General features: G+C 70.5%; 46 protein-coding genes (2 of these 46 running past the window's edge). 12 read left to right on the plus strand and 34 right to left on the minus strand.

What is annotated here, in order from left to right; all coding sequences use genetic code 11:
- Nucleotides 1–2,098, minus strand: the 5' portion of a protein-coding gene (gene dnaE, locus OG858_RS11995) for a DNA polymerase III subunit alpha (RefSeq protein ID WP_086748921.1). Its footprint begins 1,442 nt before the window's first position; 2,098 of the gene's 3,540 nt are visible here — the first part of the coding sequence; its start codon is at nucleotides 2,096–2,098; its stop codon lies off the left edge, out of view.
- Between the two features lie 213 nt (nucleotides 2,099–2,311).
- Here dnaE and OG858_RS12000 point away from each other — a divergent pair, with 213 nt between their 5' ends.
- From OG858_RS12000 to OG858_RS12010, 3 genes are all read left to right on the plus strand, one after another.
- Nucleotides 2,312–3,646 (plus strand): DUF2252 domain-containing protein, encoded by a 1,335-nt coding sequence (locus OG858_RS12000; protein WP_086748922.1) that lies wholly within the window; start codon nucleotides 2,312–2,314, stop codon nucleotides 3,644–3,646.
- 118 nt (nucleotides 3,647–3,764) lie between these two features.
- On the plus strand, nucleotides 3,765–4,451 hold the full coding sequence (locus OG858_RS12005) for a hypothetical protein (RefSeq protein WP_086748923.1): 687 nt from the start codon (nucleotides 3,765–3,767) through the stop codon (nucleotides 4,449–4,451).
- An 80-nt stretch (nucleotides 4,452–4,531) separates the two neighbouring features.
- Nucleotides 4,532–5,332, plus strand: a complete 801-nt coding sequence (locus OG858_RS12010; RefSeq protein WP_086748924.1) for a DsbA family protein — start codon at nucleotides 4,532–4,534, stop codon at nucleotides 5,330–5,332.
- 105 nt (nucleotides 5,333–5,437) lie between these two features.
- On the opposite strand, the gene OG858_RS12015 is transcribed toward OG858_RS12010, so the two are convergent.
- Nucleotides 5,438–6,070 carry a hypothetical protein gene (locus tag OG858_RS12015; protein WP_086748925.1) on the minus strand — a complete coding sequence of 211 codons (633 nt, stop codon included), beginning with the start codon at nucleotides 6,068–6,070 and terminating at the stop codon, nucleotides 5,438–5,440.
- Nucleotides 6,071–6,360: 290 nt separating this feature from the next.
- Here OG858_RS12015 and OG858_RS12020 point away from each other — a divergent pair, with 290 nt between their 5' ends.
- On the plus strand, nucleotides 6,361–9,687 hold the full coding sequence (locus tag OG858_RS12020) for an AAA family ATPase (RefSeq protein ID WP_328544926.1): 3,327 nt from the start codon (nucleotides 6,361–6,363) through the stop codon (nucleotides 9,685–9,687).
- Nucleotides 9,688–9,933: 246 nt separating this feature from the next.
- Nucleotides 9,934–11,610, plus strand: a complete 1,677-nt coding sequence (locus OG858_RS12025; RefSeq protein WP_319066069.1) for an alkaline phosphatase D family protein — start codon at nucleotides 9,934–9,936, stop codon at nucleotides 11,608–11,610.
- A gap of 34 nt (nucleotides 11,611–11,644) precedes the next feature.
- Here OG858_RS12025 and OG858_RS12030 read toward each other — a convergent pair whose 3' ends face one another.
- On the minus strand, nucleotides 11,645–12,214 hold the full coding sequence (locus OG858_RS12030; RefSeq protein WP_086748536.1) for a dienelactone hydrolase family protein: 570 nt from the start codon (nucleotides 12,212–12,214) through the stop codon (nucleotides 11,645–11,647).
- Nucleotides 12,215–12,321: 107 nt separating this feature from the next.
- Here OG858_RS12030 and OG858_RS12035 point away from each other — a divergent pair, with 107 nt between their 5' ends.
- Nucleotides 12,322–13,446, plus strand: coding sequence for a mechanosensitive ion channel family protein (locus OG858_RS12035; protein ID WP_086748535.1), 1,125 nt, complete (start codon nucleotides 12,322–12,324; stop codon nucleotides 13,444–13,446).
- 330 nt (nucleotides 13,447–13,776) lie between these two features.
- On the opposite strand, the gene OG858_RS12040 is transcribed toward OG858_RS12035, so the two are convergent.
- The 5 genes from OG858_RS12040 to OG858_RS12060 form a co-directional block, all read right to left on the minus strand.
- On the minus strand, nucleotides 13,777–15,363 hold the full coding sequence (locus OG858_RS12040; RefSeq protein WP_319320300.1) for a Na+/H+ antiporter: 1,587 nt from the start codon (nucleotides 15,361–15,363) through the stop codon (nucleotides 13,777–13,779).
- Between the two features lie 73 nt (nucleotides 15,364–15,436).
- Nucleotides 15,437–15,913 (minus strand): GNAT family N-acetyltransferase, encoded by a 477-nt coding sequence (locus OG858_RS12045; protein ID WP_086753953.1) that lies wholly within the window; start codon nucleotides 15,911–15,913, stop codon nucleotides 15,437–15,439.
- The gene (locus OG858_RS12050) at nucleotides 15,910–16,854 is read right to left on the minus strand and encodes an RluA family pseudouridine synthase (protein ID WP_086753955.1); all 945 of its coding nucleotides are present in this window, start codon (nucleotides 16,852–16,854) and stop codon (nucleotides 15,910–15,912) included. The genes OG858_RS12045 and OG858_RS12050 overlap by 4 nt, the downstream gene beginning before the upstream one ends.
- Before the next feature lie 76 nt (nucleotides 16,855–16,930).
- Nucleotides 16,931–17,542, minus strand: a complete 612-nt coding sequence (gene lspA, locus OG858_RS12055; RefSeq protein WP_086753957.1) for a signal peptidase II — start codon at nucleotides 17,540–17,542, stop codon at nucleotides 16,931–16,933.
- Between the two features lie 81 nt (nucleotides 17,543–17,623).
- Nucleotides 17,624–18,487, minus strand: coding sequence for a TraR/DksA family transcriptional regulator (locus tag OG858_RS12060; RefSeq protein ID WP_319066074.1), 864 nt, complete (start codon nucleotides 18,485–18,487; stop codon nucleotides 17,624–17,626).
- Between the two features lie 638 nt (nucleotides 18,488–19,125).
- Here OG858_RS12060 and ileS point away from each other — a divergent pair.
- On the plus strand, nucleotides 19,126–22,269 hold the full coding sequence (ileS, locus tag OG858_RS12065; protein ID WP_086750058.1) for an isoleucine--tRNA ligase: 3,144 nt from the start codon (nucleotides 19,126–19,128) through the stop codon (nucleotides 22,267–22,269).
- A gap of 411 nt (nucleotides 22,270–22,680) precedes the next feature.
- Here ileS and OG858_RS12070 read toward each other — a convergent pair whose 3' ends face one another.
- The 16 genes from OG858_RS12070 to rsmH form a co-directional block, all read right to left on the minus strand.
- Nucleotides 22,681–23,991 carry a DivIVA domain-containing protein gene (locus OG858_RS12070; RefSeq protein ID WP_086750057.1) on the minus strand — a complete coding sequence of 437 codons (1,311 nt, stop codon included), beginning with the start codon at nucleotides 23,989–23,991 and terminating at the stop codon, nucleotides 22,681–22,683.
- Nucleotides 23,992–24,043: 52 nt separating this feature from the next.
- Nucleotides 24,044–24,334 carry a YggT family protein gene (locus tag OG858_RS12075; RefSeq protein ID WP_086750056.1) on the minus strand — a complete coding sequence of 97 codons (291 nt, stop codon included), beginning with the start codon at nucleotides 24,332–24,334 and terminating at the stop codon, nucleotides 24,044–24,046.
- Between the two features lie 50 nt (nucleotides 24,335–24,384).
- Nucleotides 24,385–25,026 (minus strand): cell division protein SepF, encoded by a 642-nt coding sequence (locus OG858_RS12080; RefSeq protein ID WP_086750055.1) that lies wholly within the window; start codon nucleotides 25,024–25,026, stop codon nucleotides 24,385–24,387.
- Nucleotides 25,027–25,155: 129 nt separating this feature from the next.
- Nucleotides 25,156–25,875: a YggS family pyridoxal phosphate-dependent enzyme gene (locus OG858_RS12085; protein WP_086750061.1), complete on the minus strand. Its 720-nt coding sequence runs from the start codon at nucleotides 25,873–25,875 to the stop codon at nucleotides 25,156–25,158.
- Between the two features lie 5 nt (nucleotides 25,876–25,880).
- Nucleotides 25,881–26,609: a peptidoglycan editing factor PgeF gene (gene pgeF / locus OG858_RS12090; RefSeq protein WP_086750054.1), complete on the minus strand. Its 729-nt coding sequence runs from the start codon at nucleotides 26,607–26,609 to the stop codon at nucleotides 25,881–25,883.
- Complete coding sequence (ftsZ, locus tag OG858_RS12095) at nucleotides 26,606–27,796, minus strand: cell division protein FtsZ (RefSeq protein ID WP_086750053.1); 1,191 nt, start codon at nucleotides 27,794–27,796, stop codon at nucleotides 26,606–26,608. Before ftsZ ends, pgeF begins: the two co-directional genes overlap by 4 nt.
- 279 nt (nucleotides 27,797–28,075) lie before the next feature.
- On the minus strand, nucleotides 28,076–28,873 hold the full coding sequence (locus OG858_RS12100; protein WP_327723876.1) for a cell division protein FtsQ/DivIB: 798 nt from the start codon (nucleotides 28,871–28,873) through the stop codon (nucleotides 28,076–28,078).
- A 59-nt stretch (nucleotides 28,874–28,932) separates the two neighbouring features.
- Nucleotides 28,933–30,030 (minus strand): undecaprenyldiphospho-muramoylpentapeptide beta-N-acetylglucosaminyltransferase, encoded by a 1,098-nt coding sequence (gene murG / locus OG858_RS12105; RefSeq protein WP_037693373.1) that lies wholly within the window; start codon nucleotides 30,028–30,030, stop codon nucleotides 28,933–28,935.
- Between the two features lie 6 nt (nucleotides 30,031–30,036).
- On the minus strand, nucleotides 30,037–31,386 hold the full coding sequence (gene ftsW / locus OG858_RS12110) for a putative lipid II flippase FtsW (RefSeq protein WP_086750052.1): 1,350 nt from the start codon (nucleotides 31,384–31,386) through the stop codon (nucleotides 30,037–30,039).
- An 88-nt stretch (nucleotides 31,387–31,474) separates the two neighbouring features.
- A complete protein-coding gene (gene murD, locus OG858_RS12115) occupies nucleotides 31,475–32,911 on the minus strand; it encodes a UDP-N-acetylmuramoyl-L-alanine--D-glutamate ligase (protein ID WP_327723877.1) in 1,437 nt (478 codons plus the stop codon).
- Nucleotides 32,893–33,966, minus strand: a complete 1,074-nt coding sequence (gene mraY / locus OG858_RS12120) for a phospho-N-acetylmuramoyl-pentapeptide-transferase (protein ID WP_086750050.1) — start codon at nucleotides 33,964–33,966, stop codon at nucleotides 32,893–32,895. The genes murD and mraY overlap by 19 nt, the downstream gene beginning before the upstream one ends.
- A complete protein-coding gene (locus OG858_RS12125) occupies nucleotides 33,963–35,393 on the minus strand; it encodes a UDP-N-acetylmuramoyl-tripeptide--D-alanyl-D-alanine ligase (protein WP_319066083.1) in 1,431 nt (476 codons plus the stop codon). The genes mraY and OG858_RS12125 overlap by 4 nt, the downstream gene beginning before the upstream one ends.
- Before the next feature lie 4 nt (nucleotides 35,394–35,397).
- Nucleotides 35,398–36,918 (minus strand): UDP-N-acetylmuramoyl-L-alanyl-D-glutamate--2,6-diaminopimelate ligase, encoded by a 1,521-nt coding sequence (locus OG858_RS12130; protein WP_086750048.1) that lies wholly within the window; start codon nucleotides 36,916–36,918, stop codon nucleotides 35,398–35,400.
- A gap of 273 nt (nucleotides 36,919–37,191) precedes the next feature.
- Nucleotides 37,192–38,973, minus strand: a complete 1,782-nt coding sequence (locus tag OG858_RS12135) for a peptidoglycan D,D-transpeptidase FtsI family protein (protein WP_107482386.1) — start codon at nucleotides 38,971–38,973, stop codon at nucleotides 37,192–37,194.
- A 188-nt stretch (nucleotides 38,974–39,161) separates the two neighbouring features.
- Entirely contained in the window at nucleotides 39,162–39,791 is a 630-nt protein-coding gene (locus tag OG858_RS12140) for a hypothetical protein (protein WP_328544925.1), read from the minus strand.
- A 121-nt stretch (nucleotides 39,792–39,912) separates the two neighbouring features.
- Nucleotides 39,913–40,869 (minus strand): 16S rRNA (cytosine(1402)-N(4))-methyltransferase RsmH, encoded by a 957-nt coding sequence (rsmH, locus tag OG858_RS12145; protein WP_086750069.1) that lies wholly within the window; start codon nucleotides 40,867–40,869, stop codon nucleotides 39,913–39,915.
- 327 nt (nucleotides 40,870–41,196) lie between these two features.
- On the opposite strand from rsmH, the gene OG858_RS12150 reads away from it, so the two are divergent.
- The 4 genes from OG858_RS12150 to OG858_RS12165 all read left to right on the plus strand — a co-directional run bounded on the left by OG858_RS12150 (nucleotide 41,197) and on the right by OG858_RS12165 (nucleotide 46,951).
- On the plus strand, nucleotides 41,197–41,742 hold the full coding sequence (locus OG858_RS12150; protein WP_086750070.1) for a beta-class carbonic anhydrase: 546 nt from the start codon (nucleotides 41,197–41,199) through the stop codon (nucleotides 41,740–41,742).
- 285 nt (nucleotides 41,743–42,027) lie between these two features.
- Nucleotides 42,028–43,068, plus strand: coding sequence for an AAA family ATPase (locus OG858_RS12155; RefSeq protein WP_086750072.1), 1,041 nt, complete (start codon nucleotides 42,028–42,030; stop codon nucleotides 43,066–43,068).
- Nucleotides 43,065–44,423 (plus strand): DUF58 domain-containing protein, encoded by a 1,359-nt coding sequence (locus tag OG858_RS12160; protein WP_086750071.1) that lies wholly within the window; start codon nucleotides 43,065–43,067, stop codon nucleotides 44,421–44,423. The genes OG858_RS12155 and OG858_RS12160 overlap by 4 nt, the downstream gene beginning before the upstream one ends.
- Entirely contained in the window at nucleotides 44,420–46,951 is a 2,532-nt protein-coding gene (locus OG858_RS12165) for a transglutaminase TgpA family protein (protein WP_328544924.1), read from the plus strand. The genes OG858_RS12160 and OG858_RS12165 overlap by 4 nt, the downstream gene beginning before the upstream one ends.
- 159 nt (nucleotides 46,952–47,110) lie before the next feature.
- Here the strand turns inward: OG858_RS12165 and OG858_RS12170 are convergent, their stop codons facing one another.
- The 10 genes from OG858_RS12170 to OG858_RS12215 form a co-directional block, all read right to left on the minus strand.
- Entirely contained in the window at nucleotides 47,111–47,287 is a 177-nt protein-coding gene (locus OG858_RS12170) for a hypothetical protein (protein WP_328544923.1), read from the minus strand.
- A gap of 48 nt (nucleotides 47,288–47,335) precedes the next feature.
- Nucleotides 47,336–47,734 carry a DUF3040 domain-containing protein gene (locus OG858_RS12175; RefSeq protein ID WP_328544922.1) on the minus strand — a complete coding sequence of 133 codons (399 nt, stop codon included), beginning with the start codon at nucleotides 47,732–47,734 and terminating at the stop codon, nucleotides 47,336–47,338.
- Between the two features lie 287 nt (nucleotides 47,735–48,021).
- Complete coding sequence (locus OG858_RS12180; RefSeq protein WP_319066141.1) at nucleotides 48,022–48,831, minus strand: methyltransferase; 810 nt, start codon at nucleotides 48,829–48,831, stop codon at nucleotides 48,022–48,024.
- A gap of 143 nt (nucleotides 48,832–48,974) precedes the next feature.
- Nucleotides 48,975–49,514 carry an SAV_6107 family HEPN domain-containing protein gene (locus OG858_RS12185; RefSeq protein ID WP_319066089.1) on the minus strand — a complete coding sequence of 180 codons (540 nt, stop codon included), beginning with the start codon at nucleotides 49,512–49,514 and terminating at the stop codon, nucleotides 48,975–48,977.
- Between the two features lie 154 nt (nucleotides 49,515–49,668).
- Nucleotides 49,669–50,646 carry a TniQ family protein gene (locus OG858_RS12190; RefSeq protein ID WP_328544921.1) on the minus strand — a complete coding sequence of 326 codons (978 nt, stop codon included), beginning with the start codon at nucleotides 50,644–50,646 and terminating at the stop codon, nucleotides 49,669–49,671.
- Nucleotides 50,643–51,701 carry an ATP-binding protein gene (locus OG858_RS12195; protein WP_328544920.1) on the minus strand — a complete coding sequence of 353 codons (1,059 nt, stop codon included), beginning with the start codon at nucleotides 51,699–51,701 and terminating at the stop codon, nucleotides 50,643–50,645. Before OG858_RS12195 ends, OG858_RS12190 begins: the two co-directional genes overlap by 4 nt.
- Nucleotides 51,698–53,731 carry a Mu transposase C-terminal domain-containing protein gene (locus tag OG858_RS12200; RefSeq protein ID WP_328544919.1) on the minus strand — a complete coding sequence of 678 codons (2,034 nt, stop codon included), beginning with the start codon at nucleotides 53,729–53,731 and terminating at the stop codon, nucleotides 51,698–51,700. The genes OG858_RS12195 and OG858_RS12200 overlap by 4 nt, the downstream gene beginning before the upstream one ends.
- 11 nt (nucleotides 53,732–53,742) lie before the next feature.
- Entirely contained in the window at nucleotides 53,743–54,498 is a 756-nt protein-coding gene (locus OG858_RS12205) for a TnsA-like heteromeric transposase endonuclease subunit (protein ID WP_328544918.1), read from the minus strand.
- 163 nt (nucleotides 54,499–54,661) lie between these two features.
- On the minus strand, nucleotides 54,662–55,999 hold the full coding sequence (locus tag OG858_RS12210; protein WP_328544917.1) for an MFS transporter: 1,338 nt from the start codon (nucleotides 55,997–55,999) through the stop codon (nucleotides 54,662–54,664).
- Nucleotides 55,996–56,661, minus strand: coding sequence for an ArsR/SmtB family transcription factor (locus tag OG858_RS12215; protein ID WP_328544916.1), 666 nt, complete (start codon nucleotides 56,659–56,661; stop codon nucleotides 55,996–55,998). The genes OG858_RS12210 and OG858_RS12215 overlap by 4 nt, the downstream gene beginning before the upstream one ends.
- Before the next feature lie 317 nt (nucleotides 56,662–56,978).
- Between OG858_RS12215 and OG858_RS12220 the strand changes: the two genes are divergently transcribed.
- Nucleotides 56,979–57,671, plus strand: the 5' portion of a protein-coding gene (locus OG858_RS12220) for an ATP-binding cassette domain-containing protein (RefSeq protein ID WP_327749012.1). It continues 219 nt past the right edge of the window; 693 of the gene's 912 nt are visible here — the first part of the coding sequence; its start codon is at nucleotides 56,979–56,981; its stop codon lies beyond the right edge, outside the window.

Here is a 57,671-nt window from a genome sequence, read left to right on the forward strand (position 1 = left end):
CCGCGAGGACCTCTTCGAGCGGCTCCTCCAGCTCCTTGTGGATCGGCGTGATCTCCTGGCGCTTGTTCTTGCGCTCCGCGTAGTTGATGTGCGAGTTCATGCCCATCGGGCCCGGCCGGTAGAGGGCCGAGACGGCGGAGATGTCCTCGAAGTTGTCGGGCTGCATCTGGCGGAGCAGCGAGCGCATGGGGCCGCCGTCGAACTGGAAGACGCCGAGGGTGTCACCGCGGCAGAGCAGTTCGAAGGTCTTGGGGTCGTCCAGCGGGAGGGCGAGCATCTCCAGGTCGATGCCCTTGTTGGCCTTCACCATCTTGATGGCGTCGTCCATGATCGTGAGGTTGCGCAGGCCCAGGAAGTCCATCTTCAGCAGGCCGAGCGACTCGCACTGCGGGTAGTCCCACTGGGTGATGGTCACGCCGTCGGTGTGCCGCACCCAGATCGGGGCGTGGTCGACGATGGGCTCGCTGGACATGATCACGCCGGCCGCGTGCACACCCATCTGCCGGACCAGGCCCTCGACACCCTTGGCGGTGTCGATGACCTTCTTGACGTCCGGTTCGTTCTCGTACATTCCCCGGATCTCGCCCGCCTCGCTGTAGCGCGGGTGGGAGGGGTCGGTGATGCCGTTGAGGTCGATGCCCTTGCCGAGGACGTCGGCGGGCATCGCCTTGGTGAGCCGGTCGCCCATCGCGTACGGGTAGCCCAGCACGCGCGCGGAGTCCTTGATGGCGTTCTTCGCCTTGATCTTGCCGTACGTGCCGATCATGGCGACCTTGTCGGCGCCGTACTTCTCGGTGACGTACCTGATCACCTCGACGCGCCTGCGCTCGTCGAAGTCGATGTCGACATCGGGCATGGAGACACGCTCGGGGTTGAGGAACCGCTCGAAGATCAGACCGTGCGGGATCGGGTCGAGGTCGGTGATGCCCATGGCGTACGCGACGATCGACCCGGCGGCGGAACCACGGCCGGGGCCGACCGCGATGCCCTGCTTCTTGGCCCACATGATGAAGTCGGCGACGACGAGGAAGTACCCCGGGAACCCCATCTGGATGATGACGTCCATCTCGTACTCGGCCTGCTTCTGGCGGTCGTCGGGGACGTCGCCGTTGAAGCGGCGGGCCATGCCACGGCGGACCTCCTCCTGGAACCAGGTGACCTCGGTGAAGCCGTCGGGGATGTCGAACTTCGGCATGAGGTTCTTGGCCTCGAACATGCCGGAGGTGTCGATCTGTTCGGCGACCAGCAGGGTGTTGGCGCAGCCCTCCTGCCAGGCGTCCGAGGAGTCCACGGCGTACATCTCGTCCGTGGACTTCAGGTAGTAGCCGGTGCCGTCGAACTTGAAGCGGTCCGGGTCGGAGAGGTTCTTGCCGGTCTGGATGCACAGCAGCGCGTCGTGCGCGGTCGCCTCGTGCGCGTACGTGTAGTGCGAGTCGTTCGTGACGAGAGGCGGGATGCCGAGCTTCTTGCCGACCCTGAGCAGGTCCTCGCGGACCCGGTGCTCGATGTCGATGCCGTGGTCCATCAGCTCCAGGAAGTAGCGGTCCTTGCCGAAGATGTCCTGGTACTCGGAGGCCGCCTTCACCGCCTCGTCGAACTGGCCGAGGCGCAGCCGGGTCTGGAGCTCGCCGGAGGGGCATCCGGTGGAGGCGATGAGCCCCTCGGACCACTGGGAGATGGTCTCCTTGTCCATTCGGGGCCACTTCTGCAGCCAGCCCTCGGCGTACGCGTCCGAGGAGAGCTTGAAGAGGTTGTGCAGGCCCGTCCTGTTCGCCGCCCAGATCGTCTTGTGCGTGTAACCACCCGAACCGGACACGTCGTCGCGCTTCTGGTGCGGCTGGCCCCACTGGATCTTGCGCTTGTTGCGCCGGGACTCGGGGGCGACGTACGCCTCGATGCCGATGATCGGGGTGACGCCGGCCTTCTTCGCGGTGTGGAAGAAGTCGTAGGCCCCGTGGAGGTTGCCGTGGTCGGACATGGCGATGTGGGTCATGCCCATCTCGTTGCACGCGTTGAACATGTCCTTGAGCCGCGCGGCACCGTCCAGCAGCGAGTACTGGGTGTGGACGTGCAGGTGCGTGAACGGCGGCTTTGACACGGCTTCGGCCTCCAGGGGACACAGGGGAAACAAGCGTGAACGACTTCCCCACGGGCTGCGGACAGTCTGGGGGACAGCGTCGAAGTCTATGCCTCGGCACTGACACCGCGAGGGAGTCCCCCGTACCTTTCGGGGAGGAGTCGCGGGCACTCGCGCGCGCCTTCGCACGTTGTGAAGTCGACCCACCCGTGATCCACCAGGAGGCACCCAGCGATGTCGGTTCCGCAGCTCAACGACGAGCGACGCGGCGAGGAGATCCTCGCCGTCTTCGACACCGCCTTCGGCCAGCTCCTGGCCGCCGACCCGGCCGCGTTCCGCGTGAAGTTCCGGAAGATGGCGGCCTCGGCCTTCGCGTTCTACCGGGGTACGGCGTGCCTGTTCTACAAGGATCTGGACGACGAGAAGGCGTCCGGTCCGTTCCTGGACGAGCGCACCTCGCGCGTGTGGATCCACGGCGACCTGCACGCGGAGAACTTCGGCACGTACATGGACTCCACGGGCCGCCTGATCTTCAACGTGAACGACTTCGACGAGGCGTACGTCGCCCCCTTCACCTGGGACCTGAAGCGCTTCGCCGCCTCCGTGGCGCTCATCGGGTACGCGAAGGCGCTCGGCGACGAGCAGATCACCGAGCTGGTTCAGACCTACGCGGCCGCCTACCGCGAGCGGATCCACGCCATCGCGACCGGCGCCAAGCGGGACGAGGTGCCTCCGTTCACGCTGGACACCGCCCAGGGCCCGCTGCTTGACGCGCTGCGCGACGCTCGCTCGCTGACCCGCTTCGGTCTCCTCGACTCGATGACGGAGATCCGCGACTTCGAGCGCCGCTTCGCGCCGGGGGGCGGCTCCATCGAGCTGGACGCGGCGACGCGCTACAAGGTGCTGGCCGCCTTCGACGGCTATCTGGAGACGCTCCCCGAGTCCTCGCTGACCCGCCCGGACTCGTACCGGGTGAAGGACGTCGTCGGCCGCCGGGGCATCGGGATCGGCTCGGCGGGCCTGCCGTCGTACAACATCCTGCTGGAGGGGCAGAGCGACGCGCTGGAGAACGACGTCGTGATCTACATCAAGCAGGCCCAGACCCCGGCCGTCTCCCGCCATGTCACCGACCAGCGGATCCGTGACTACTTCCAGCACGAGGGCCACCGCACGGTGATCTCCCAGCGGGCTCTGCAGGCCCACGCCGACCCGTGGCTGGGCTGGACCGAGCTGGACGGCGCCGGGCAGCTGGTCGCCGAGGTGTCGCCGTACGCGGTGGACCTGGACTGGAGCGACATCGACGACCTGGAGGAGATCGCGGCGGTCGTCGCCGACCTCGGCCGGGCCACGGCCACGATGCACGCGGCGGCGGACGACCTGACCGGGCAGTCCCTGGTGCCGTTCTCCACGGAACGGGCCATCGACGCGGCGATCGCGGCCGACGAGGAGGGCTTCGCGCCCCTCCTGGTGGACTTCGCGCACGCGTACGGCGCACGCGCGCGTGCGGACCACCAGATCTTCGTCGACCTCTTCCGCAACGGCCGGATCCCCGGCCTGCGAAACCACTGAACCACTGAACAGCCCCGCGAAACCCCGGCCCGCGGGCCATCACCGAGAAATGAGATCGCGCACTCACAGGGACCTTTAGCGGTCCCTTACGGGTGTACGTGGGACACTCTCCAACGCCATGGACATATCCGGGACCCCCTTCAGAGCCGCACGCGCGGCGCTGTTCGCAGCGGTCGTCGTGACGCTCAGCACCGCGTCGCACGTGCTGCTGTCCGGGGTCCCGCTCCCGCTCACCACCGTCGCCGCGATCACCGCCGCCGTCTTCCTCGTGGCCTACGCGCTGGCCGGCCGCGAGCGCGGCTTCGGGCGGATCGCCGGTGTGCTGATCCCACTGGAGCTGACCGCCGACACGGTGTTCACCACGGGTCAGCACGCCTGCTACGGCGAGGCGGGCGGACCCGTCACCGGTCCGCTGCGCCAGGTCGGTCTCGACATGCTGTGCGGCGGCGGCAGCGTCGGCGCGCCGCTGGCGCGGGTCACCGGCGGCTCCGAGCGGGCGGCGGCACTGCTGGCGGGCGCCGGTCCGGGCGCCGCCTGGCTGCTGCTCGCCGCGCACATCGGCGTCGGTCTCCTGGCCGCCGCCTGGCTGCGGCGCGGCGAGCGGGCGCTGGCCCAGCTGTTGGACGCCGCGGTCGCCGCCGGCTTCCGGCCGCTGCTGATCGCGGTCGCCGCGGTCATGGTGCGGCCCCTGAGGGCACAGCACCGGCCGACGCGCACCGCGCACCGTACGGCCAGTGCCCGCACCCTTGTCCACACGCACTCCCTGGGACGGCGTGGACCGCCGTGCTCGGTCACCTTCGCGTGACCACCTCCTGAGCACGAGCAGATCCCCCACCACCCGTACCCGCGCACCATGTGTGCGCGTCCCACAGGGAGTTCACCCACATGAGCAAGCGGAACAGCAGCGCGGCGAAGTCGGCGGCCCGTGAGCGGCTGCGCCTGGAGCGCGAGCGTCAGGCCAAGCGCGCGAAGGTCAGGCGGCAGGCGATCGTGGCGGGCTCGATCGTCGCGGTCCTCGCGATAGCCGGCGGCATCGGCTACGCCGTCGTCCAGAACAACAAGCCCACCAAGTGGGAGGCGGCCGCCGAGGCCACGGTGGTCGCCCCGGCCAATACCTCGGGCAAGAACGGCACCACCGTGCTGATCGGCGACTCCAAGTCCGACAACGTGGTCCACCTGTACGAGGACCCGCGCTGCCCGGCCTGCGCCAGCTTCGAGCAGACCGTCGGCGAGACCGTCAACAAGGGCATGGACGACGGCGACTACAAGCTCTCCTTCACGATCGGCACCTTCCTCGACGGCAACCTCACCGGCGAGGGCTCGAAGAACGCGCTGAGCGCGCTCGGGGCCGCGCTGAACGTCGGCCCCGAGGCCTTCCTCGACTACAAGGCCGCGCTGTACTCGACGAAGTACCACCCGGAGGAGTCGACCGACGAGTTCGCCAAGGACAGCTATCTGATCAAGGTGGCGAACACGGTCGACGCGCTGAAGAACAACAAGAAGTTCCAGGACGCCGTCGAGAAGGGCACCTACGACGCCTGGGCGATGAGGATGAGCAAGTCCTTCACCGACGCCGACGGTGTCAAGTCGACCCCGACCATCAAGATCAACGACAAGAAGATCGCCAACCCGTCCACGGTCGAGGACTGGGAGAAGTCGCTCAAGGACGCGGGCGTCACCAAGTAGCCGGCGCACGCCGCGCCGGCGGGTCCGCGCGAACGGGTCCGCGCAAGCGGGCGGGTGCCCCGGGACGTTCTCCCGGGGCACCCGCCCGAACGATGACAGCGGAGACTACGGCGCGATGTACGGCTTGACGCGCTTGCGGTAGTCCTCGGGCCGGACCTCGTTGTAGTACTTGTCGGCGTCCTCGTCGTCCGAGGTGAAGATGTAGACCGGGCACTCGTCGGACTCGGCCTTGCCCGTGTGCTCGTACTGCTCCTTGCCGGTGCGCGCGTCGAGGACCCGCAGCCGGTACGAGGTGTTGTACGTCCGGATCTTCAGCGGCTTGCCGTCGGCCTCCATGTCGCAGACCTTGCCGGTCGCGGTGGCCTTGGTGCGCTCCAGGCAGACGACCAGTTCCGCCTGCTCCGGCTTGTCCTCGTAATCGAGGAACCAGCCCTTGGGGAAGTCGCCGTCGACGGGCACACTGCTCGTCCAGCCGTCGCCGGTGCTGTTCATGAGCTGCGCCGGGTGCACGGTCTTCTTCGTACGGTCGTAGGCCGGCAGCCCCTCGAAGCCGAGCCCGTCCGTGCAGACCCGCTCCAGGTCCTGGGTGGTCAGCGGCACCTCCGGTTCGTCGGCGGCGGCACCGGCCGACGACGACCCGCCGCCGCTCCCGCCCCCGGTGGTTCCGGCGGGTGACGAACACCCGCACAGGACCACGCCCAGCACTCCGGCGGCGACCCATATCCGGGCACGCTGCATTGACGACCTCCCTGCCGAAAGAAAAAGAAGCAGGCAGGGCATGTTCCCCCGGGCCATGCCCTGTCCCCCCTGCCCTGCCGAAACAGAAGCGTGCCGGACGCCGGGCCCCCGGGTATCGGGGAAGATCCCCCATGTAGTTGTGCGACCCCTGTGGAACGGGGGCTACCCTGTACGCGCCTCGAAGGTGCATTCGAGGGGTGCCCGGCGGGGGTGTCGTACGGGGCGTACGGGGGTTGCCACGACCATCCCGACAGGGCGCAGGGGGCCTGGAGTTGTCGTCGTTCTCTTTGATGCCGTCTTCCTCGACGTTCTCATCGTCACCAACGTTCTCTTCGTTCTCGTCGCTGTCGTCGCCCGCTCTGATCGGCAGAGAGGCGGAGCGGGACCTGCTGGCCACCGCCGTCCGGGCGGCCCGGGACGGGCGGGGCTCGTCGGTGTTCGTGCTGGGCGAACCCGGTATCGGCAAGTCCCGGCTCGTCGAGGAAACCGCGTCCGCCGCCGTCGGCGCCGGGTCACGGGTACTGCGCGGCCGGGCCGCGGCCGCCGGGCGCGCGGTGCCGTTGCGTCCGCTGGCGGAGGCGGTGTTCTCGGGGTTACGGGGCGACGGGCCGCCCTCGGACGGAGACCTGGGCCTCTACGAGCCGCTGCTGTCCCGGCTGTGCGGTCTGGCACCGCAGGACGGCGCACCGCTCGTCGGGTACGCCGAGGCGGTGCTGCGGCTCCTGCACGTCCTCGGCCGGGACGGGGGGTGCGTCCTGGTGCTGGAGGACCTGCACGACGCGGACGCCGACACGCTCGCCATCGTCGACTACCTGACGGACAACCTCTCCGGTCAGCGGACCGTCCTGCTGGCCACCCTGCGCGGTGAAGCCGGCCCGGCGCTCGACCTCGCCGAGGCCGCCACCTCCCGTCGTACGGCCCGTACGGTCCGCCTCGCACGCCTCGGAGCGGCCGGCACCGCCGAGCTGGCCGCCCGGTGTCTGGGCCACGACACCGCCGAGGACGTCCCGGCGGCGGTGCTGGACCGGCTGCACACCGTCTCCGAGGGCGTTCCCTTCGTGGTGGAGGAGCTGCTGCGTGCCATGGTCGACGGCGGCGGTCTCGTCAGGGACGGGGACTGTCGCTGGACGGTGGCCGGTTCGCTCGACCCCGGTGTCCCCGACACCGTCGCCGCCGCCGTCCTCCAGCGCGTGGACCAGCTGCCGCCGCCCGGCATCGCCCTCCTGGAGGCGGCGGCGGTCCTCGGCAGACGCTTCCCCGTGGACATCGCCGCCCGCGCCGCGGGCCTGGACCACGCCACCGCCCTCATCCAGCTCCGCCACGCGGCCCACGCCCACCTCGTCTCCGGCGCCACCACCCCGTCGGACCCCGGCTGGCACACCTTCCGCCACGCCCTGACCGCCGACGCCATCACCCGACGGCTGCTCCCGCCCGAACGCGCAGCCCTCTGCCTGGCCGCGGCGGACGCGATCGAGGCGGCGAGAGGGGTGAGCCCTGCGGGGACGAGTCATGAGGAGGCGAGCCGTGAGGCGAGCCGTGAGGCGAGCCGTGAGGCGAGCCGTGAGGCGAGCCGTGAGGCGAGCCGTGAAAGGGGGAACATCGGCGGGGACAGCCCGACACGCCCGGGTGCGCCAAGCGCGGCGGGCCTCGACACGCCGACCGTCCGGAACGCCCGTGGCGCCGAGCCCGCCGACCTTCCCGTGCCCCCGTACACGGAGCCCAACGCCTCCCTCGCGATCGCCGCGCCCGCCGAAACCGGCACCTCCCGCCCCCTCACCCCACCCGCCGTGCCACGCGACCCCCACCAGCCGCTCGGCGGAAACGCCGGCGACGACCTGTACCGCCTCGCCGCGGAGCTGTGCGTGACCGGCGGCAGGCCGGCGCGGGCGGCCGTGCTGCTCACGCGGGCCGGCAAACAGGCGGTCGCGCGGGGCGCGTTGCTGACCGCCGTGGAACTCCTGGACCGCGGACTGGAGTTGATTGGCGACACGCCGGACGCGCCGCCCGAGGCCGTGGCCGGGCTGCTGGAGGAACTGCTCAACACGCTGGTCCTCACCGGTGACGTACGGCGCGTCCCCGAACTCGGGGATCGGCTGGACCGTGTCCTGACGGTGTGGGGCGCGCCGTCCACCCGGCGGGCAGCGGGCTTTCTGACACGCGCGCGGGCCGCGGCGACCGCCCAGCAGTGGGAGGCGGGCCTGACCGCCGTACGGCAGGCGAGGGACCTGCTCGGCGACACTCCCGACCCTGCGTCCCGCGCCGCCCTGGACGCGGTCGCCGCTCACCTGGTGCTCAACTCGCAGCGCCCGGACCGGCTGGAGAGCGCACGGGTGCTCGCCGAGGGCGCCGTCGCGACCGCCGAGGAGGTGGGGCTGCCGGAGGTGGCGTGCAAGGCGCTGAACATGCTCGGCTACTGCCTGCGGCCCCGGGACCTGGGCGAGGCGGAGGACGCGTTCGCACGGCTGGTCGCCACCGCCGAGGCCCACGCTCTGCCGGTGTGGCGGATCCGCGGCATGCTGGAACTGGGTGTGCTCGACCGTGTCCGGTTCACCGGCACCGACCGGCTGCTCGCCGCACGCGGGGCCGCCGAGGAGACCGGCGCGGTGCTCATGACGGCCTGGGCCGACATGCATCTGACCCTGGCGCACATCCTGCGCGACGAACAGGACCGGGCGACGCGGTCCGCGCGTCGGCTCCAGGCGACGGCCCGCAGACTGCGGCTGCGCGAGGTGGAGCTGATCGGCGCCGGCGTGGACGGCATCATCGCCGCCTCGCTCGGGGAGCGCGAGAAGCTGGACGCCACCCTGCGCACCCTGGAGCGCGCGCTCGCGGGCCGGAGCGCCGGGGCGCTCTGGGGCTACGCCGACACCTCCGTGTGGGGCTGGGCCCAGGGCATCTGCTCCCTGCTGCGGGAGGAAACCGACCGCGCGCTGGCCGAGTTCACCGAGGCGGACGGCGTCATGCGGGCACTGCCCAGCACCGGCGGTGTCACCGGTTTCCTCGGCCCGTACCTCCTGCTGCGCACCCTGCGCGGCGCGACCGACTGGGCCGAACTGGACGGCCCGGGCACCGAACGGCTTTCCCAGGTCCACTGGGACCGTCCCTTCGCCGGCTGGTCCCGGGCCGTGCTGCTGGGCCGCGAGGGCCGGGCGGCCGAGGCCACCAAGGCGGCGGAGGAAGCCCTGGCCGGCACCGACGGCATCCCCTTGGCCGCCCATCTCTGTCTGCGCCTGGGTGCCCAGGCCGCACTCGCCGACGGCTGGGGCCGGCCCGTCGAATGGCTGCGCGCCGCCGAGCAGTTCTTCCACGACCGGGGCACGACCCGCGTGTCGGCCGCGTGCCGGGCCCTGCTGCGCGACGCCGGCTCCCCCGTGCCGCGGCGTCGCCAGGGCCACGACGCCATCCCGCAGGAACTGCGGCGCGCGGGGGTGACCGCCCGGGAGTACGAGGTCCTGCGCCTGCTCGGCGCCCGACTCGGCAACCAGGAGATCGCCGAGCACCTCTTCCTGTCCCCCCGCACCGTCGAGAAGCACCTCGCCAGCCTCCGCGACCGCACCGGCCGCGCCGACCGCGCCGCCCTGATCGCCCTGGCCAAGCGGTACGCCGACGAACAGTGAGCGACGGGCCGCCGCGAGAAGACCGACGGCACATCAGCCCGCGTCGCGGCCTCCGCCGAACGTCGCAGAGACAGAAACAGGAACAGAGACAGGGGCAGGGGCAAGGGCAAGGGCAAGGGCAAGGGTGACGGAGGCCGGCCGCCACAGCTCCGCGGACCGACGAACACCCCACAGCCGCCTGAACATTGAGCGGATTGCGGGCTGCCGCCTTACCTCCGACCCTACCGATCAGTAATCTCATCGGCCGTGACCAGTCGCAGATCTCACCCCAGCCCCGACTCCCCCATCCAGCCCGCGGGTTCGTCCGCCCCGAGCCGCCGTACGGTCGTCAAGGTGGCCACGGTCGGGGCCGTTCTCGCGGCGCCGCTGGCCGCCGTGATCCCTGCGCACGCGGCCGAGGCCCCCGCCTTCCTGCACGGCGTCGCCTCCGGCGACCCGCTGCCCGACGGAGTCCTGCTGTGGACCCGGGTGACACCCACCGCCGCCGCGATACCCGGCTCCGGACTCGGTCCCGACGTCGAGGTCGGCTGGACCGTCGCCCTGGACAAGGCCTTCACCAACATCGTCGCCAAGGGCTCCACGACCGCGACCGCCGCCTCCGACCACACCGTCAAGGCGGACGTGCGCGGCCTCGCGCCCGCCACGAACTACTGGTTCCGCTTCTCGGCCGGCGGCACCGACTCACCCGCCGCCCGCACCCGCACCGCCCCGGCCGCCGACGCCGCCACCACCGGCCTGCGCTTCGGCGTGGTCTCCTGCGCCAACTGGGAGGGCGGCCACTTCTCCGCCTACCGCCATCTGGCCGCGCGCGGCGACCTGGACGCCTGGCTGCACCTCGGCGACTACATCTACGAGTACGGTACCGGCGAGTACGGCACCCGCGACAAGGTCGTACGGCCGCACACACCGACCCACGAGATCGTCTCCCTCGCCGACTACCGCGCCCGGCACGCCCGTTACAAGACCGACCCGGACCTGCAGGCCCTGCACGCCGTCGCGCCGGTCGTCGCCATCTGGGACGACCACGAGATCGCCAACGACGCGTGGTCGGGTGGCGCCGAGAACCACACCGCGGGCACGGAGGGCACCTGGGCGGATCGCCGGTCGGCGGCCAAGCAGGCGTACTTCGAGTGGATGCCGGTGCGCCCGGCGATCGCGGGCACGACCTACCGCCGGCTGCGCTTCGGCAAGCTCGTCGACCTGTCGCTCCTTGACCTGCGGTCCTTCCGCTCGCAACAGGTGGGCATCGGCGACGGCGAGGTCGACGACCCGGACCGTACGTTGACCGGCCGGGCCCAGCTCGACTGGCTGAAGGCCGGACTGAAGTCCTCCGACACGACCTGGCGCCTGGTCGGCAACTCGGTGATGATCGCCCCGTTCGCCCTCGGCAACCTCACGGCCGACCTCTTCGAACCTCTCGCCGAGCTGCTGGGCCTGCCGAAGGAGGGCCTCGCCCTCAACCCCGACCAGTGGGACGGCTACACCGACGACCGCCGCGAACTCCTCGCCCACCTGCGGCAGAACGCGATCCGCAACACGGTCTTCCTCACCGGCGACATCCACATGGCGTGGGCCAACGACGTACCGGTCAACGCCGGCACGTACCCGCTGTCGGCCTCCGCCGCCACCGAGTTCGTCGTCACGTCCGTCACCTCCGACAACCTCGACGACCTCGTCAAGGTCCCCGAAGGCACCGTCACCGCGCTGGCCTCCCCGCTGATCCGCGCCGCCAACCGGCACGTCCACTGGGTCGACACCGACCGGCACGGCTACGGCGTTCTGGACATCACCGCCGCGCGGGCCCAGATGGACTTCTACGTCCTCTCCGACCGCACCAGGGCCGACGCGACGTCGTCCTGGGCGCGTTCGTACCGGACTCGGAGCGGGACGCAGAAGGTGGAGCGGACGTACGACCCCGTGTAGGGGCCTCGATACGGGTCGTGCGGGCCGCCGGAGGTCAGAGCGAGTCGAGGAAGCCGAGCGCCACCCGCCAGGTGGCCTCGGCGGCCTCCTCGTCGTAGTCCGGCAGCCCGGGGTCGGTGTAGAGGTGGCCGGCACCGGCGTATCTGTAGACCTCGACGTCGGCGCCGGCCTTGCGCATCTGGAGGTACCAGGCGCTCAGCCAGTCGTCCGGCTCGAAGGGGTCCGGCTCGGCGATGTGCAGCTGGACGGGCAGGTCGTCCACGGACGCGGTGGCGGCGATGTCCGACGTGCCGTGCAGAAGCAGCAGCCCGCGCGCGTTCTTGTCGCCCAGGGCCAGGGTCTGTGCGGTCGCGGCGCCCAGGGAGAACCCGGCGTAGACGAGTCCCCGCCCCGAGTAGGGCGCGGCGGCCAGGACCGCCCGCTTGAGAAGCTCCTCCCTGCCCAGCTCCTTGTTGAAGGCCATGCCGTCCTCGACCGTGTCGAATGTCCGCCCGTCGAAGAGGTCGGGGGTCCACACCTCGTGTCCGGCGGCGCGCAGCCGGTCCGCGGCCTCGCGCACGGCGGGCCTCGGACCGTAGGTCGAGTGGAAGAGCATGATGTTCATGAGGCCATGGTGCCAGCCGGGTCCGACAGCGATCTCCGGCGCCCGTACCCCGAGGGCGGCGGAAGTCACATGTTCATGACCCCACGCGGCCGGTTACGTTCGAAGGCATGGAGAATCTACTCCGCCCATTGATCGTCATCGGTGGCTCGGTCGTCCTCACGCTGCTCATCGGCTGGACGACCGACCTGCTGCTGCGCAAGGCGGACCAGCGGCACCACGAGACACCTCTGTGGGGCCTGCTGCGCCGCGGTCGCATCCCCTATCAGCTGGTCCTGTGCGCTGCCTTCCTCAGAGCCTCGTACGACGAGGCGCAGCTGCTGGAACAGCACCGGACCGGCATCGGGCGCACCCTGACGCTGGTGCTGATCGGTGCGACGGCCTGGCTGGTGATCCAGATCGTGGCGGCGGTCGTGGAGACGACGTACAGCCGTTACGCCCGCGCCCACCGCGATCCGGCCCGGGTGCGCCGGGTGCGGACGCAGGTGACGTTGATCATGCGGGTCGTCTCGGCGATCGTCGGTGTGGTGGCCGTGGCCTCGATGCTGCTGACCTTCCCGGCGATGCGCGCGGCCGGCGCCTCACTGCTGGCCTCGGCCGGGGTGCTGGGCATCGTCGCCGGTATCGCCGCGCAGTCCACGCTGAGCAACCTCTTCGCCGGGCTGCAGATCGCCTTCGGCGACATGGTCCGCCTCGGTGACGTGGTCGTGGTGGAGGGCGAGTGGGGCACGGTCGACGAGATCACCCTCACCTTCCTGACGGTCCGCACCTGGGACGAGCGCCGCATCACGATGCCGGTCTCGTACTTCACCTCGAAGCCCTTCGAGAACTGGTCCCGCGGCGGCGCCCAGATGACCGGCACGGTCTTCCTCCATGTCGACCACGCCGCACCGCTGCCCGCGATGCGCGACCGGCTCCGCGACATCCTCCGTTCCTGCCCCGCCTGGGACGGCCGCCACTACGACCTGACCGTCACCGACTCGACCCCCTCCGCCATGGAGGTCCGCGCCCTCGTCACCGCCAAGGACCCGGACGACCTGTGGACCGTCCGCGTCACCGTCCGCGAACAGCTCATCCACTGGCTCACCGAGAGCCACCCGTACGCCCTTCCCCGCGTCAACACCGCCGACGCGGTCCTCCCCCCGAACCATCCCAACGGCCACACGGACGGCCTGTCACCCCGCATCACGCGAGGCCGCGTCCACGAGCCACCGAGGTCCGCGGGCAGGGGATGAACCCGGCAAGGCCCGGGGGCCGGGCCCGGGCCCGGCCCCCGGGCCTGAGCCCGCACCCGGCTCCCGCAGCGGCCCTCCACATCACCGGGCGGCGCCACACCCTTCACCGTGATCCCACGCGGCCCGAACTCCCGCGCCGTACCGAACGAACGGGTACGCATGCAGCTCCGCCCCCACGCGTACGCATACAGCTCCGCCTCCGATCGCGAACACCTTCACAGCCGCCAACGGTGATCAACCCCCGCAGGAGACCCGCACTTGGCTGCCAAGGAGTAACGGGCGGTGCGCGGGTGGGAGACCCCACGGCGAGCACCCCCACCCACCCGCACCTCACCGCAGACTACGCACATCCAAGTGCCGCAACACCCGATCCACCACCTCGGGATTCGCCCCCGGCTCACTCCGCGCAGCCAACACCTCGTGCCGAGCCGCGCTCAGCATCTCCCCCTGGATCCGCCGCATCCTCCGAAGCCGCCGCACCCGCTGCTCATGCCCCTCCCGCCGCTCGTCCTCCCCCACCTCCGGACTGATCCGCACCCCGATCTCGAAGGCCCGCCGCAGCAACCGCTCGGACATCTCCTCCGGCAGCTCCTCCACCTCCTCGATCTCCTTCAGCCGCCGCTTCGCCGCCTTGGCCGCCCGCACGGCCAACGCCTTCTCGAACTCCTTCTCGGCCCCCTCATCGGCCCGCACCCCCAACCGCCGCACCAGCCACGGCAGCGTGAGCCCCTGCAGCACCAGCGTCGCCATGATCACCCCGAACGCGATGAACACGATCTCGTCCCGGTCGGGGAACGGCGCCCCACCCTCCGTCTCCAGCGGAATCGCGAGCGCCAGCGCCACGGACGCCACCCCCCGCATCCCTGACCACCACATCACCACGGTCTCGCGCCACGACATCGGGATCTCCTCGTCGTAGTCCCGCTTCGCGTGCCACCGCCGAGCGAGCCACGCGGCCGGCAGCAACCACACCAGCCGTACGAGCACCACGACGGCCACGACGGCGGCCGCCCAGCCGAGCATCTCGCCCCACCGCCCGGACGCCGTACGGATCGCGTTGTGCAGTTCCAGCCCGATCAGCCCGAAGGCGACACCGGTGACCAGCGTGTCCACGACGTCCCAGACGGTGTGCCCGGCGAGCCGCGTCAGGACGTCGTCCGCCCCGAGCGCGTACTCCGCGAGGAACAACGCGGTCGTGAGCACCGCGAGGACCCCGGACCCGTGCAACTCCTCGGCCATCACGTACGACGCGTACGGCACGAGCAGTGTCAGCCCGATCTGCAGCGTCGCGTCCTCGAGGAAGTCCATCAGCTTGTTGGCGGCCCAGCCGAGCGCGACCCCCACGGCGACGGCGACGACCGCCGACAGCACGAGCTGGAGCGCGGCGCGCGGCCACGAGAAGGTCCCGCTCACGGCGGCCGCGATGGCCACGTGGTACAGCACGATGGCCGTGACGTCGTTGAAGAGGCCCTCGCCCTCCAGGATCGACACCAGCCGGCGCGGCAGCCCGAGCTGTCCCGCCACGGCCGTCGCCGCCACCGGGTCGGGCGGCGCGACGAGGGCGCCGAGCGCCACCGCCGCCGCGATCGGCAGTCCGGGCACGATCGCGTTCGCCACGGCGGCCACCGCGGCGGTGGTCACGAACACCAGTGCCACGGCCAGCAGGAGGATCGGCCGCAGGTTCGCCGTGAACTGCCGCCAGGACGTCCGCCGCACCGCCGCGTACAACAGCGGGGGCAACAGCAGCGGCAGGATGAGTTCCGGCGGGATCTCCACGTTGGGCACGAACCCCGGCACGGCGAGCGCGATGCCCAGCAACGTCATCAGCACCGGCGCCGGCAGCTTCAGCCGCTCCCCCACCGGCACACTGACCACGGCCCCGACCAGCAACACGAAAAACAGGGCCAACTGATCCATGGGGGCGCTCCGCTGGTGCTAGACGATCAAGACCGGCCAGATCTTCAGGGTGCCCCACCCGCACCGTCGAACGCTAAATCGTCCGCCGCATCGCCCGGTGAGGTATCCCCGCGTCCAGGAACTCGGCCCCGTGCGCCACGTATCCGAGCCGCTCGTAGAACCCCAGCGCGTGGGTCTGCGCCCCCAGGTCCACCGCGGTCAGCCCACGCTCCCGAGCCGCCTCCTCGACGGCCCGCACCAGCGCGACCCCGACACCCAGCCCCCGGGCCTCCGCCACAACCGCGAGCCGCCCCAGGGACCCCACACCGGGAGTTCCACCGGTCTTGCCCGCGGCGGCCTCCCCGTACAACAGCCGCCCGGCCCCGAGGGGTGTCCCGTCGTCCCGTACGGCGAGCACGTGCACGGCCCCGGCGTCGTACGCGTCGTACTCCAGGTCCTCCGGCACCCCCTGCTCGACGACGAAGACCTCCTTGCGCACCGCGAAGCACGCCTCACGGTCGGCGGGATCATCGGCGACGCGCACCACGTAGGACACCGGCACGGGGCTCACGCGTACGTCTCCTCCCGCACCTTGTCGAGGGCCTTCTGCAGATCCGCGGGGTAGTCGCTCTCGAACTCGACCCAGCTCCCGTCCCCGGGGTGCTCGAAGCCGAGCCGTACGGCGTGCAGCCACTGGCGGGTGATGCCGAGCCGCTTGGCGAGCGTCGGGTCGGCGCCGTACGTCAGGTCGCCGACGCACGGGTGCCGGTGGGCCGACATGTGGACGCGGATCTGGTGGGTGCGCCCGGTCTCCAGCTTGATGTCGAGCAACGAGGCTGCGCGAAAGGCCTCGACCAGGTCGTAGTGCGTGACCGACGGCTTGCCCTCGGCGGTGACGGCCCACTTGTAGTCGTGGTTGGGGTGCCGTCCGATGGGCGCGTCGATGGTGCCGCTCGTGGGGTCGGGGTGTCCCTGGACCAGCGCGTGGTACCGCTTGTCGACGGTCCGCTCCTTGAACTGGCGCTTCAGCGACGTGTACGCCCGCTCCGACTTGGCGACCGTCATGAGGCCCGAGGTGCCCACGTCGAGCCGGTGCACGATGCCCTGGCGCTCGGCGGCGCCGGACGTCGAGATCCGGTACCCGGCGGCGGCGAGACCGCCGATGACGGTCGGTCCGGACCAGCCGGGGCTGGGGTGCGCGGCCACGCCGACCGGCTTGACGATCACGAGCACGTCATCGTCGTCGTGGACGATCTCCATGCCCTCGACCGGCTCGGCGACGATCTGCACGGGCGCGGGCGCCTGCGGCATCTCGACCTCCAGCCAGGCCCCGCCGTGCACCCTCTCCGACTTGCCGACCACCGACCCGTCGACCATGACCTTCCCCGCGGCGGCGAGGTCGGCCGCCTTGGTACGGGAGAAGCCGAACATGCGGGAGATGGCGGCGTCGACACGCTCGCCCTCCAGGCCGTCGGGCACGGGCAGGGTACGGATCTCGGGAACGGTGCTCACCCGTCGAGTATGCCGGACGGGTGAGAGCCGCCCGACCGGGCCTGTGGACAACCTGCCCGACGCGGCCCTCCCGCTCTCAGTCCTTGTGGACGGTCCCGTCCGGGTCGAGTCCCCGGAACGACAGCAGCACGATCAGGATGCCGCCGCACACGATGGCCGAATCCGCGAGGTTGAACACCGCGAAGCCCTTGGGGGCGATGAAGTCGACCACCGCGCCCTCGAAGACGCCCGGTGAACGGAAGATCCGGTCGGTGAGGTTGCCCAGCGCACCGCCGAGCAGCAGGCCGAGCGCGATCGCCCAGGGCAGGCTGTAGAGCTTGCGGGCGAGCCGGGCGATCACCACGATCACGATCGTCGCGATCACCGTGAAGATGATCGTGAAGGCCTCACCGAAGCCGAAGGCCGCGCCCGCGTTGCGGATCGCCTCGAACTTGAGCCAGTCCCCGATGATCTCGATCGGCTCGTGGTGCTCCAGCTTCGCGACCACGATCATCTTGCTGACCAGGTCGAGCGCGTACGCCAGCGCGGCGACCCCGAACAGCACGGCGATACGGCGCTTGCCGCGCGGCCGGGCGGCCGCGTCGGCCTGCTCCGCCACGGCTCCGTTCTCGCCGTCGGACTGCTCCGGGTCGGCCCCCGCCGCGTCTGGAATGTCCGGCGTACCGATGATGCGCTCCGCCTCTGCCACGTGAGTCCCTCAACCTAGGTTCCTGACTGAGGACAAAGGTACGACACGACCCTCACGGACCAGGGGCTCAGGCGGCGATCACTAGCGGCGTTCCTGCTTCTGCTTGCACTCCACACAGAGTGTGGCCCGGGGGAATGCCTGCATCCGTGCCTTTCCGATCGCATTGCCGCAGTTCTCGCAGAGCCCGTACGTGCCCGAGGCGAGCCGGTCCAGGGCGCGCTCGGTCTGGTCGAGCATCTCGCGCGCGTTGTGGGCGAGCGAGAGCTCGTGCTCGCGCGTGATGTTCTTCGCCCCGGTGTCGGCCTGGTCGTCGCCCGCGCCGTCCCCCGAGTCCCGCATCAGGCCCGTGAGCGACCGCTCGGAGGCCTCCAGCTCGGCCCTCAGCCGCATGGCCTCGGACTGCAGCTCCGTCCGGGCCTCGGTGACCTCCTCCGGGCTCCAGGGGTCCTCACCGGGGCGTACCGCGAGCTCGCCGGGCTCCACCGCCGCCGGCCGCGCCTTGGGGACGGCGGAGGGCTTCCTCTTCGCCGCCGTAGCCGTACCAGGAGTGTTCTTCGCAACCACCGTCGTGGCTCCCGTCGTCTCGGCGGCCTCGGCCGCGCCCGCCTTCTTGACCATGCTCTTCTTCGCAGAGGGGCTCTTCGCCGCGCTCTTGGCCGTGCTCCCGACCGCGCTCTTCCCGGCGGCGGTCTTCTCCGCCACCGCCGGCTCGGCCGCCGCGGCCTTCGACGCCGTCGTCGCCCTCCTGGCCGCGGTCTTCTTCACGGCCGTCTTCCTGACGACCGTCTTCTCGGCCTCGGCCTTCTTGGCCACCGCTTTCTTCGCCACCCTCTTCGTGCCGGCCGCCTTCACCGCCACGGCCTTCTCGCCCTCACCTCCACCGCCGGAGGCCACCGTGGATCTGCCGGACGCCGACTGCTGTTCGGCGGTCTTCTTCGCCACCATGGCCGCGGCCCCTTCACATATTGTGATCTTGCACGCGAATCGTGCTGGGACGATAAATCGTCCCGAGTCCCTCGGCAACGGGGCAGACCACCCGTTCCACCCGTCCCACGACCGTCGCGCGGCGAGCCTGCAAGCGTTGTGCCCAGCTCCCCGCCGGGTATTCCGCCCCGCCGGACGTCCCAGGATCCGGACGCCCGACCCGCTCCATTCGGGTCACCCCGCAGGTCACCGCACCCCCGGTCGGCGAACCCGCCGAGAGCCCCGCCCCACCCCTCCCACCGCCCCCGGAAAACCGGTCGGCCGCCGTCCGTGCGGCGCCGTACACTGGGCGGAGCGAGAAGCGTGGATGGGGACGAGTAGCGTCGTACGCAGCCCAGAGCGACCCGGGGACGGTGGAAGCCCGGGGGCGAGCGCGATGTGAAGATCACCCCGGAGCCGCCGGAAGAAAGCCGCAGCCCGCGAGGCACGGCGAGTAGACCCGGTATCGCGACCTCAATGAGGGGGCTCACCGACGCGTAGGGCGCACAGGGGAGCCAAGGAGGGTGGTACCGCGGGAGCGCGCCGCACAGGGCGTACGAAGGATCGAAGCTCTCGTCCCTCCGACGGAAGGCAGCAAGTCCGTTGGAGGAAGCCCGCTCATGACAGAGCCGACGTACCGCCAGGTGCCCGCCCAGGTCGATCTGCCCGCGCTCGAGCACGCGGTGCTCGACTTCTGGCGCGAACAGAAGATCTTCGCCAAGAGCCTGGAGCAGTCCGAGGGCCGCCCCGAGTGGGTGTTCTACGAGGGTCCGCCCACCGCCAACGGCATGCCGGGCGCCCACCACATCGAGGCTCGCGTCTTCAAGGACGTCTTCCCCCGCTTCCGCACGATGCGCGGCTACCACGTGGCCCGCAAGGCCGGCTGGGACTGCCATGGCCTCCCCGTGGAGCTGGCGGTCGAGAAGGAGCTCGGCTTCAACGGCAAGAAGGACATCGAGGCGTACGGCATCGCCGAGTTCAACGCCAGGTGCCGCGACTCCGTGACCCGGCACACCGACGCCTTCACCGAGCTGACGACCCGTATGGGCTACTGGGTCGACCTCGACGACGCCTACCGGACCATGGACCCCGAGTACGTGGAGTCCGTCTGGTGGTCGCTCAAGGAGATCTTCAACAAGGGCCTGCTGGTCCAGGACCACCGCGTCGCACCCTGGTGCCCCCGCTGCGGCACCGGTCTGTCGGACCACGAGCTGGCGCAGGGCTACGAGACGGTCGTCGACCCCTCGGTGTACGTCCGTTTCCCGCTCACCTCCGGTCCGCTCGCCGACGAGGCCGCGCTCCTGGTGTGGACGACCACGCCATGGACGCTGGTGTCCAACACCGCGGTCGCCGCCCACCCCGAGGTCACCTATGTGGTAGCCACGGACGGCACCGAGAAGCTCGTCGTCGCCGAGCCACTCGTCGCCAAGGCGCTCGGCGAGGGCTGGGAGACCACGGGCCAGACCTTCACCGGCGCCGAAATGGAGCGCTGGACCTATCAACGTCCGTTCGAGCTCGTAGAGTTCCCCGAGCCCGCCCATTTCGTGGTGAACGCCGAATACGTGACGACCGAGGACGGTACGGGCCTGGTCCACCAGTCCCCCGCCTTCGGTGAGGACGACCTCAAGGTCTGCCGCTCGTACGGCCTGCCCGTGGTGAACCCGGTCCGCCCCGACGGCACCTTCGAGGAGGACGTCCCCCTCGTCGGCGGCGTCTTCTTCAAGAAGGCGGACGAACAGCTCACCGAGGACCTCCAGCAGCGCGGCCTGCTCTTCAGGCACATCCCGTACGAGCACAGCTACCCGCACTGCTGGCGCTGCCACACCGCGCTCCTCTACTACGCGCAGCCGTCCTGGTACATCCGCACCACCGCCGTCAAGGACCGTCTCCTCCAGGAGAACGAGAAGACCAACTGGTTCCCGGACTCGGTCAAGCACGGCCGCTTCGGCGACTGGCTGAACAACAACATCGACTGGGCACTCTCCCGCAGCCGCTACTGGGGCACCCCGCTGCCGATCTGGCGCTGCGAGGAGAACCACCTCACCTGCGTGGGCTCCCGCGAGGAGCTGACGCAGCTCTCCGGCACCGACCAGTCGGACCTCGACCCGCACCGCCCGTTCATCGACGCGGTCACCTTCCCGTGCCCCCAGGACGGCTGCGGCAGCACCGCCACGCGCGTCCCGGAGGTCATCGACGCCTGGTACGACTCGGGGTCGATGCCGTTCGCGCAGTGGGGCTACCCGTACAAGAACAAGGAACTCTTCGAGTCCCGCTACCCGGCCCAGTTCATCAGCGAGGCCATCGACCAGACCCGCGGCTGGTTCTACACGCTGATGGCCGTCGGCACCCTGGTCTTCGACAAGTCGAGTTACGAGAACGTCGTCTGCCTCGGCCACATCCTCGCCGAGGACGGCCGCAAGATGTCCAAGCACCTGGGCAACATCCTGCAGCCGATCCCGCTCATGGACCAGCACGGCGCCGACGCCGTCCGCTGGTTCATGGCCGCCGGCGGCTCCCCCTGGGCGGCCCGCCGCGTCGGCCACGGCACCATCCAGGAGGTCGTCCGCAAGACGCTCCTCACCTACTGGAACACGGTCGCCTTCCAGGCCCTGTACGCCCGCACGTCGAACTGGGCGCCCAGCGCGGCGGACCCGGCCCCGGCCGACCGCCCGGTCCTGGACCGCTGGCTGCTGTCCGAGCTCCACGCCCTCACCGACCAGGTGACCGGCGCCCTGGAGGCCTACGACACCCAGCGCGCCGGCAAGCTCCTCTCGGCGTTCGTCGACGACCTGTCGAACTGGTACGTACGCCGCTCGCGCCGCCGCTTCTGGCAGGGCGACAAGGCCGCGCTGCGCACCCTGCACGAGGTCGTCGAGACGGTCACCAAGCTGATGGCCCCGCTGACCCCCTTCATCACCGAGCGGGTCTGGCAGGACCTGATCGCGCCGGTCTCCCCGGGCGCCCCCGAGTCCGTACACCTGGCGTCCTGGCCCGAGGCCGACCTGTCCGCGATCGACCCCGAGCTGTCGAAGCAGATGGTCCTGGTCCGCCGCCTGGTGGAGCTGGGCCGCGCCACGCGCGCGGAGTCGGGGGTCAAGACCCGCCAGCCGCTCTCACGCGCCCTGGTGGCGGCGACGGGCTTCGACTCCCTCGACCCCGAACTGCACACGCAGATCACGGAGGAGCTGAACGTCAGCTCGCTCGCCTCGCTCTCCGAGGTCGGCGGCTCCCTGGTGGACACGACCGCCAAGGCCAACTTCCGCGCCCTGGGCAAGCGCTTCGGCAAGCGCGTCCAGGACGTGGCCAAGGCCGTCGCGGGCGCCGACGCGGCCGCCCTGTCCCTCGCCCTGCGCGAGGGCACGGCCTCGGTCGAGGTCGACGGCGAGACCATCACCCTCGCCCCCGACGAGGTCATCATCACGGAGACCCCGCGCGAGGGCTGGTCGGTGGCCTCCGACTCGGGTGCCACGGTCGCCCTCGACCTGGAGATCACGGAGGAGCTGCGCCAGGCGGGCCTGGCCCGTGACGCGATCCGCCTGATCCAGGAGGCCCGCAAGAACAGCGGCCTGGACGTGGCCGACCGTATCGCCCTGCGCTGGACGGCCACGGACCCGGCGGTCACCGCGGCCCTGACCGAGCACTCGGCCCTGATCGCCGACGAGGTTCTCGCCACGGACTTCGCCGCAGGCGAGGCCGACGGGACATTCGGCACGCCCTTCACGGACGAGGGTCTGACGTTGACCTTCCGTCTGCGCAAGGCCTGACCGACAGCGTCTGCCACGAACGGCCGCCCCGGACCCGCGGGGCGGTCCGTGGCTGATCCCGCGGTTCCCCGCGCCCCTGACGGGACGCGAGCCCGGCTGCCTGCCCGAGCTGCGGGCAGTCGTGCCGCTGGGGCGGCACGGGTGGGCGCAGTGGCACCCGGCAAGCGCCGGTGAGCGGAGCCCGCCCCCGCCGCCCGGCACCACCCCCGGGCAACCAAGAAGGCCTGGGGCACCGTGAGAGATCTCGGTGCCCCAGGCCTTCGGCGTTGCGTCCACCACACATCCGCGCGCATCCCCGAACAACCGCCCCGACGACCCACCGGAGCTCGCGCAGCAAAAGGGCGGGGCCCCGGAAAGAAATCCGGGGCCCCGCCCTGAACGCTGCCGACGCCTATGGCGTACCAGTAATCGTCAGTTGTCGTCCTCGTCGATGAGGAACCCGCGCATCGGCGAGGGAGCCTGCCCCATCGGAGAGGGACCCTGAGGCCGGACCGGAGCCATCGGCTGGGTCATGGCCGGCGACATCTGCTGCTGACCGCCGTAGGAGGGCGCGGCCGGAGCAGGGGCGCCGCCCATGCCTCCGCCCATACCGCCACCCATGCCTCCGCCCATACCGCCCGGGTTTCCGCCGTACGACGGGGCGCTCGCGCCGGCCGGAGCCATCGAGGGCGCCGGGGACGGCGGCAGCGACGCGGTCGCCGGGGTGCGCGGCGGGGCCAGCGAGTCGTCCGCCTGGGTCTCCAGCTGACGCAGCTGCGACTCCAGGTACGACTTCAGACGCGTGCGGTACTCGCGCTCGAAGCCACGCAGGTCCTCGACCTTGCGCTCCAGCGTGGCGCGGGCGGACTCCAGGGAGCCCATCGCCACGCGGTGCTTCTCCTGCGCGTCCCGCTCCAGCGCGTCGGCCTTGGCACGGGCGTCCCGCTCCAGACCCTCGGCGCGGCTACGGGCCTCACCGACGATCTTGTTGGCCTCGGAACGGGCCTCGGCGATCGCCTGGTCGGCGGTCTGCTGGGCCAGCGAGAGCACACGCGCGGCACTGTCGCCGCCGGGGCCCTGACCGGGGCCGCCCATCGGACCACCCATGGGGCCGCCCATAGGGCCACCCATCTGCTGCATGGGGGGCTGGCCGCCCATGGGACCCTGGCCCATCTGGCCCTGACCCATCTGACCCTGACCCATCTGGCCCTGGCCCATCTGCTGCTGCATCTGGCCCTGACCCATGGGGCCCTGGCCCATCGGTCCCTGACCCATCGGGCCGGGACCCTGCTGCCCACCCTGGCCACCGGGGCCGGCAGGCAGCTGCGGAGCACCGCTCGGCAGCTGGGGCGGGCCACCCATGGGGCCCCCCATCTGCTGCGGCGGGCCCGATATCCCAGCGGGTACGGGTCCACCGGGACCGCGCATACCCTGCTGCTGCATACCGCCCTGTTGTTGCATGCCGCCCTGCTGCATGCCGCCCTGCTGCATGCCACCTTGCTGCATGCCGCCCTGCTGCTGGTCCTGAGGCTCCGGAGGCTTGCGCATGTTCTGCTGGTTCTGGGCAGCAGCGCGCGTGGCCGCGGCCAGTTTGGCGCGCAGGTCCTCGTTCTCGCGGAGCAGGCGCGTCAGTTCGGCTTCGACCTCGTCGAGGAAGGCATCGACCTCGTCCTCGTCATAGCCTTCTCGGAGGCGGACGGTCGTGAACTGCTTGTTCCGCACGTCCTCGGGGGTCAACGGCATCTCTTCACCTCAACGTAGTCATCGGCAGTCGGCAAGACCGGATCGTCCACAGTCACCTCGCGAGTCCACCCACGATGCTGATCAGGATGTAGACGATGATCATCAGTACGAAGAAGGACAGGTCGAGCGCCACGCCCCCGAGACGCAGCGGCGGGATGACCCGCCGCAGAAGCTTGAGCGGTGGATCAGTGACAGTGTAGGTGGCCTCCAGAACGACCACCATCGCCTTGCCGGGTTGCCACGAGCGGGCGAACTGGAACACGTAGTCCATGACCAACCGGAAGATCAGCACGATGAGGAAACACATCAGAGCGACCCAGAGCACTTGCCAAACCACGCTCATGATCCGTGCTTCCCTCTCCCCTGTTCCATGCCTTGTTCCGGTCGTGCGTCTCAGCTCTGGTTGAAGAACCCGCCCTCTGCGATGCGGGCCTTGTCCTCCGCCGTGACATCGACGTTAGCAGGCGACAACAGGAACACCTTCTGCGTCACCCGCTCGATGCTGCCGTGAAGACCAAACACCAAACCGGCCGCAAAGTCGACAAGTCGCTTCGCGTCTGTGTCATCCATCTCAGTCAGATTCATGATCACCGGGGTGCCCTCACGGAAGTGTTCCCCGATGGTACGGGCCTCGTTGTAGGTCCGCGGGTGCAACGTGGTGATCCGGTAAGGCTCTCGCTCGGACACGACCTTGGGCATGATCACCGGTGCGTTCTTCTCCAGACTCGAACGTTCTTGTGTGATGGACGCCACGGGTGCGATCCGGGCGGGTCGCGCCGATTCCGCGGGAAGCGAAGTGGCATGCGACACCGGTTCGCGCTGCACCGGGGGCTGCACCACTCGTACCGATTCGTCCCTTTGGGACTGATGTGACTGGTGCGCCTGATGTACCGGCTCGTGCCGGCGGTGGTCCCGCTCGGGTTCCGCGTCGAGCTCGGGCTCGAAGTCGTCATCGGGGTCGAATCCCCTGCCGTCGTACCCATCGTCCTCCACGAGGCCGAGGTAGACCGCCATCTTGCGCATCGCGCCGGCCATGCTCTGAGTCCTCCGCTCTGTGGTGGATCGACTGACGACTTCCCAAGTGCCCGTGATCCACGAGGTCGTTGCGCCCGCCTCTCGACGGAATGACCATATTTTCTGCTGTGGTCCGACTTCTTGGCGACGTTACCCGAGCCCGGGACGGACTCCGAGTACCGCGGTGCCGACGCGCACATGTGTCGCTCCGGCCGCCACGGCCTCCTCGAGGTCCGCACTCATCCCTGCGGAGACCATGTTCGCAGCCGGATGAGCCCGGCGCAGGTCGGTCGACAAATCCATCAACCGCTCAAAAGCGGCCCGTTGCCGTCCGGCGTACTCCCCGGTGAGCGGCGCGACGGTCATCAGACCATCGACCCGCAGCCCCGGCGCCCCCGCGAGGAGGTCGGCCAACTCTTCGATCCCGTCCGGCCCGACACCTCCTCGCTCTCCCCGGCCGCCCACGTCCGCGTCGAGCGCGACCTGGATGAGACATCCCACCTCACGCCCGGCCCGAACGGCCTCTTTCGACAGAGTCGTGACAAGCCTGGAACGATCGACAGACTGCACGAGATCCGCATAACGCACCACAGAACGAACTTTGTTGGTCTGCAACTGTCCCACGAAGTGCCACACAAGGGGCAGATCCGAGCATTCGGCGGCCTTGGGTGCCGCGTCCTGGTCCTTATTCTCGGCGACATGGCGCACACCGAGTTCCGACAGGATCCGCACATCGCCCGCCGGGTAGGTCTTGGTCACCACGACCAGGGTGACCTCGTCCCGCTTGCGCCCCGCGGCCGCACAGGCCGCCGCGATGCGACCCTCCACCTTCGCCAGGTTTCCGGCGAGTTGCTCCTTACGGTCCGTCATGTCCATCAGTCCAGCCAGACATATCCCGCGAGTCGCCCCGTGGCGCGGTCGCGGCGGTACGAGAAGTGGTCGCGCGACTCCAGCGTGCACACCGGCGACTGCTCCCGGTCGTGCACCCCGAGGCGCTCCAGCTGTGTGTGCACTCCGGCGCAAACATCGACCGAGGGCGTGCCCCAACTGGTCTCGGCGTACGCCGCCGGCTCGACGGTGGCCACCTCGGCGCGCATCGCTTCGGGCACTTCGTAACACCGGCCGCAGACGGCGGGTCCGGTGCGGACGACGATCCTGGCGGGGTCGGCGCCGCGTTCGGTCATGGCCCGTACGGCGGCGGGGACGACCCCGGCGACCATGCCGGGCCGGCCCGCGTGGGCGGCGGCCGCGACCCCGGCGACGGGGTCGGCCAGCAGGACGGGTACGCAGTCGGCGGTGAGGACGGCGAGCGCGAGACCGCGCCGGGTGGTGACGATCGCGTCGACGGACGGGATGTCGTCGGCACCCCACGGTCCGTCGACCACGGCCACGTCCGCGCCGTGCACCTGGTTCATCCAGACGACCCGGTCCGGCTCCAGGCCGAGCGACTTGGCCGCCAGCTCCCGGTTCGTCGTCACGGCCTCGGCGCCGTCCCCGACCGCCCCGCCGAGATTGAGCTCCTCATACGGAGCGGCGCTCACCCCGCCCCACCTGTCGGTGAAGGCGAAGTGCGCGCCGCTCACGTTCTCGCGCTGTCCTATCACTTGAGGAAGTCCGGCACGTCCAGCTCCTCCGCAGCGCTGTCCGAGTAGGACCGGGACGGCGGGACGGGCGGGGCGACCGGAACCTCGTTCACCGGCTCGGGGGCGGGCGCCGGCTCCTCCTTCGGCTTGACGCTGCCGAGCGAGCCGAAGGACGGGCGGGTCTCGGCGGGTCGCGCCGGCGCGGGCTCCTCGCGCTTGGCCGCGGCCGAGCCGAGGATGTTGTCCCGCTTGGCCGGGGGCTGGCCACCGTCGAAGCCGGCCGCGATGACCGTGACCCGGACCTCGTCGCCGAGCGCGTCGTCGATGACCGCGCCGAAGATGATGTTCGCCTCGGGGTGGGCGGCCTCGCTGACCAGCTGGGCGGCCTCGTTGATCTCGAACAGGCCGAGGTCGGAGCCACCGGAGATGGAGAGCAGCACACCCCGGGCGCCGTCGATGGACGCCTCCAGGAGCGGCGAGGAGATCGCCATTTCTGCGGCGGCCACCGCGCGGTCGTCGCCGCGGGCCGAGCCGATACCCATGAGGGCCGAACCGGCCTCGGACATCACGGACTTGACGTCGGCGAAGTCGAGGTTGATCAGGCCCGGCGTGGTGATGAGGTCGGTGATGCCCTGGACACCGGAGAGCAGGACCTGGTCGGCCGACTTGAACGCGTCCAGAACGGAGACCTGGCGGTCCGAGATGGACAGCAGCCGGTCGTTCGGGATGACGATGAGGGTGTCGACCTCCTCGCGGAGCTCGGCGATGCCGTCCTCGGCCTGGTTGGCGCGGCGGCGGCCCTCGAAGGTGAAGGGGCGGGTGACCACGCCGATGGTGAGGGCGCCCAGCGAGCGGGCGATGTTGGCCACGACGGGCGCGCCGCCGGTACCGGTGCCGCCGCCCTCGCCGGCCGTCACGAAGACCATGTCGGCCCCCTTGAGGACCTCCTCGATCTCCTCGCGGTGGTCCTCGGCCGCCTTGCGGCCGACGGCCGGGTTGGCGCCGGCGCCGAGTCCGCGGGTGAGTTCCCGGCCGACGTCGAGCTTGACGTCGGCGTCGCTCATCAACAGAGCTTGCGCGTCGGTGTTGATGGCGATGAACTCGACGCCCTTGAGACCGACCTCGATCATCCGGTTGATGGCATTGACACCACCGCCGCCGACACCGATGACTTTGATGACTGCGAGGTAGTTCTGCGGTGCTGCCACGTCGAAGGCCTCTCGCCTCGAGTTACGTGTCGCCGCTTCGCGAGGGACCCGCGATGCGACGACTGATGCCGAAGTGGGACGGTCCGAACGCCGACCCGAACCCTAACGCTGAAGTTTAGGGTTACCAGTGTGACTGTTCCTTGGACTCTTCCGAACAGGACACTAAGTCGACAAGTGGCGCGCGTTCAACGAACACGCCGAACCTCCCGTTTTTCTTTTCACCCTATGTGATCAGCCATAGCCGTGCCCAACCAGGGTGCTGGCCTGCACGGATGCGCGTCAACTCCCTGATGACGCGGGCGCGGTGGGAACGCTCACGTCGAAGTGACCCGCGTCCGGGGCGGCTTTCATCAGGGCGGTGAGCGCGCGGGCCTTCGCGCGCCCCTTCTCCGCACTTCCCCACGCGACCGTACGGTCTCCGGTCAACTCCAGCGAGACGGAGTCGTAGGAGCGGACCTTGACGACCAGGGTGTCGTGCGCGAGCGCGGCCGGAACGGCGTCGGCGACCCGTACGGCCTCCCGTACGAGCCGGTCCTCGTCGAATCGCCGCAGACTGGCTGCGGACGAACCCGACCGGGACACCGCCAATTCGAGTACGGGAACGCCTTCCGGGGCGCGCGGAACCGTGGCAAAACGCACACCTTTCGCGTCTACTTCGACGTACTTGCCCGAATTTCCGGTCGCTTCGACAATCAGGACCGGAGTACGTTCACTCACTTTCAGCCCGATTCCGTGCGGCCAGGAACGGATGACCTCGACCGAGTCGATTCGGGGCAATTCATCGAGCAGTCGCGACTCGATCCCGTCCAGGTCGACGGAGATCAGGGGATCACCGAGCGGCACGTCGGCGGCCTCGCGCACCTGGGCCTCGGTCAGCACGCGGGTGCCCGTGACGGACACCCGCTCGACCCGCAGCCACGAGGAGCCGTACAGAACCCAGACCGAGGCGCCACCGATCAGCACCAGGGCGACCGCGGCGGCGATCAGCGCCCGGGGGCCGGGAAGCCGTCGCCGCGGCGGCGTGCCGGGGTCCAGATCCTCGTCCGCGCCGCGTTCGGCGGTGGTCGGTCCGGCCACGCGCACTCCCTCTCCTGGCTCGGTTCGCCCCCGGGGCGGCTCACTCGCCGATCCGCTCCCTAGCGGCGTCCACGCTTGGCCGCGATCGCCTCGTACACCATCCCGACGAGCAGGTCGTCGGCGTCCCGGCGGCCGAATTCGCCGGCCGCGCGGGACATCTCGTACAGCCGGTGCGGGTCGGCGAGGACGGGCAAAACGTTCTGCTGCACCCACTGCGGCGTCAGTTCCGCGTCGTCGACCAGCAGTCCGCCGCCGGCCTTGACCACCGGCTGAGCGTTCAGCCGCTGTTCGCCGTTGCCGATGGGCAGCGGGACGTAGGCGGCCGGGAGCCCGACGGCGGAGAGTTCGGCGACGGTCATCGCGCCCGCGCGGCAGAGCATCATGTCGGCCGCGGCGTACGCGAGGTCCATCCGGTCCACATACGGTACCGGGATGTACGGGGGCATTCCCGGCATCTGGTGTACCTGCGGCAGTTCGTTCTTCGGGCCGACCGCGTGCAGGATCTGGATCCCGGCCTGCTGGAGGTAGGGCGCGACCTGCTGGACCACCTCGTTGAGACGGCGGGCGCCCTGGGAGCCGCCGGAGACCAGCAGGGTCGGCAGGTTCGGGTCGAGGCCGAACAGGGCGCGGGCCTCGGGACGGGCGGCGGCCCGGTCGAGGGTGGCGATGGCGCGGCGCAGCGGGATGCCGATATAGCGGGCGTCACGGAGCTTGCTGTCCGGTGTGGAGACGGCGACCTGGGCCGCGTACCGGGAACCGATCTTGTTGGCGAGACCGGGGCGCGCGTTGGCCTCGTGGACGATGATCGGCACACCGAGGCGCTTGGCGGCGAGGTAACCGGGCAGGGCGACATAGCCGCCGAAGCCGACGACGGCGTCCGCCTTGGTGCGCTCCAGGATCTGCTCGGTCGCCTTGATCGTGCCGCGCAGCCTGCCGGGCACCGTGATCAGCTCGGGGGTGGGCTTGCGTGGCAGGGGTACGGCGGGGATCAGCGCGAGTTCGTAGCCGCGCTCGGGGACGAGGCGCGTCTCGAGGCCGCGCTCCGTGCCCAGGGCCGTGATGCCCACGGTCGGGTCCTGCCTGCGCAGGGCGTCCGCGAGGGCGAGCGCGGGCTCGATGTGACCGGCGGTTCCGCCACCGGCGAGTACGACATGCACCGAAATTCACCGCTCTCCGGACGAACGTGCCGAGGCACGCCGTCTCATCGTGTTCCATCTCCCGGGCCCCGAAGGGCCGCCGCCACGCTTTCTACCAAAGCGGGGTTGCCGCATGGCGAGCGCCGCCCGCGCAGCGGGCTCGTCGCGCGCGAACGCGATCAAGAGCCCGATGGCGAACATGGTCGGCAGCAGGGCGGAACCTCCGTAGGAGAACAGCGGGAGCGGGACTCCGGCGATCGGCAGCAGACCGAGCACCGCACCGATGTTGATCACTGCCTGAGCGGTGATCCAGGTGGTCACGCCTCCCGCGGCATACCTGACGAAGGGGTCCTCCGTGCGTCCGGCCACGCGGATACCCGCATAGCCTAGAGCCGCGAAGAGGGCGAGCACCGACAGCGTCCCCGCGAGGCCCAGTTCCTCACCGGTGACGGCGAAGATGAAGTCGGTGTGCGCTTCCGGGAGTTGGCCCCATTTTTCCACACTGGCACCGAGCCCGGAGCCAAAGATTCCGCCCGAGGCGAGGGCGTAGATGCCGTGTACGGCCTGCCAGCAGTCGGCCCCGTCCGTACGGGGTTCGGTGGCTCCGATGCAGGCCAGGCGGGCCATGCGGTTCTCGCTGGTCCTGATCAGGACGAACCCGATGAACCCGGCGATGGACAGCACGCCCACGAACAGTCGCGTCGGCGCCCCGGCCAGCCACAGCAGGCCGAACAGGATCGCCGTGAGAATGATCGCGGTGCCCATGTCACCGCCGAGCATGATCAGCCCGAGGAGCATGAACGCCACCGGAACGAGCGGCACCAGCATGTGCTTCCACTGTGTGAGCAGCCGCTTGTCCTCCTTGCGGGCCAGCAGATCCGCGCCCCACAGCACCAGCGCCAGCTTTCCGAACTCGCTGGGCTGGATCTGGAAGGAGCCGCCGATGGCGATCCAGTTCTGGTTGCCGTTGATCGACTGCCCTATTCCGGGCACCTGAACCAGAGCCATCAGGAACACACAGCCGGCCAGCAGCGGGTAGGCCAGCGCCCGGTGCAGCTTGACCGGCATCCGCGAGGCCACGAGCAGCAGGACGGTGCCGATCGTGGCCGCGAGGAACTGCTTGCGGAAGAAGAAGGTCCCCGGCAGCGACTTCTGCAACGCCGTGATCTGGGAGGCCGAGTAGACCATCACAAGCCCCAGCACGGTGATCAGCAGACTGCCGCCGAGGATCAGGTAGTACGCGGTCAGCGGCCGGTCCCACGCCTTGCGTGCCCGGGTGAGGAACCGTCGCACGGGGTCCTCGCGCGGCGGCCGCGGGACGGGCGGCCGCCGTGTGACGCGCTGGAGGGGCGCACGGCTCGTACGGCTACTCGGCATCGGGGGCGCCTTCGCCGCCGACCGACCGGATCCGTGTCACGCGTCCCTCCCAGTCTCACCCGGCGCCGCCAGGCGAAGCCGGGCCGGGTCAGCCGTCCGCGGAGGAGAGTTCGCGCACAGCCTCCGCGAACGCGTCCCCACGCTTGTTGTAGTTGACGAACATGTCCATCGACGCACAGGCCGGCGCCAGGAGCACCGTGTCACCCGCCCGCGCCAGCGTCCGCGCCGAGCGGACGGCGGCGAGCATCGCCCCAGTGTCGGTCCGGTCGAGGTCGACGACCGGCACTTCGGGCGCGTGTCGCGCGAGCGCTTCCCGGATCAGAGCGCGATCCGCGCCGATCAGCACGACGCCCCGCAGCCGCCCCGCCGCACTGGCGACGAGTTCGTCGAAGGTAGCGCCCTTGGCGAGTCCGCCCGCGACCCACACGATCGACTCGTAGGCCGCCAACGAGGCCTGCGCCGCATGCGTGTTGGTGGCCTTGGAGTCGTCGACGTACGCGACGCCGTCCACGTCGGCCACGTGGGCGATGCGGTGCGCGTCCGGCGTGAAGGCCCGCAGCCCGTCCCGTACGGCCTTGGCGGGCACCCCGTAGGCCCGCGCGAGGGCCGCCGCCGCGAGGGCGTTGGCGATGTTGTGCGGGGCCGGCGGGTTCACGTCCGCGACCTCGGCGAGCTCCTGGGCGTTCTTCTGCCGGTTGTCGACGAAGGCGCGGTCGACCAGGATGCCGTCCACGACGCCGAGTTGGGACGGCCCCGGGGTGCCGAGCGTGAACCCGACGGCCCGGCAGCCCTCCTCGACATCCGCCTCGCGCACCAGGTCCTCGGTGGACGGTTTGTCGGTGGCATCCACGTTGTAGACGCAGGCGACTCGATTGCCCTCGTAGACGCGGCCCTTGTCGGCGGCGTACGCCTCCATGGAGCCGTGCCAGTCGAGGTGGTCGGGGGCGAGGTTGAGGACGGCGGCGGAGTGGGCGCGCAGGGAGGGCGCCCAATGGAGCTGGTAGCTCGACAACTCGACGGCCAGTACGTCGTACTGCTCGTCGCCCAGGACGACGTCCAGCAGCGAGACCCCGATGTTGCCGACGGCGGCCGTACGCAGGCCCGCCGCCGTCAGGATCGAGGCGAGCATCTGCACGGTCGTGGTCTTGCCGTTGGTGCCCGTGACGGCCAGCCAGGGGGCGGCGTCGGGGCCGCGCAGGCGCCAGGCGAGCTCGACGTCTCCCCAGATCTCCAGACCGGCCTCACGGGCCGCCGCGAAGAGCGGCTTGTCGGGCTTCCAGCCGGGGGTGGTGACGACGAGTTCGGTGCCCTCGGGCAGGGTGGCGCCGTCACCGAGGCGCACGGTGATGCCGAGCGCCTCCAGGTCCGCGGCCTGCGCCCGGGCGCGCTCGTCGTCGCCGTCGTTGACGACCGTGACGGTGGCGCCGAGGCCGCGCAGGACCTTGGCCGCCGGGATGCCGGAGACGCCGAGCCCGGCGACGGTGACGCGCTTGCCCTGCCAGTCGGTCACTTGTCGGCCGCCCATCCCGCGTAGAAGAGGCCCAGTCCGACGATCACGCAGATGCCCTGGATGATCCAGAAGCGGACCACGACCAGGACCTCGGACCAGCCCTTGAGCTCGAAGTGGTGCTGGAGCGGGGCCATGCGGAAGACGCGCTTGCCGGTCAGCTTGAACGAGCCGACCTGGATGACGACCGACATCGTGATGAGGACGAACAGGCCGCCGAGGAGCGCGAGCAGCAGCTCGGTGCGGGAGCAGATCGCGAGACCCGCGAGCGCGCCGCCGAGGGCCAGCGAACCGGTGTCGCCCATGAAGATCTTGGCCGGCGAGGTGTTCCACCACAGGAAGCCGAGGCAGGCGCCCATCAGCGCGGAGGCCACGATCGCCAGGTCGAGTGGATCTCGTACCTCGTAACAGGCGCCCGGGTTGGTCAGGGTCAGCGTGTTGGCGCAGGACTCCTGGAACTGCCAGACGCCGATGAAGGTGTACGCGCCGAAGACGAGCACGGAGGCGCCGGTGGCGAGGCCGTCCAGACCGTCGGTCAGGTTCACGCCGTTCGACATGGCGAGGATCATGAACAGGGCCCAGATCACGAACAGCACCGGGCCGATGGTCCAGCCGAAGTCCTGTACGAAGGAGATCTTGGTGGAGGCCGGCGTCTGGTCGCGGACGTCCGGGAACTGCAGCGCGAGGACCGCGAAGCTGATGCCGACGATCAGCTGGCCGGCCATCTTCGCCTTGGCCCGCAGACCGAGCGAACGGCGCTTGACGATCTTGATGTAGTCGTCGAGGAAGCCGACGAGGCCCATGCCGCCCATCAGGCCGAGCACCAGCAGACCGGAGAAGGTCGGCGGCTGGCCCGTGATCACCTTGGCCAGGAAGTACGCGACGATCGTCGCCAGGATGAAGGCGATACCACCCATCGTCGGCGTACCGCGCTTGCTGCCGTGCGTGCGCGGGCCGTCGTCGCGGATGTACTGGCCGTAGCCCTTGCGGGCCAGCAGCTTGATCAGCAGCGGGGTGCCGACCAGGGTCAGGAAGAGACCAATGACTCCTGCGAACAGGATCTGCTTCATCATCGGGCGGCAACCTCACCCTCGTTGCCGCTGTCGAGCAGCGCCTGCGCCACGCTCTCGAGCCCGACCGACCGGGACGCCTTCACGAGTACGACGTCTCCCGGGCGCAACTGACTGCGCAACAGGTCGACCGCCGCCTGTGCGTCGGACACGTGCACCGACTCCTCACCCCACGAACCCTCGTTATATGCGCCCAGTTGCAGCCAGGACGCTTCCCTGCCCCCGACCGCCACGAGCTTGCCGACATTGAGCCGGACGGCGAGCCGTCCGACCGCGTCGTGCTCGGCGAGCGATTCGTCCCCGAGCTCGGCCATCTTGCCGAGCACCGCCCACGTGCGCCCCCCTTGTGCCTGTGCGGCCTTGCCCATCGCCGCGAGCGCGCGCAGAGCGGCTCGCATGGACTCGGGGTTCGCGTTGTAGGCGTCGTTGACGACCGTCACGCCGTCCGGGCGCTCGGTGACCTCCATGCGCCAGCGGGAGAGGGAGTCCGCCTCGGAGAGCGCGGTGGCGATCTCGTCTGCGGACATGCCCAGCTCATGGGCGACGGCGGCCGCGGCGAGCGCGTTCGACACGTGGTGCTCACCGTACAGGCGCATGGTCACATCGCTTGCACCGGAGGGTGTGTGAAGCCTGAAGGCGGGCTGTCCGGCGTCCGTGAGCGTCACGTTCTCGGCGCGTACGTCCGCTTCGCCGGACTCTCCGAAGAGGATCACCCGGGCCTTCGTACGGGACGCCATGGCCCGGACGAGGGGGTCGTCGGCGTTGAGGATCGCGGCGCCGCCCTCCTCCGCGGAGGGCAGTGCCTCCACCAGCTCGCCCTTGGCCTGCGCGATCTGCTCCCGGCCGCCGAACTCGCCGATGTGGGCGGTACCGACGTTCAGCACGAGGCCGATCCTCGGCGGGGTCAGGTCGGTGAGGTACTTGATGTGGCCGATGCCCCGGGCGCCCATCTCCAGGACCAGGAAACGGGTTTCCTCCGTGGCGCTGAGCGCGGTGAGGGGCAGCCCGATCTCGTTGTTGAGGGAGCCGGGCGTGAACACGGTCGGCGCCTTGCGCCGGAGCACCTGTGCGACGAGGTCCTTGGTGCTGGTCTTGCCCGCGGAGCCGGTGAGGGCCACGAGGGTCGTGCCGAGCCTGTGGACGACGTGCCGGGCGAGGGCGCCGAGCGCCGCCTGGACGTCGGTCACGACGATCGCGGGCACGCCGACGGGACGGGACGCCAGCACAGCTGCCGCACCCGCCTCGACGACCGCGGCCGCGAAGTCGTGTCCGTCCACGCGCTCGCCGGCGAAGGCGACGAAGAGGCTGCCGGGCTCCACTTCACGGGAGTCCCGGACGACCGGTCCGGTGACCTGCACCGACGGATCCGGTATGTCGTGCGTCTGCCCGCCGACGACTTCTGCGATCTCGGCGAGGGAGAGGGCGATCACAAGTTCATCCCTGGGTCTGCTGGATAGCTTCGCGAAGCACCTGGCGGTCGTCGAAGGGACGTACCACGCCGGCGATGTCCTGGCCCTGCTCGTGGCCCTTGCCCGCGACCAGCACGGTGTCGCCCGGCTGCGCGCGGGCCACCGCCGCGGCGATCGCGGCGGCCCGGTCCTCGAAGAGGAGGACCTCGCCGCGCTCGTGCGCCGGCACGGACGCCGCGCCTTCGAGCATCGTCGCGAGGATCGCCAGGGGGTCTTCGGAACGGGGGTTGTCGGAGGTGAGTACGGCGGTGTCGGAGAGCCGGGCCATGGCGGCGCCCATCGGCACGCGTTTGGTCCTGTCCCGGTCACCGCCGCAGCCGAGCACGACGTGCAGGCTGCCCTCGGTGACCTTGCGCAGCGCCTTGAGGACCGACTCGACGGCGTCCGTCTTGTGGGCGTAGTCGACGACCGCGAGGTACGGCTGCCCGGCGTCCACGCGCTCCAGCCGGCCCGGCACACCCGGTACGGCGGCGATGCCGTCGGCGGCGGTCTGCGGGTCGATCCCGGCGACGGCCAGCGCGGCGACGGCCGCCAGGGTGTTGGCGACGTTGAAGGTGCCCGGCAGCGGCGACCTGGCAGTGATCCGCTCGCCCTTGGGCCCGACCACCGTGAACGTCGAGTCCATCGGCCCGACCTGGACGTCCTCGGCGCGCCAGTCGGCGTCCGGGTGCCCCTCGGCGGAGAAGGTGACGACCGGGACCGTGGCTTCGTCGACGAGTCGGCGGCCGTACTCGTCGTCGAGGTTGACGACGCCGAGCCTGCTGCGTTCCGGTGTGAAGAGCCGCGCCTTGGCCTGGAAGTAGTCCTCCATGCCGGAGTGGAACTCCATGTGCTCCGGGCTGAGGTTGTTGAAGACCGCCACGTCGAAGACGCAGCCGTCGACCCGGCCGAGGACCAGCGCGTGGCTGGAGACCTCCATGACGACCGAGTCGACACCGCGTTCACGCATGACCGCGAACAGGGCCTGGAGGTCGGTGGCCTCGGGGGTGGTCCGCTCGGACTTGATGCGCTCGTCGCCGATACGCATCTCGACCGTGCCGATGAGTCCCGTGGAGCGCACGGTCCGCAGACCGCCCTCGACGAGGTACGCGGTGGTGGTCTTGCCGGAGGTGCCGGTGATGCCGATCTGGAGCAGGTCACGGCCCGGGTGACCGTAGATCGTGGCCGCCAGCTCGCCCATCCGCGCGCGCGGGTTCTCCACGACGAGCGCGGGGAGCCCGGCGGCGGCGACGCGCTCGGCGCCGCTCGGGTCGGTGAGCACGGCGACGGCGCCGAGGCCGACCGCCTGGTCCACGAAGTCGGCGCCGTGCAGACGGGCACCGGGCAGGGCGGCGTACACGTCGCCGGGGCGGACGGCCCGCGAGTCATGGGTGATGCCCGTGACCTGAGCGGCGCTCCCCGGCTGTTCGGCACCCACCTGGCCGGCGAGCTCCGCGAGGGGTGTGGCGGAGACCTGGATCGGCCTGGGCGGTCCCGGATATGTCACGGGAACGTCCTTCTGGGTGGTTTGGGACTGATCAGCGTGTGGCACGGCGGTGAGCGTACCGGGCGTACCCCCGCCGGAGCTAAAGAGGAGCCCGCCCGGAGCGCGGTCCGGCACGGGTGGTGGTGGCACACGGGTGGGCGGGGGTTTGTGCGCGCGGGGCTGTGAGGCGTGGTTCCCGGGGTCGGGAGTGATCATGGTCACGAGTCGGTTCCTGGCTGGTTGCGCTGATCGGCGGTGATCAGGAGGGGGTCAGGAGGCGGGTCAGGAGGCTGGTCAGGGTGTGAAGGCGACGGGCAGGTTCGCGGGCTTCGCCCCGGTGGGCGGGACCTGGAGGGTCTTCAGGGCGAACTCCATGACCTCCTTGTAGATGGGTCCACAGATCTGGCCGCCGAAGTAGTTGCCCTTGGTGGCGTTCTGGATCGCGCAGTAGACGGTGATCCTCGGGTTGTCGGCGGGCGCGAACCCGGCGAACGACGAGGTGTAGCCGCGGTATCTGCCGGTGGCCGGATCCACACGGTTGGCCGTACCCGTCTTGCCCGCGACCCGGTAGCCGGGGATACGCGCCTTGGTGCCCGTGCCCTCCTCGTCGTCCACGACGGACTCCAGCATCCGGGCGAGGGTCTTCGCCGTCTTCTCGCTCACGACCCGGGTCTTCTCGGGCTTCTTGGCGGGAGTGAAGCGGCCGTCCGGCCCCTTGGTGCCTCTTACGAGGGTCGGTTCGACGCGTACACCGCCGTTGGCGATCGTCGAGTAGACGGAGGTCGCCTGCATGGCGTTCATCGACACGCCCTGACCGAAAGGGATCGTGTACTGCTGCGAGGTCGACCAGTCGCCGGGCGCGGCGAGGATGCCCTTGGTCTCGCCGGGGAAGTCGAGGCCCGTGTAGCCGCCGATGCCGAACTTGCGCAGGTACGAGTACAGGATCTTGTTGGACTCGCGCTGGTTCCCGCCGAGTTCGCCGGTGGCGAGGATGGTGCCGATGTTGCTGGACTTGGCGAGGACGCCGTTGAGCGTCAGGTACCAGGTCGGGTGGTCGATGTCGTCCTTGAAGAGCCGGTCGCCGCGGTGCAGCCGGTTGGGCACGGTGACGTGCGTGCCCGGCGTCGCGACGTTCTCCTCCAGTACGGCGGCCATCGACATGACCTTGGCGGTGGAGCCGGGCTCGAAGGCGTCCTGGAGGGCCGCGTTGCCCAGCGCGTCCGGGTTCGCCTTCGTGAGGTCGTTCGGGTCGAAGCCGGGCGAGTTGGCCATGGCGAGGACCTCGCCGGTGCGGGTGTCCTGCACTATCACGTAGCCGCGGTCGGCCTTGGACTTCTTCACCTGCTCGGTGATGGCGTTCTGCGCGGCCCACTGGATGTCGCGGTCGATGGTCAGCTCGACGTCGGAGCCGGCGACGGCGGGGGTCTCGGTGGAGCCCGCGGTGGGCACGAGACGGCCGCCGGACTGGGCGTAACGGATCTTGCCGTCCTTGCCTGCCAGACGGTTGTTCAACTGCTGCTCGATGCCGCCGCCGCCCTTGCCCTCGGCGTTGACCCAGCCCAGTATCCCGGCGGCGAGGTCGCCGTTGGGGTACACGCGCTTGCTGCTGGGCTCCTGGAAGACGCCGGCCAGGACGTTGACCGTGCCCTTCTCGTCCGCGGCCCGCTGGACGAGCGCGGACTTCAGGTCGCTGATCTGGTTCCAGACCTGGGGGGTCTGGCGGCGGGCGAGGAGCACGTAGCGCGTGTTCTTGGTGCTCAGCCTCTCGGTGAGCGTCTCCTGGTCCGCCCCGAGGATCGGCGCGAGGAGCGCGGCCGCCTGCTCGGGTCCGTCGTCGATCCTCAGCTGCTCGCGCGTGAACATCGTCGGGTCGGCCGTGATGTCGTTGGCGTCGGCGCTGACCGCCAGCGCGACGCCGTTGCGGTCGGTGATCCCGCCCCGCTCGGCGGCCAGCACCCGGCCGACGTACCGGTTCCGGTCGGCCTTGGCGGCGTACTCACTCGCGTCGACGGCCTGTACCTGAAGCAGCCGTACGACGAAGGCGATCATCACCAGGGTCAGCGCGAGGCTCACCATGCGCAGCCTCGGGCGCGGGCTGCCCAGGCGGATGGTGCGCGCGGCCGGCTGCCGGGACGAGGCCGGGCGGCGCTGCCCGGGGCGGGCACCGGGGCCCGGCCTGCGCTGCTGGCCACCGGGGCGCACGGGCCGGGCGGGTCCCGGTACGCGGCGGCGGGGGGGCTGCCTGCCTGAATCGGCCACTTCCGTCACCTGCCGGGGGTCGTCGGGAGCTGGGTGGACTGTACGAACGGGCTGGTGGGTGTGGGGGTCGGGGTGGGAGTGACCGCGGGCTCCGGCATCTCCGGCGACTGCGACTGCATCTGCGGCTGTGACTGCGTCTGCGGCTGTGACTGTGTCGCAGTGGCCGACGGCGCGGAGGGCGTAGGAGTCACGGGTGCGGGGGTCGGACTCACGGGCGGGCCGGGGTCGAGGACCTCGGGTGCGAGGACGAGCGGCATACGGGCCACGGCCTGTTGGGCGGCGCTCGGGACGCCCTTGACCGTGCCGTCGGGGTTCAGGAAGGCCGGGTCGCCGCCGGGGACCATGCCCAGCTCGCGGGCGCGGCGCTGGAGGGCGTCGGGCGCGGAGTAGGCGTCGACGTCCCGCTGGAGCGCCTGTTCCTGGTCGGTGTAGCTCTTCACGTCGTCCTGGAGGTCGTCGAGCTTGAACGACCCTTCACTGAGTGCGGAGTTCAGCACGAGGAGGCCGATGAGGCCACCGCCCAGCAGCAGGACGACGAGGAGGACGAACGGAGTGCGGGCGGCACCCTTGGGCCGCACGGGCAGGAGCCGCGCGAGACGGGCGGCCCGGCCCCTCAGTTCGGGTTTCCTGTTCACACGGCCTCCCCGTGAGTCCGGTTTCCGGACTCACCCGCCGTCCCCGCGAGTTCGCTTTTCGGACTCACTCACCGTCACCCTTCACGCACCGTGTGCGGCCGCCTCGTACGCCTCGTGCGCCTCATTCAAGGTGCTCCCGCACGCGTTCCGCCCCGCGCAGACGCGCGGGGGCGGCGCGCCGGTTCTCGGCGACCTCTTCCTCGGTGGGAAGTTCGGCACCACGGGTGAGGAGCTTGAGCCTCGGCTGATAGCGCTCGGGGACCACGGGCAGCCCGGGGGGCGCGGTGGTGGCGGCGCCCGCCGCGAACACCTGCTTGACGAGGCGGTCCTCCAGCGAGTGGTACGACAGGACGGCGATCCGGCCGCCGACCGCGAGGGCCTTCACGGCGGCGGGGATCGCCCGCTCCAGGACGGTGAGTTCACCGTTGACCTCGATGCGCAGCGCCTGGAAGGTGCGCTTGGCCGGATTGCCACCGGTGCGCTTGGCCGCCTGCGGCAGAGAGTCGCGGATCAGTTCGACGAGGCGGGCGCTGTTCGTGAAGGGCTTCTTGTCGCGCTCGCGCACGACCGCGGAGACGATCCGCTTGGCCTGCTTCTCCTCGCCGTACGCCCGGAGGATCCGGACGAGTTCGCCCGGCGCGTAGGTGTTGAGGACCTCGGCCGCGCTGATGCCGGTCGTCTGGTCCATCCGCATGTCGAGGGGGGCGTCCTGGGCGTACGCGAAGCCCCGGTCGGCCTCGTCGAGCTGCATGGAGGAGACACCGAGGTCGAACAGGACGCCCTGGACGCGCGGGAGGCCCAGCCGGACAAGCACATCGGGGAGTTCGTCGTAGACGGCGTGCACGAGGGTGGCGCGCTCGCCGAACGGGGCCAGCCGTTCACCGGAGAGGCGCAGGGCCTCCTTGTCACGGTCGAGGGCGACGAGCCGCGCCTCGGGGAACCGGGTGAGGAGCGCCTCGCTGTGGCCGCCGAGGCCGAGTGTGCAGTCGACCACCACCGCGCCGGGCTCCGCGAGGGCCGGGGCCAGCATGTCCAGGCACCGCTGGAGCATGACGGGGACGTGGCGGCTGTTGCTCAAGGGGCCCTCTCAGGTCCGGCGCGAGCCGCACGTACGCGCCGCGCACGCGGGGAGACGCCGGGCTGTCACCGGTTCTCCTGGGGATTTCAGTCCAGCAGGGGGCCTCGCCTCCCGCTCCGCGTCACTCTAGTCCACGGCCGATCGCGGTCAATCAACCGGCCTGCGCGTCGCGACGCCTCCCCCGGGCGAACCTGCGAATCAGGAGAAATCACCCGTACGGCCGTGATCCGGCCACTCCTGTGGGTTACCTCACAACAAGCCTCAATGACGTTCTTTGTCCTCTCTCACAGGGCGCCCTCAGCGGGCGTGACCAGTACCGTCGTGGCTATGACGACCTCCGCAGCAGTTCCCACCGGCCCCGAAGGCGCCATATCCGACGGCACCGTCACCGACCGCCTCGTCGAGGCGAACCAGCGGTACGCGGCCGCGTTCGCCGACCCCGGGATGGACGCCCGCCCCGTCCTCCGCGTCGCGGTCGTGGCCTGCATGGACGCCCGCCTCGACCTGCACGACGCGCTCGGCCTGTCGCTGGGCGACTGCCACACCATCCGCAACGCGGGCGGCGTGGTCACCGACGACGTGATCCGGTCCCTCACCATCAGCCAGCGCAAGCTCGGCACCCGCAGCGTCGTCCTGATCCACCACACCGGCTGCGGCCTGGAGTCCCTCACCGAGGACTTCCGCACCGAGCTGGAGGCGGAGATCGGCCAGCGCCCGGCCTGGGCCGTGGAGTCCTTCCGGGACGTGGACCAGGACGTACGGCAGTCCATGCAGCGGGTGCGCACCAACCCGTTCCTGCTGCACTCGGACGACGTTCGCGGCTTCGTCTTCGATGTGAAGACGGGTCTGCTGCGGGAGATCGACCCGGCCTGAGCCCCGTCGAACCCGACCGCCGGGACCGCGCTCCTACCGCCCGAGGACGGTCCCGCGCAGCCCCGGTTTCCTGTCAATCTGCTGGCATCTCAGCCTTTAATTGACCACAAAACCGACATAACGCGGACTGTTGTCCACAGGCGAGTGACACGGATTGGTAACGGCAGCAAGAATGCGGATGTGACGTCACGCTGAGCAGTTCGCGCGTGGTGTCCGTGTTTCGGGGTGGGCCGGTCCGCATCGCAGAGCGACGGCCTGGAGAAAGAACGGGCCGAGGAGGGCCGTGTGACGACCTATGACGATCGAGCGAGCCTCACTGATCTGACCAGCACTGTGGAGCGAGTCCGCAGTTCGGTCGAAGGAGTGATCGAGGGCAAGCCTGAGGTCGTACGGCTTTCGCTGACAGTGCTGCTCGCCGAGGGGCATCTTCTGATCGAAGACGTACCCGGCGTCGGCAAGACCATGCTGGCCAAGGCACTGGCGCGGTCCATCGACTGCTCGGTGCGGCGTATCCAGTTCACGCCGGACCTGCTGCCCTCGGACATCACGGGTGTGTCCATCTGGGATCAGCAGCGCAAGGAGTTCGAGTTCAAGCCGGGCGCGATCTTCTCTCAGATCGTGATCGGCGACGAGATCAACCGGGCCTCGCCGAAGACGCAGTCCGCGCTCCTGGAGTCCCTGGAGGAGCGGCAGGTCACGATCGACGGCACGACGTACGAGCTGCCGACCCCCTTCATGGTGGTGGCCACGCAGAACCCGGTGGAGATGGAGGGCACCTATCCGCTGCCGGAGGCCCAGCGCGACCGCTTCATGGCCCGCGTCTCCGTCGGCTACCCCAGCCCGGAGGCCGAGCTGCGGATGCTCGACGTCCACGGCGGGGTCTCGCCGCTGGAGGACATGCAGCCGGTGGCGCACGCGCACGAGATCGTGAAACTGATCGAGGCCGTCCGCAATGTGCACGTCGCGGAAACGGTCCGGCGGTACGCGGTGGACCTGGTCGGTGCCACCCGCAGCCACCCGGACCTGAGACTCGGCGCCTCGCCGCGTGCCACGCTGCATCTGCTGCGCGCGGCGAGGGCGACCGCCGCCCTGAGCGGCCGGGAGTACGCCCTGCCGGACGACATCCAGTCGCTGGCCGTGGCCATCCTCGCCCACCGGCTGCTGCCCACCGCCCAGGCCCAGCTCAACCGCCGTACGCCGGAGCAGGTCGTGCAGGAGATCCTCCAGCGCACGCCCGTACCGCAGGCGCCCCAGGCGCAGAGCGGCTTCGGCTCGGTCCACGCCACGCCCGCGTATCCGCAGCAGCCGCCGCGGAGGCTTGGATGACCACCGCCGGGCCGGCGCCCGCCCCGGAGCAGGACAAGGGCGGGCTGCGCACGGCCCTCACCGGCCTCACCACACGGGGCCGCTCCTTCCTGGCCGCCGGCATAGCGGCCGCCATATGCGCGTACGTCCTCGGGCAGAGCGATCTGCTGCGGGTGGGCCTGTTGCTCGCCGTGCTGCCGCTGGTCTGCACGACCGTGCTGTACCGCACCCGCTACCGGGTCGCGGGCAGCCGCCGCCTCTCTCCCGCGCGGGTGCCCGCCGGCAGCGAGGCCCGCGTCCATCTGCGGATGGACAACGTCTCGCGGCTGCCCACCGGGCTGTTGATGCTCCAGGACCGGGTGCCGTACGTGCTCGGTCCGCGTCCGAGGTTCGTGCTGGACCGGGTGGAGGCGGGCGGCCGCCGCGAGGTGTCGTACCGCGTCCGCTCCGATCTGCGCGGCCGCTACCCCCTGGGCCCGCTCCAGCTGCGTCTGACCGACCCGTTCGGCATGTGCGAGCTGACCCGGTCCTTCTCGACGTACGACACGCTGACGGTCATCCCGCGGGTGGACGCGCTGCCGCCGGTGCGGCTGAACGGGGAGGCGAAGGGGTACGGCGACGGCCGGCAGCGCTCGCTGGCGCTGGCCGGCGAGGACGACGTGATCCCGCGCGGGTACCGGCACGGGGACGACCTGCGCCGGGTGCACTGGCGCTCGACCGCGCGCTACGGCGAACTGATGGTGCGCCGCGAGGAACAGCCGCAGCGCGCCCGCTGCACGGTGCTGCTGGACACCCGGGCCGAGGCGTATCTCGGCGCGGGCCCGGACTCGGCCTTCGAGTGGGCCGTCTCCGGCGCCGCCTCCATGCTGGTCCACATGCTCGAACGGGGCTTCTCGGTACGGCTGTTGACGGACACCGGCAGTTCGGTGCCCGGCGAGGGTGCCGACGGGTTCGCGGGCGCCAGCCAGGAGTCCGCCGATGCGGCGGGGCTGATGATGGACACCCTCGCGGTGATCGACCACTCCGACGGCAAAGGCCTCTCGCCCGCGTACGACGTGCTGCGCGGCGGCAACGAGGGGCTGCTGGTCGCCTTCCTCGGCGACCTCGACGAGGAGCAGGCGACGGTGATCGGCAAGATGCGTCAGCGCAGCGGCGGGGCGGTCGCCTTCCTGCTGGACAGCGAGGCGTGGACGACCGAACCGGGTGAGGTGCCCGGTGCCGGGAGCGCGAGCGAGGAGTCGCTGCGTCTGCTGCAGGAGACGGGCTGGACGGCGCTGACCGTGCCGCGCGGCGCCTCGCTGACGGACCTGTGGCGGCAGGCGGACCAGCAGCGCACCGGTGTGATGTCCGGGAGCGGCATGGAGGGACGGTCATGAGCGGGCGGGCCAGACTGGCGCTGTGCGCCTGGGCCGCCACGATCATGGCGTCGTGCGCGCTGCTGCCGCTGGTCGACCCGGCGACCTGGATCTTCCAGGCGGCCCTCATGCTGGGCGTGCAGACCGGTGTGGGAGCGCTCACCCGGCGGGTTCCGCTGGCCCGGCCGCTGACGGTGGCCGCGCAGGCACTGGTCACGCTGATGATGCTGACGCTGGTCTTCGCCCGGGAGCGGGCGGTGGCCGGGATCGTCCCCGGCCCGGAGGCGTTCCAGTACTTCGCGACGCTGCTGCAGGCGGGCGCCGACGACGTGGGGCGGTACGCGATCCCGGCGCCGCTGAGCGACGGCATCCGCTTGATGATCATCGGCGGTGTGCTGGTGATAGGCCTCCTGGTCGACGCGCTCGCGGTGACGTTCCGCAGCGCGGCCCCGGCCGGTCTGCCGCTGCTCGCGCTGTACTCGGTCGCCGCGGGCCTCTCCGACGGCGCCGCGTGGCTGTGGTTCGTGCTGGCCTCCGCCGGCTATCTGCTGCTGCTCCTGACCGAGAGCCGCGACCGGCTCTCGCAGTGGGGCCGGGTCTTCGGCGGCGCGTCCGCCGCTCCGCGCGCGGAGTCCGCGGGCGGCGCCGTGGCCCCGGTGCGCACCGGGCGGCGCATCGGCGCGGTCGCGCTGGGCATCGCCCTGGTGGTGCCTCTCGGACTGCCCTCCCTCGACGGGGGACTGCTGGACGGCACGGGCACCGGCATCGGCGGGGGCTCCGGTGGCGGCACGATCGCCGCGGTGAACCCCGTGGTGGCGCTGAGCGGCAGCCTGAACGTGGACGAGGACCGCCAGGTCCTGTCCTACCGCACCAACACGGACAACGTGCAGGAGATGTATCTGCGGATCGTCTCCCTGGACAAGTTCGACGGCACCGCCTGGACGCCGACCGAGCGCTCCATCACCGGGGTGCCGGACGAGTTCGGCACCCCCATCGGTCTGGCCTCCGACGTCAAGCGGACCTCGATCGAGACCCGGATCGTCGCGGCGGAGGACTACGAGCAGAACTGGCTGCCGATGCCGTACCCGGTCACCGGCGTCGACATCGACGGCGACTGGCGGTACGAGCCCGCGGGGCGCACTCTCGTCGGTGACCACGGCCAGAACACCAAGGGCGCCCAGTACAAGGTCGAGAGCCTGATCGTGCAACCCACGGCGGAGCAGCTGGCCTCGGCACCGGAGCCGCCGCCGTCCCTGCGGCGGGAGTACACCAAGGTGCCGGCCTCGCTGCCGTCGGTGGTGGCGCGGACCGCGCTGGACGTCACCAAGGGCGCGACGAACAACTACGAGCGGGCGGTGAAGCTCCAGGACTGGTTCGCGTTCAGCGGCGAGTTCACGTATGACACCGAGGTGCGGTCCGGCACCGGCGCGCGGGCGATAGCCCGGTTCCTCCAGGACAAGGAGGGCTTCTGCGTCCACTTCTCGTTCGCGATGGCGTCGATGGCCCGCACACTGGGCATACCGGCCCGGGTGGCCGTGGGCTTCACCCCCGGCACCCCACAGACGAACGGCACGATGTCGGTGGGACTGCGCGACGCGCACGCCTGGCCGGAGCTGTACTTCGAGGGTGTGGGCTGGACCCGCTTCGAGCCGACCCCCAACCGGGGCTCGACTCCTCAGTACACGGTGCCGGAGGACCCCGGCACGAGCGGCCTGCCCGAGGTGCCCCGGCCCTCGCAGTCGGCGTCCACGGAGCCCTCGGCCGCACCGTCGGCGAGCGAGAGCTGCACGCCGCAGGAGGCGAAGCTGGGTGCCTGCGCGAGCGAGTCCGCGGCGGCCGTGGCGGGTTCGGACGACGAGGAGCGCTCCTTGTGGGGTCTGGTGTTCTTCTCTCCCTGGACCCTGCTGATCCTCCCGGGGGCGCTCCTGCTGCTGGCCATCCCGCTGCTGCCGATGCTGTGGCGGCTGCGGGTGCGGTCAGTACGGCTGGGCGCGCATGACGGTGCGGTGCTGAAGGGGGCCCATGGGCCCGCTTCGGCGCGGGAGGTGGCCGACGAAGGGGGCGGGCCGGAGGGCTTCCCCCTGACAGCACCGGGCGGAGCCACCGGGTACGGCCGTACGGAGGCCGCGGCGGCTCATGCGCTGGCCGCCTGGCAGGAGGTGACCGACACGGCGTGGGACTACGGGATCGCGCCGGACGAGTCGCAGACGCCCCGCAAGGCCGCCGCGCGGATCGTGCGCCTCGGAGAGCTCGAACCGGCGGCCGCGGACGCGGTGAACCGGGTGGCGGCGGCGGTGGAGCAGGTCCTCTTCGCTCCGCGTCCGCAGGTCCCTGCGGGCCTCGCCCGGGACGCGCACCAGGTCGGGGTAGGCCTCCGGGCGCACGCCGGCCGCCGGACGAAGCTCCGGGCACTGCTGCTGCCGCGTTCGGCCATCCGGGTGGCCTGGGCCTTCTCCGCCCGCTGGGCGCGGACCAGGGACGACCTGCTGTCCCGCATCCCGACGCCACGGCTGCCCTGGCGACGCCCTTCGCCGAGCCAGAACAGCTGACGGGCTCCGCACACGTCTGCCCCCGCCGGGCGAACCCGGCGGGGGCAGACGTGTGCAGGTGCCGTGCAGACGTGTGCAGGGGGCCGTGCAATGGTGTGGGTGCGGGGCTCGGCTCCCCGCTCGACCGGGTGGCCGCGGCTGTGAGGTGCCCGGGAGCCGTCACCGGAAGAAGCGAGGCCGTTCGACGAGCCGCGACCGTTCGACGATGCGCCGCCGCACGGCGATCCACTGCCGTTCGACGATCCACGGCCGTTCGACGACCCACAGTCGATCGACGATCCACTGCCGTTCGATTTTCGGGCGTGCTCGAAGGGTGACCGCCCTGTGGGTGGTCACCCTTCGTCCGTCTTCAGCTGTGGCTGTCGAATCGGCGGTTCGGCGGGCTCAGTGGCCGCCCTGCTCGTCACGACGGCGCTGCCAGCGCTGTTCGATTCGGTCCATCATGGAGCGGCGCTGTCGTGTCTGACGCGCAGCGGCGGAGCCTGTGGCACCGGTGGGCTGCTCACCCGGCTTGGGGGCCTTGCGCCAACCGGTGACGGCGAGCACGGCGCAGCCCAGCATGACGAGGAATCCCACCACGCTGACCCAGATCTGCTGTGCGACCATTCCGGCCATGAGGAGCGCGATACCCACCAGAAAGCCCGCGACCGCCTGGTAGACCCGCCGCCGGGTGTACGTACGCAGCCCGCTTCCCTCAAGCGCTGACGCGAACTTGGGATCTTCGGCGTACAGCGCTCGCTCCATCTGCTCGAGCATGCGCTGCTCGTGCTCTGAGAGCGGCACGGAGTCCTCCTCATCGTGCGGTCGCCGGGGCGACCCGGGGGGTCCTCTTCAGGATAGGCAGGGAATCGCCCCCTTGAAACCCGCCCCTCTACGCCAATTCGCCAACCGGAACCCGCCATGGCGCCCCGACCCGCTGAGGTGTGAATTCCCCAGCGGACGGCCCGTCATGCCGGAACGGCCTCCCTCGATCATACGGCCACGAGCGCCCGATCGGGGGGCCTGTGGCGTACTCCATCCGCCGCCGAGCCCCTGATCAGCGGGTCACCCCCTTCGCCCCGGGGGACGGATCAGGACCCGGCGGTCCCTCGCGTCTCGCCCAGCACGTGAAGCTGTGTGGCCACGGAGTGGAAGGCGGGCAGTTCGGCGACCGCCGCCTCCAGCTCGAGCAGGGCGTCCAGAGCGCCGGGCTCGGTGTCGACGAGGACGCCGGGGACCAGGTCGGCGAAGACCCGGACGCCGTGTACGGCGGCGACTTCCAGGCCCGCGCCCTCGACGAGCGTGGTGAGCTGCTCGGCGGTGAAGCGGTGGGGAACCGGATCACCCTCGCCCCAGCGTCCGTTCGGGTCGTCGAGCGCCTGCCGGGCCTCCTTGAAGTGCCCGGCGAGGGCCCGCGCGAGCACCGCTCCACCCAGGCCCGCGGCGAGCAGGCTGAGCACACCTTCGGGCCGCAGCGCGGCGACCGCGTTGCCGATGCCCTCGGTGGGGTCGTCCACGTACTCCAGGACGCCGTGGCAGAGCACGGCGTCGTACCCGCCGCGATCGACGACGTCGAAGAGGCCGTGCGCGTCGCCCTGGACGCCCCGCACCCGGTCGGCGACGCCGGCCTCGGCGGCCCGGCGCTCCAGCGCGAACAGTGCGTTCGGGCTGGGGTCGACGACGGTGACGCGGTGGCCGAGGCGGGCCACGGGCACCGCGAACTTGCCGCTGCCGCCCCCGGTGTCCAGCACGTCCAGCGACACACGCCCCGTGGCCTTCACCCGGCGGTCGAGGGCGTCCTGGAGGACCTCCCAGACCACGGCGGTACGGAGGGAGGCGCGGGGGCGGGAGGGATCGGAACGCAGCGACGTCGTCCGGGGGTGGGAGACGGGTGGGCGCATCGGGTCCGACACGGCAGTTGACTCCTCGGCGCGGCACCGCCTGGTGTGCGGCGGAGCGATGGGCTTGCGTCTCCGCCGGGCCAGGGGGCCGCGGTGGAGGGTGCTGATGTCCCAACCCTAATGGGCGGCACCGAGGCGGTCGGTCAGCCCGCGTCCGGGACTCCCGGGGTGCCGTCCTGGCGGGGCTGGGGCAGCACCGGCTGGAGCACCAGCATCCGTTCGACCAGGCGCAGGAACATCGCCACGTCGCGGATGAGGTCGTCGGCGTCCCGGGCGCTCGCCGCGCCCTGTATGCCCGCCTCGGCACGCGCGCGGCGGGCTGCGCCGGAGGCGAACAGCACGCTCCACTCGGCGAGTTCGGGCGCTATCTCGGGGAGCACTTCCCAGGCGCTGCGGATCTTGGCGCGACGCCTCGGGGTGAGTTCCGGGCGGCCCCGGGCGGCGAGCACCGCGGCGGCGGTGCGCAGGGCGGCCAGATGGGCGGTGGCATACCGCTCGTTCGGCATCCGGTGGCCGGACGCCTCGTCGAGTCCGGAGCGGGCCTGGGCGAGCAGGTCGAGGGCGGCGGGCGGGGCCGTCGCCCGCCGCAGCACGGGGTGCACGTCGCTCGCCGGGCCGGTCAGTGAGGGGGCAGGGCCGGGGGCGCGGCGCCGGTTGGCGGCTGCTGCGTGGTGGCTGGCCATGACGAACCTCCTGTCGTCTTCGGACGGCACGCTCCGACACGAGGTGCCGTATGTGCCCATCGTGAGGTATGCCACTGACAATCCGTTCTGACCTGCTGTTCTTTCTCAGCGAGAGTGGCGAGAGGAGCTTCGCCTGAGCTGCGGTTCGCCATGATCACTGAACGGTTCGCGGTGTAGCTGTCTCAGCGATCATGGCGTTTTTGGGGTTCCGCCAGCGGGCCCGGTCCGCCTGGACCATGTAGAAGAACCTGTTGATGGGGTCGCCCGTGGGTTGTCTCCGGGGGTCCAGACCGAGGCGGGCTCGCAGGTGTGCTTTGAACTTCCACTCCTGGAGGCCGAGGCCGCGGAGGTAGCCCACGTCCAGGTGAATCGGCATGAGTGCGGAGGCAAGGGTCACGAGTTCCGGGTGGGTCATGATGTGGGCGGGCAGTTCCCAGGTACGGAACTGCTCCGGGAGAATTAGCTTCCTGCGGCGGTGCTGCCAGAGATCTTCAAATTTCGGCTCCCGGCTTGGGATGTGAACCCAGCCGCTGATGATCCAGCGTGCATCCCGGATGCAGCAGGCCATGATGTGGCTGCCGTGGGCCTTCCGGAGCTTGCGAAGGTTCCGTTGCGCTCGTTCGATCTCGGGGACTGCTGAGACGTCCCAGGGTTCAGGTGTCTGCCAGACGTGGTGGCGGTGACACACGATGTCGGGCAGGGCCAAGTGTGCTCGGACCCCAGTTGTGATACCGCGGCGGACGGTGCACTGGCGGCAGATGACCGCATTGGGCGAGTGAGCTTGGCGCATCCAGACAGCGGGAACGTCCGTGGGCAGCTCTGACGCATCGCGGGTCGACCAGGAGAGGGCGGGCAGCGCCTTCCGTAACCGTTCGACGGGAATCCCAGACATGACGGCAAGTCGTGCGACGGCGGGCTGGTTGAGGGTGGCTTCCCAGGGCAGCGTGGTGCTGCTCGCTCCAGTTTTGTGGGGCACTGCAATGTGTCGCCAGAGGGCCGTGTGCGGGATGCGGTTGGCGTGAGCGAGGCGAGCGACGTAGGAGGGCAGGGACTCGCTTCCCCAAGGGCGGACGGGGACGGCCAGGCTCCTCGCGAGTGTCAAAGTTTCGGGGGCGTACTGAGCGCGGTTCATCCGGCACGTCGCTGGGCGGTTCGGGCTCGACGTGAACGCGCGCTGAGCGGTGCGCTCGTCTCGGCTGCGGTGTCGAGGGGGATCTCCGCCAGCAGCTGCTTGGTGATCTTCTCGGCGCCGGATGCCATGGCCCGCAAGGCTGCGGCCCTGATCAGGTGCGCGAGGCTGCCGATCATGCCGGAGGTGCGTTGATAGAGGAAGTCTGCGTGGGCGGCCAGCATGCCCGGGGTATGCCGATGTAGCCGCAGGGACTGTTCCATGGTGGCCAGTAGGGCGAGCCATTCCTGACGCTGGGCGGGGGTAGCGATGGTGAACGGCTTGGCGTGGACGCTGACGAAGCGTCCGGCGATCTGTTTGCCGCGGGTGCCGTTGAACAGCCCGGCGGACTCGACGTCGATGCCGGTGTAGACGAACGTGGCCGCGATTCGTTCTGAGAGGTATTTGAGCTGGTCAGAGACCTCGGCGCCGGATCTGGTGGTGAGCGAGATGTTGTGGATCTCGTCGACCAGGACGAGTTCGCAGCGCAGTTCGGCCAGGACCTCACAGACCGCATTGGTGATCTCGGTTTGGTTCATGCGGCGCAACAGCGGGATGCCGAGGAACCGGGCGAACTCGATTGCGAGCATCTTCGGAGTGGCGGCCGGGGGAACGGTCACGTAGGCGATGGGCAGCCTGGGGCCGCAGTCGGCGGGAAGCCGGCGGCGGACGTGCTGTTCGTGGGCTTTGCCGAGTTGGGTGATCGCGGTGGTCTTGCCGGTGCCAGCCTCGCCGGAGACGATCAGGCCGCGGCGGGCGGAGACCTGGCGGCGGTTGAGGAGGGTCAGCTCCCGGCCTGTGCGGATCACTTCCATCACGGTCGGGGTCTTCGCGACGAACAGCTGGGTGTGGTGCTCGGCTCTGGCCTCGTCGTAGAGCTCCCGCTCGATGTCGCTCAGTGACAGCAGTGCGGGGCGGTCCAGCAGGGGCTCGCTGACCGGGACGTTTTGGACGAAGCGGCTCCATCCCTCCTTCGTGGTCAGGGGGAACTCGCGGTCGGCCGGGTCGCCGTCGGTCACCGGTAGTCCTCCTCGCTGAAGGGGTCGAAGACTCCGAACGGGATGACCTTGGCCAGCTCCGTCGGAGTTCCCTCCTCGCCGTCGATGTCGTCCTCGCCAGGTTCCGCGGCCGGCCGCAGAGGCGTGGCCGTCCGGGGCGGCGGAACATCGCCAGGCGACTCTCCTGCTTCGCGTCCGGCCCGTCGCAGCAGCGCGTCCAGAGCCCTGGCGACAGCGGTCTGGTCGTCGCCGTCCAGACCGCGCTCGACGACCTGACGCCGGGCCTGGCGCCAGAGCGCGTCGGAGAACGGACGGGCCACCAGCGGCAGCAGCGTCCATTCTGCGGTGATCCAGCCGCTGGCACGGTGGTTGCGTACGAACACGTGGCTGAGGTCGTGCGGGTCGTAGTGGACCTCCCACTTGCCACGCTGGACCGCGACGCCAGACGACTGCCTGCGGTAGGCGGCCAACTCCGTTGCGTCGTAGGTGCGGTGGGCGATGCGGATGCCGTAGTCGTTGATCACCCGCCAGGTCACCGGCAGCAGCTCGATGTAGTCGGACGGACCCAGCGGCATCGGCAGGTAGCCGCTGGTGGCGACCTGGAGCGCGTAGGCGTCGTTGGGCGACAGGGGTCGGCCGGGCAGGAAGGGATGTACCAGTCCGTCGTGCGGGCGCATCTGCCAGTGGATGACCCATTCCTGGAGCAGGTCGTCGAGTTCGGGCAGGCTGAAGGCCGCTTTGCGGGCCGGGTCGACACCGCGCCGGCTGACGTCCCGTCCTGTGTAGCTGGCGACATGCTGGCAGAACAGGGTGTTGATCGAGGAGAACGTGCGCTCGACGACGCCCTTATCCGTCGGGGTGCCGGGATGGGCGAGCTGGACGGAGATGCCCAGGCGCTGGCAGGCGGCAGTGAACGTCTGCGAGAGGTAGACGGTGCCGTGGTCGGTGACGATGGTCTCCGGGACGATCACCGGTTTCGCGGCGGCGTGCTCGAACCGGGCGTCGATCTCCAGCAGGCGGGCGTGCGGGAGTCGGGACGTCGACGCGGCGAGCGCCTGCGGCCAGGTGGGGCGCATGACTTCGGGCACCAACATCTTCGCCAGTAGCAAGGCAGCGTCCACCGCCTTTGTGCTCTCCGGCCGCAGCACCGCCGCGCAGATCGTCCGGGTGGCGATGTCGACCGCGATCGTCAGCTCCGGCCTGCGGACCGTGCCGTCGTCCAGGACGGCCAGCAGATCGAGCTTGGTGGTGTCGATCTGGACCTGCTCGCCCGGCCGACTGGCCGTAGTCGGAGTAAACAGTCCTGTGGGCCGGTTGGCGTTCTGCCGCCGGGTGGTGGCCGCGCTGAAGGTGTGCCGCCCCGTGGAAAGCTGCTCGACCAGGCGGTAGAAAGCCGCCCTGGACGGCATCGCCACCGCCCCGGCCCCGTGCTCGGTCTCCAACAACTGCTCGACCCGCCGCATCAGCCGCGAACGGGTGCCGGTGGAGGTGTCGGTCTCCTCACCGATCGCGCGGACGATCGCGTCGATCACCCGCTGGTCGGCCCGTCCGGTCGGGGACGAGGGCCGCATCGCCCTGTGATCCACCAGCCCCAGCAGGCCCTGAGCCCGGTAGCGAGCCCGCATCCGCTGCAAGGTGCGCCGACCCACCGGCCGCCCCAGCGCGGCCAGTTCAGCGGTCTTCGCCCGCTCCCGCTCGGCCAGGATCGTGCGGGCCGGGTCGTATTCCGGCCGGGGACGGGTCCCTGATGCGGCGTCTGCAGGCAGCCCGCACTCCAGCTCCGAGACATGCCGTTCCCAGAACCGCGCATCGGCCACCGCCTCCGGCGGCAGTGACTCCAGCACGCCCGCCGACGCGAACTCCGCCTCGTTACCGGACAGACCGACGAGTGCGAATCCGTCCGAGGCCAGCAGGAAGGGCAGCAGCAGAGCCTGGTCCCCGCCGTCGGCGCCGTGCAGGCGCACCGTGACGCCCTCGATACCGACCACCGTGTGCTCGCTCTCCTCGAAGAGCACCCGGTCACCGACCCGAAGCACTCCCGGCCTGGACACCCCTGCCCTCATCACGCCGCCTCCGCCCGCCGGACCAGGGCGTACTCGCCCAGCACCACCGACAGGTCCGTCACCAGGCCGCCCGACCACAGCAGGTGGAACAGCACCGGCAGAACCGCGATCGGATCGCCGACCCGTTCAACACCGACCCGCAGGGGCGTCTCGCGGGTAAAGACGTCCAACAGCCGGTCGACGACAGGGGCTAGCCGGTGCCGCGGATGCCGGTAACCCGCCAGCCAGCGGACATTCGCCAGCTTCACCGGATCCGGTGCCCCGACCAGGCTGAACTCCCATCCGATCTCCCGGCAGGCCCGCTCGGTCGCAGCGAACGCCTCGGCGTCCCGCGGCTTGACCCGGTCCAGCGGACGGCAGTCCACCACCAGCCCGGTGCCGTCCGACCGCCGCGCGAACCAGTCCGGAGCATGGGACCGGCGGCGTCCGCCCAACGTCCAGAACAGCCACATCGGCTGCGACGCGAACCCCGTCACCCGGCTGTCGAAGTCCAGCAGCATCGCATGATCCCGCTCCAGCCAGGACTCGTAACCGACATGCCGACCGGCTGTCGCCGACCACCACAGCCCCGGATAGTTGCGCTGCCCCTTCCATGACGGGAACGACCTCACCGGACGGCAGTCCTCGAACTGCACCGCGGCGGCGTCGTACAGATCTACGTGGTGCTCGCCTCCAAGGCGGTCCACGTACGCCACCTCGAACCCGTCCCCCTGGGCGGGTGCACCCCCGGCCACCACCTGCAAAACAGCACCCACACCTCCACAGTGACGAGCCACAGACCACCCCGTTCGCCAACTCCGCCAAGTTCACCGAGACGAGTGATGCCCGGCTCGCCAGTGCTTGTGAAACGTGGGCGAGGTCAGAAGGAGCGATGGGAGGGAGAAGAAGACCAGATGGTCCGCCCCCCTCCCGTAAAGGTCATATCGCTATATTCGTACTGCTTTGTGAGGCGTCTTCCTTGGAATGCGGCTTCACGACGCCCCGCCCACGCGTACGGTCCATCTCGCGCCATTCCGGCCGCAGTCCAGCCAGATTCGTGGTGAGGAAGTACGCGGCGCCGCAGGTGAGCAGCACCGGCACGAGTCCGACAGCGGTCACGGCTGCCCCGGCGAGCAGCCCGCCGAGAGGGATGCCTGCCCAGGCCAGCGAGTCACCGAGTGCGTTGACCCGGCCCAGCATCCGGCGCGGCACCCGCTCGACGAGGACGGCCCCCATCACTGGGTTGATGAAGCCGGAACCGAACCCACTGACCGCGAAGACGGCGAGTACCATCCCCAGCGGGGCATCGAAGGCGAGGATCAGGAACCTCGGTGCCCCGGCCAGCAGGAACCCGGTGAGAACCACCACCCGCCGCCGCAGCCGGTGCGCGACCACTGCGGCGATCAGGCTCCCGCAGACCGCCGCGGCCCCCATCACGCTGCCCATCAGGCCGATCGCTGTCGGCCCGTTGCCGGAATCCCTGGCCCAGACGGGTACGAGCACCGAGGTGAACGCTGCGTCCAGCAGGTTGGTGATGCCGACCATGACGATGACGATGAGCAGCAGTGGCTCGCCGCGCAAGAAGGTGAAGCCCTCACCGAACCGCCGCCAGTAACCCGGTGCCGTTCCCTCGGCCTGTGAGGGGGCTTCCTCAGCCGCGTGTCCCATGCCGCGAGGCAGCGCGAGTTTGATGATCACTGATCCGAGGGCGAAGCAGCCCGCATTGACGGCGAGTCCGGTCAGGGGACCGAGCAGCGCCACCAGGGTTCCGCCGACCGCCAGGCCGACGGTTGAGGCGAGCCGCTCGATCACACCGGCCAGACCGGTGGCGCGCTCCAGCGGCACCCGGCCGCGCTCAGCCGCCTCCGGGACCATCACCTCCTTGGCCAGGTCGCCGGGTCCCCGGGCCGCGCCGATCAGCGCGACCAGAACCAGCAGAAGAGGAAAGGACAGCAGGTCCAGGGCGTGGAGCAGGGGAACCGCGGCGGCGGCGGTCGCGCTGGCCAGATCGGTGGTCCAGGAAACGGCCCGCGGGCCGATCCGGTCCACCAGCGGCCCGGTGAACGCCTTGACCACCACGTAGGGAGTCATCTCGCAGAAGGCGACCAGCCCAGTCTGGGTGGCGCTGCCGGTGGTGACCAGGACGAACCAGGGCAGTGCCACAACGGAGATCCGAGTGCCGGTCAGCGACACAACCATGGCCGCCAGCACCCCGCCCAGCGGCCGTAAGGACCTCTTGCCGGGTATGCCGCCGGCCTCTGAGGCGTCGTCGGTCATGATGTCGGGCTTCCTTCCTCTTCCAGCGCGTCGGAGGGGAGCGACGACGCGGCAGGCGCATCCAGTTCGGGCAGGATCTGCGTGATCACGGCGACCCGTTCGGCTCCCTCGGGGGCACTTGCCGCCGTCTCCGGTGCGTCTCGCCGGTAGCGCGCGATGACTTCCGTCAACTCCCGGTACAGAGCGGCGGCTTCCTCGGGCGTGAGCCGCAGGGCCCAGTCGCTCATGTCGAAGGTGTTCCGCCATGCGCTGGGCATCGTCTGAAGCCCGTTCAGGGCCTGCTGCGTGCGCAGGGTGTAGATGGCGGCGATTGACTGCTGATAGGCCAGCGCGGCCTCGGGCTCCCGCTCGGCCAGTTCCGGATCGTTGAACCATGTCGTCCGGTGCACCGAACGCCACCAGCGTTCGCGCGCGTTGCCGCGTTCGGTGTCCTCCTCGACGAAACCGGCCGCGCCGAGCTGCCGGAGGTGGTAGCTGGCCGTACCGGAATTCACGCTCAGCCGCTCCGCGAGGCGGGTGGCCGTCGACGGGCCGTACTTCCGCAGCAGCCCGACCAACTGCACGCGCACCGGATGCGCCAGGGCACGCAGCCCCTTGGCATCCAGGACAACCGAGTCTTCTTCAACGTCCGGGCCATCCGGCCTCTCCATTGCATCAGCCATGCGACACACGGTAGTCCGCAAAGAGTTCTTCGCAAAGAGGCATTCGCGAAGAAACCTTTGCGGTTCAGTCGGCCTGCGAGGCACCGCTGCTCATCTGTCGACCCGGTTGATGAGCAAGACCGGAAAGTGGCGGTGCGCACGACGTTCGCCAGCTTCGCCAACCTCACCGAGACGACCGGCGTACGGCTCGCCAACTACAGCGGACATTCGCCAGGTCAACAGAGACCGGACACCTGCCCTTTTGCTTCGATCAGAGGTTCGGAGTAGTTTTTGCACTGACCAGTCAGTGCAAAAAATCGCAGAGGGGCTTGGGGGACATGGCAGAGCCAGGGGAGGCGGACACGGGGCAGGGGACGGCCCGCGGTGTCGCCGTCGGTGCCGAGGGGTTCGGGCTCAAGGGGCCGCGCGGCTGGGCGTTCCGGGGTGTCGGGTTCGACGCGGAGGCCGGCTCGTTGGTCGCGGTCGAGGGACCGTCGGGGTCGGGCCGGACCTGTCTGCTGCTCGCGCTCACCGGGCGGATGAAGCCGAGCGAGGGCGAGGCGACGGTCGGCTCCCTGCGGCTGCCTAAGCGGATGGCGGCCGTGCGCCGGATCAGCGCCCTCGCCCATGTCCCCGGCGTGACCGACCTCGACCCTGCCCTGACCGTCGGGGAGCACCTGCGCGAACGGGCGCTGCTGCAGCGGCGGTTCGACGGCTCCCTGCGCGGGCTGCTGCGCTCCCGGGCCGAGCGCGCCACCGGGGCGAAGGCCCGGATCGCAGCCGCCCTGACCGCCGCCGGGCTCGACCGCGAGGCCCTGCCCAAGGGCTCCCGGACCGCCGTACGCGACCTGGACCGGATGGAGGCCCTGCGGCTGTCCGTCGCCCTCGCCCTCGTCGGCCGGCCCCTGCTGCTCGGCGTCGACGACACCGACCTCAAGCTCTCCGACGCCGAACGGTCCGAGATGTGGGCCCTGTTGAGGTCACTCACCGAGTCCGGGATCACGGTGGTGGCGGTGTGCAGCGAGGCCCCC

The sequence above is a fragment of the Streptomyces europaeiscabiei genome, assembly GCF_036346855.1.
In the GTDB taxonomy this organism is placed as follows: domain Bacteria; phylum Actinomycetota; class Actinomycetes; order Streptomycetales; family Streptomycetaceae; genus Streptomyces; species Streptomyces europaeiscabiei.

Coding starts and splice junctions, on each gene's coding strand:
- murD (WP_327723877.1), bottom strand. CDS start 32,911: ATGGGCGGCCGACAAGTGACCGACTGGCAGGGCAAGCGCGTCACCGTC.
- OG858_RS12075 (WP_086750056.1), bottom strand. CDS start 24,334: ATGAGCGTGGTTTGGCAAGTGCTCTGGGTCGCTCTGATGTGTTTCCTC.
- OG858_RS12185 (WP_319066089.1), bottom strand. CDS start 49,514: ATGGCCAGCCACCACGCAGCAGCCGCCAACCGGCGCCGCGCCCCCGGC.
- OG858_RS12060 (WP_319066074.1), bottom strand. CDS start 18,487: ATGGTGGCGAAGAAGACCGCCGAACAGCAGTCGGCGTCCGGCAGATCC.
- OG858_RS12020 (WP_328544926.1), top strand. CDS start 6,361: ATGCCGTCTTCCTCGACGTTCTCATCGTCACCAACGTTCTCTTCGTTC.
- OG858_RS12005 (WP_086748923.1), top strand. CDS start 3,765: ATGGACATATCCGGGACCCCCTTCAGAGCCGCACGCGCGGCGCTGTTC.
- OG858_RS12010 (WP_086748924.1), top strand. CDS start 4,532: ATGAGCAAGCGGAACAGCAGCGCGGCGAAGTCGGCGGCCCGTGAGCGG.
- OG858_RS12070 (WP_086750057.1), bottom strand. CDS start 23,991: ATGCCGTTGACCCCCGAGGACGTGCGGAACAAGCAGTTCACGACCGTC.
- OG858_RS12190 (WP_328544921.1), bottom strand. CDS start 50,646: ATGAACCGCGCTCAGTACGCCCCCGAAACTTTGACACTCGCGAGGAGC.
- OG858_RS12215 (WP_328544916.1), bottom strand. CDS start 56,661: ATGGCTGATGCAATGGAGAGGCCGGATGGCCCGGACGTTGAAGAAGAC.
- OG858_RS12000 (WP_086748922.1), top strand. CDS start 2,312: ATGTCGGTTCCGCAGCTCAACGACGAGCGACGCGGCGAGGAGATCCTC.
- ftsW (WP_086750052.1), bottom strand. CDS start 31,386: ATGCCGAGTAGCCGTACGAGCCGTGCGCCCCTCCAGCGCGTCACACGG.
- OG858_RS12080 (WP_086750055.1), bottom strand. CDS start 25,026: ATGGCCGGCGCGATGCGCAAGATGGCGGTCTACCTCGGCCTCGTGGAG.
- ileS (WP_086750058.1), top strand. CDS start 19,126: ATGACAGAGCCGACGTACCGCCAGGTGCCCGCCCAGGTCGATCTGCCC.
- OG858_RS12035 (WP_086748535.1), top strand. CDS start 12,322: ATGGAGAATCTACTCCGCCCATTGATCGTCATCGGTGGCTCGGTCGTC.
- OG858_RS12180 (WP_319066141.1), bottom strand. CDS start 48,831: ATGCGCCCACCCGTCTCCCACCCCCGGACGACGTCGCTGCGTTCCGAT.
- OG858_RS12160 (WP_086750071.1), top strand. CDS start 43,065: ATGACCACCGCCGGGCCGGCGCCCGCCCCGGAGCAGGACAAGGGCGGG.
- OG858_RS12015 (WP_086748925.1), bottom strand. CDS start 6,070: ATGCAGCGTGCCCGGATATGGGTCGCCGCCGGAGTGCTGGGCGTGGTC.
- OG858_RS12085 (WP_086750061.1), bottom strand. CDS start 25,875: ATGACGGACCGTAAGGAGCAACTCGCCGGAAACCTGGCGAAGGTGGAG.
- mraY (WP_086750050.1), bottom strand. CDS start 33,966: ATGATGAAGCAGATCCTGTTCGCAGGAGTCATTGGTCTCTTCCTGACC.
- OG858_RS12030 (WP_086748536.1), bottom strand. CDS start 12,214: ATGAACATCATGCTCTTCCACTCGACCTACGGTCCGAGGCCCGCCGTG.
- OG858_RS12165 (WP_328544924.1), top strand. CDS start 44,420: ATGAGCGGGCGGGCCAGACTGGCGCTGTGCGCCTGGGCCGCCACGATC.
- OG858_RS12040 (WP_319320300.1), bottom strand. CDS start 15,363: ATGGATCAGTTGGCCCTGTTTTTCGTGTTGCTGGTCGGGGCCGTGGTC.
- OG858_RS12150 (WP_086750070.1), top strand. CDS start 41,197: ATGACGACCTCCGCAGCAGTTCCCACCGGCCCCGAAGGCGCCATATCC.
- OG858_RS12210 (WP_328544917.1), bottom strand. CDS start 55,999: ATGACCGACGACGCCTCAGAGGCCGGCGGCATACCCGGCAAGAGGTCC.
- OG858_RS12135 (WP_107482386.1), bottom strand. CDS start 38,973: ATGGTGAGCCTCGCGCTGACCCTGGTGATGATCGCCTTCGTCGTACGG.